53 protein-coding genes and 2 tRNA genes (1 of these 55 only partly in view) are annotated in these 56,724 nt (G+C 63.8%); 27 read left to right on the forward strand and 28 right to left on the reverse strand.

Going from position 1 to position 56,724, the window contains the following annotated elements; genetic code table 11:
• Positions 1-40 precede the first annotated feature (40 nt).
• Positions 41-2,359, reverse strand: a complete 2,319-nt coding sequence (locus QN397_RS16885; RefSeq protein WP_323495184.1) for an arginine/lysine/ornithine decarboxylase — start codon at positions 2,357-2,359, stop codon at positions 41-43.
• 106 nt (positions 2,360-2,465) lie between these two features.
• Between QN397_RS16885 and QN397_RS16890 the strand changes: the two genes are divergently transcribed.
• The 3 genes from QN397_RS16890 to QN397_RS16900 all read left to right on the forward strand — a co-directional run bounded on the left by QN397_RS16890 (position 2,466) and on the right by QN397_RS16900 (position 3,954).
• Complete coding sequence (locus QN397_RS16890; protein WP_187052101.1) at positions 2,466-2,891, forward strand: NfeD family protein; 426 nt, start codon at positions 2,466-2,468, stop codon at positions 2,889-2,891.
• A gap of 26 nt (positions 2,892-2,917) precedes the next feature.
• Complete coding sequence (locus tag QN397_RS16895) at positions 2,918-3,850, forward strand: SPFH domain-containing protein (RefSeq protein WP_187052102.1); 933 nt, start codon at positions 2,918-2,920, stop codon at positions 3,848-3,850.
• 14 nt (positions 3,851-3,864) lie between these two features.
• Positions 3,865-3,954: transfer RNA gene (locus QN397_RS16900), tRNA-Ser, on the forward strand.
• An 89-nt stretch (positions 3,955-4,043) separates the two neighbouring features.
• Here QN397_RS16900 and QN397_RS16905 read toward each other — a convergent pair.
• From QN397_RS16905 to QN397_RS16930, 6 genes are all read right to left on the reverse strand, one after another.
• Entirely contained in the window at positions 4,044-4,649 is a 606-nt protein-coding gene (locus tag QN397_RS16905; RefSeq protein ID WP_323501474.1) for a c-type cytochrome, read from the reverse strand.
• 32 nt (positions 4,650-4,681) lie between these two features.
• A complete protein-coding gene (locus QN397_RS16910; RefSeq protein WP_323501475.1) occupies positions 4,682-5,719 on the reverse strand; it encodes a PQQ-dependent sugar dehydrogenase in 1,038 nt (345 codons plus the stop codon).
• A 408-nt stretch (positions 5,720-6,127) separates the two neighbouring features.
• Positions 6,128-7,342, reverse strand: a complete 1,215-nt coding sequence (locus QN397_RS16915; RefSeq protein WP_323495181.1) for a branched-chain amino acid ABC transporter substrate-binding protein — start codon at positions 7,340-7,342, stop codon at positions 6,128-6,130.
• Positions 7,343-7,480: 138 nt separating this feature from the next.
• Positions 7,481-8,041 (reverse strand): hypothetical protein, encoded by a 561-nt coding sequence (locus QN397_RS16920; RefSeq protein WP_323495180.1) that lies wholly within the window; start codon positions 8,039-8,041, stop codon positions 7,481-7,483.
• Positions 8,041-8,478 (reverse strand): DNA polymerase III subunit chi, encoded by a 438-nt coding sequence (locus QN397_RS16925; protein WP_187052104.1) that lies wholly within the window; start codon positions 8,476-8,478, stop codon positions 8,041-8,043. The genes QN397_RS16920 and QN397_RS16925 overlap by 1 nt, the downstream gene beginning before the upstream one ends.
• Before the next feature lie 28 nt (positions 8,479-8,506).
• Positions 8,507-10,012 (reverse strand): leucyl aminopeptidase, encoded by a 1,506-nt coding sequence (locus QN397_RS16930; protein WP_323495179.1) that lies wholly within the window; start codon positions 10,010-10,012, stop codon positions 8,507-8,509.
• 21 nt (positions 10,013-10,033) lie between these two features.
• Here QN397_RS16930 and lptF point away from each other — a divergent pair, with 21 nt between their 5' ends.
• From lptF to QN397_RS16960, 6 genes are all read left to right on the forward strand, one after another.
• On the forward strand, positions 10,034-11,155 hold the full coding sequence (gene lptF, locus QN397_RS16935; RefSeq protein WP_323495178.1) for an LPS export ABC transporter permease LptF: 1,122 nt from the start codon (positions 10,034-10,036) through the stop codon (positions 11,153-11,155).
• Positions 11,152-12,258: an LPS export ABC transporter permease LptG gene (lptG, locus tag QN397_RS16940; RefSeq protein ID WP_323501476.1), complete on the forward strand. Its 1,107-nt coding sequence runs from the start codon at positions 11,152-11,154 to the stop codon at positions 12,256-12,258. Before lptF ends, lptG begins: the two co-directional genes overlap by 4 nt.
• Before the next feature lie 2 nt (positions 12,259-12,260).
• Positions 12,261-12,635: a CbiX/SirB N-terminal domain-containing protein gene (locus QN397_RS16945; protein WP_323495176.1), complete on the forward strand. Its 375-nt coding sequence runs from the start codon at positions 12,261-12,263 to the stop codon at positions 12,633-12,635.
• Between the two features lie 64 nt (positions 12,636-12,699).
• Positions 12,700-13,641, forward strand: a complete 942-nt coding sequence (locus QN397_RS16950; RefSeq protein WP_323495175.1) for a CysB family HTH-type transcriptional regulator — start codon at positions 12,700-12,702, stop codon at positions 13,639-13,641.
• On the forward strand, positions 13,638-14,801 hold the full coding sequence (locus QN397_RS16955) for a pyridoxal phosphate-dependent aminotransferase (protein WP_323495174.1): 1,164 nt from the start codon (positions 13,638-13,640) through the stop codon (positions 14,799-14,801). Before QN397_RS16950 ends, QN397_RS16955 begins: the two co-directional genes overlap by 4 nt.
• Positions 14,802-14,908: 107 nt before the next feature.
• Positions 14,909-15,067, forward strand: coding sequence for a DUF3309 family protein (locus QN397_RS16960; RefSeq protein WP_187052111.1), 159 nt, complete (start codon positions 14,909-14,911; stop codon positions 15,065-15,067).
• Positions 15,068-15,146: 79 nt separating this feature from the next.
• On the opposite strand, the gene hrpA is transcribed toward QN397_RS16960, so the two are convergent.
• Positions 15,147-19,154, reverse strand: coding sequence for an ATP-dependent RNA helicase HrpA (gene hrpA / locus QN397_RS16965; RefSeq protein WP_323495173.1), 4,008 nt, complete (start codon positions 19,152-19,154; stop codon positions 15,147-15,149).
• A gap of 78 nt (positions 19,155-19,232) precedes the next feature.
• On the opposite strand from hrpA, the gene argA reads away from it, so the two are divergent.
• The 10 genes from argA to QN397_RS17015 all read left to right on the forward strand — a co-directional run bounded on the left by argA (position 19,233) and on the right by QN397_RS17015 (position 30,846).
• Positions 19,233-20,579 (forward strand): amino-acid N-acetyltransferase, encoded by a 1,347-nt coding sequence (argA, locus tag QN397_RS16970; protein ID WP_323495172.1) that lies wholly within the window; start codon positions 19,233-19,235, stop codon positions 20,577-20,579.
• Positions 20,580-20,594: 15 nt separating this feature from the next.
• A complete protein-coding gene (dapC, locus tag QN397_RS16975) occupies positions 20,595-21,812 on the forward strand; it encodes a succinyldiaminopimelate transaminase (RefSeq protein ID WP_323495171.1) in 1,218 nt (405 codons plus the stop codon).
• Between the two features lie 31 nt (positions 21,813-21,843).
• On the forward strand, positions 21,844-22,668 hold the full coding sequence (dapD, locus tag QN397_RS16980) for a 2,3,4,5-tetrahydropyridine-2,6-dicarboxylate N-succinyltransferase (protein ID WP_187052121.1): 825 nt from the start codon (positions 21,844-21,846) through the stop codon (positions 22,666-22,668).
• A gap of 51 nt (positions 22,669-22,719) precedes the next feature.
• Positions 22,720-23,868, forward strand: coding sequence for a PilT/PilU family type 4a pilus ATPase (locus QN397_RS16985; protein WP_187055060.1), 1,149 nt, complete (start codon positions 22,720-22,722; stop codon positions 23,866-23,868).
• 24 nt (positions 23,869-23,892) lie between these two features.
• On the forward strand, positions 23,893-25,074 hold the full coding sequence (dapE, locus tag QN397_RS16990) for a succinyl-diaminopimelate desuccinylase (RefSeq protein WP_323501477.1): 1,182 nt from the start codon (positions 23,893-23,895) through the stop codon (positions 25,072-25,074).
• Positions 25,074-25,967, forward strand: coding sequence for a 50S ribosomal protein L3 N(5)-glutamine methyltransferase (prmB, locus tag QN397_RS16995; RefSeq protein ID WP_323501478.1), 894 nt, complete (start codon positions 25,074-25,076; stop codon positions 25,965-25,967). The genes dapE and prmB overlap by 1 nt, the downstream gene beginning before the upstream one ends.
• A 63-nt stretch (positions 25,968-26,030) precedes the next feature.
• Positions 26,031-27,854, forward strand: coding sequence for a peptidase M14 (locus QN397_RS17000; RefSeq protein WP_323495168.1), 1,824 nt, complete (start codon positions 26,031-26,033; stop codon positions 27,852-27,854).
• On the forward strand, positions 27,851-29,785 hold the full coding sequence (locus QN397_RS17005) for an ABC-F family ATP-binding cassette domain-containing protein (protein ID WP_323495167.1): 1,935 nt from the start codon (positions 27,851-27,853) through the stop codon (positions 29,783-29,785). The genes QN397_RS17000 and QN397_RS17005 overlap by 4 nt, the downstream gene beginning before the upstream one ends.
• 37 nt (positions 29,786-29,822) lie before the next feature.
• Positions 29,823-30,350 carry a hypothetical protein gene (locus QN397_RS17010; RefSeq protein WP_323495166.1) on the forward strand — a complete coding sequence of 176 codons (528 nt, stop codon included), beginning with the start codon at positions 29,823-29,825 and terminating at the stop codon, positions 30,348-30,350.
• Between the two features lie 268 nt (positions 30,351-30,618).
• Complete coding sequence (locus QN397_RS17015) at positions 30,619-30,846, forward strand: hypothetical protein (RefSeq protein ID WP_323495165.1); 228 nt, start codon at positions 30,619-30,621, stop codon at positions 30,844-30,846.
• 117 nt (positions 30,847-30,963) lie between these two features.
• On the opposite strand, the gene QN397_RS17020 is transcribed toward QN397_RS17015, so the two are convergent.
• From QN397_RS17020 to tolB, 5 genes are all read right to left on the reverse strand, one after another.
• A tRNA-Lys gene (locus QN397_RS17020) sits at positions 30,964-31,039 on the reverse strand.
• A 47-nt stretch (positions 31,040-31,086) separates the two neighbouring features.
• Positions 31,087-31,950, reverse strand: a complete 864-nt coding sequence (locus QN397_RS17025; RefSeq protein WP_416352127.1) for a ThiF family adenylyltransferase — start codon at positions 31,948-31,950, stop codon at positions 31,087-31,089.
• A gap of 25 nt (positions 31,951-31,975) precedes the next feature.
• Positions 31,976-32,734, reverse strand: coding sequence for a tol-pal system protein YbgF (gene ybgF, locus QN397_RS17030; RefSeq protein ID WP_323495164.1), 759 nt, complete (start codon positions 32,732-32,734; stop codon positions 31,976-31,978).
• 2 nt (positions 32,735-32,736) lie between these two features.
• The gene (pal, locus tag QN397_RS17035; RefSeq protein ID WP_323495163.1) at positions 32,737-33,249 is read right to left on the reverse strand and encodes a peptidoglycan-associated lipoprotein Pal; all 513 of its coding nucleotides are present in this window, start codon (positions 33,247-33,249) and stop codon (positions 32,737-32,739) included.
• 20 nt (positions 33,250-33,269) lie between these two features.
• A complete protein-coding gene (tolB, locus tag QN397_RS17040) occupies positions 33,270-34,589 on the reverse strand; it encodes a Tol-Pal system beta propeller repeat protein TolB (RefSeq protein WP_416352337.1) in 1,320 nt (439 codons plus the stop codon).
• Positions 34,590-34,796: 207 nt separating this feature from the next.
• On the opposite strand from tolB, the gene msbA reads away from it, so the two are divergent.
• Positions 34,797-36,581 carry a lipid A export permease/ATP-binding protein MsbA gene (gene msbA, locus QN397_RS17045; protein ID WP_323495161.1) on the forward strand — a complete coding sequence of 595 codons (1,785 nt, stop codon included), beginning with the start codon at positions 34,797-34,799 and terminating at the stop codon, positions 36,579-36,581.
• Positions 36,582-36,688: 107 nt separating this feature from the next.
• Here msbA and rng read toward each other — a convergent pair whose 3' ends face one another.
• The 8 genes from rng to QN397_RS17085 are packed head-to-tail and all read right to left on the reverse strand — an operon-like array spanning position 36,689 to position 43,671.
• A complete protein-coding gene (rng, locus tag QN397_RS17050) occupies positions 36,689-38,215 on the reverse strand; it encodes a ribonuclease G (protein ID WP_323501480.1) in 1,527 nt (508 codons plus the stop codon).
• An 8-nt stretch (positions 38,216-38,223) separates the two neighbouring features.
• A complete protein-coding gene (locus QN397_RS17055; RefSeq protein ID WP_323501481.1) occupies positions 38,224-38,823 on the reverse strand; it encodes a Maf family protein in 600 nt (199 codons plus the stop codon).
• Between the two features lie 30 nt (positions 38,824-38,853).
• Positions 38,854-39,321, reverse strand: coding sequence for a 23S rRNA (pseudouridine(1915)-N(3))-methyltransferase RlmH (gene rlmH / locus QN397_RS17060; protein ID WP_187052133.1), 468 nt, complete (start codon positions 39,319-39,321; stop codon positions 38,854-38,856).
• A complete protein-coding gene (gene rsfS, locus QN397_RS17065; protein ID WP_323495159.1) occupies positions 39,318-40,013 on the reverse strand; it encodes a ribosome silencing factor in 696 nt (231 codons plus the stop codon). Before rsfS ends, rlmH begins: the two co-directional genes overlap by 4 nt.
• Positions 40,013-40,654: a nicotinate (nicotinamide) nucleotide adenylyltransferase gene (nadD, locus tag QN397_RS17070; RefSeq protein ID WP_323501482.1), complete on the reverse strand. Its 642-nt coding sequence runs from the start codon at positions 40,652-40,654 to the stop codon at positions 40,013-40,015. The genes rsfS and nadD overlap by 1 nt, the downstream gene beginning before the upstream one ends.
• A complete protein-coding gene (gene hemF / locus QN397_RS17075) occupies positions 40,651-41,586 on the reverse strand; it encodes an oxygen-dependent coproporphyrinogen oxidase (RefSeq protein ID WP_323501483.1) in 936 nt (311 codons plus the stop codon). Before hemF ends, nadD begins: the two co-directional genes overlap by 4 nt.
• Positions 41,586-42,920 (reverse strand): phosphoribosylamine--glycine ligase, encoded by a 1,335-nt coding sequence (gene purD / locus QN397_RS17080; protein ID WP_323495156.1) that lies wholly within the window; start codon positions 42,918-42,920, stop codon positions 41,586-41,588. Before purD ends, hemF begins: the two co-directional genes overlap by 1 nt.
• Before the next feature lie 25 nt (positions 42,921-42,945).
• Positions 42,946-43,671: a YebC/PmpR family DNA-binding transcriptional regulator gene (locus QN397_RS17085; RefSeq protein WP_323495155.1), complete on the reverse strand. Its 726-nt coding sequence runs from the start codon at positions 43,669-43,671 to the stop codon at positions 42,946-42,948.
• Positions 43,672-43,826: 155 nt separating this feature from the next.
• On the opposite strand from QN397_RS17085, the gene QN397_RS17090 reads away from it, so the two are divergent.
• Genes QN397_RS17090 through QN397_RS17120 form a run of 7 tightly spaced genes read left to right on the forward strand, consistent with a single transcriptional unit; the run spans position 43,827 to position 50,140 of the window.
• Entirely contained in the window at positions 43,827-45,194 is a 1,368-nt protein-coding gene (locus QN397_RS17090; RefSeq protein ID WP_323495284.1) for an NAD(P)/FAD-dependent oxidoreductase, read from the forward strand.
• Positions 45,191-46,357 (forward strand): Rid family hydrolase, encoded by a 1,167-nt coding sequence (locus QN397_RS17095; RefSeq protein WP_323495154.1) that lies wholly within the window; start codon positions 45,191-45,193, stop codon positions 46,355-46,357. Before QN397_RS17090 ends, QN397_RS17095 begins: the two co-directional genes overlap by 4 nt.
• Before the next feature lie 15 nt (positions 46,358-46,372).
• Positions 46,373-47,170 (forward strand): lysophospholipid acyltransferase family protein, encoded by a 798-nt coding sequence (locus QN397_RS17100; RefSeq protein ID WP_323501484.1) that lies wholly within the window; start codon positions 46,373-46,375, stop codon positions 47,168-47,170.
• A complete protein-coding gene (locus QN397_RS17105; RefSeq protein WP_323495152.1) occupies positions 47,143-47,919 on the forward strand; it encodes a glycosyltransferase family 2 protein in 777 nt (258 codons plus the stop codon). The genes QN397_RS17100 and QN397_RS17105 overlap by 28 nt, the downstream gene beginning before the upstream one ends.
• Positions 47,916-48,641 carry a phosphatase PAP2 family protein gene (locus QN397_RS17110; protein WP_323495151.1) on the forward strand — a complete coding sequence of 242 codons (726 nt, stop codon included), beginning with the start codon at positions 47,916-47,918 and terminating at the stop codon, positions 48,639-48,641. Before QN397_RS17105 ends, QN397_RS17110 begins: the two co-directional genes overlap by 4 nt.
• Before the next feature lie 21 nt (positions 48,642-48,662).
• Complete coding sequence (locus tag QN397_RS17115; RefSeq protein ID WP_323495150.1) at positions 48,663-48,917, forward strand: acyl carrier protein; 255 nt, start codon at positions 48,663-48,665, stop codon at positions 48,915-48,917.
• The gene (locus QN397_RS17120) at positions 48,914-50,140 is read left to right on the forward strand and encodes a beta-ketoacyl-[acyl-carrier-protein] synthase family protein (RefSeq protein WP_323495149.1); all 1,227 of its coding nucleotides are present in this window, start codon (positions 48,914-48,916) and stop codon (positions 50,138-50,140) included. The genes QN397_RS17115 and QN397_RS17120 overlap by 4 nt, the downstream gene beginning before the upstream one ends.
• 126 nt (positions 50,141-50,266) lie before the next feature.
• On the opposite strand, the gene fabG is transcribed toward QN397_RS17120, so the two are convergent.
• The 7 genes in view from fabG to QN397_RS17155 are tightly spaced (at most 16 nt apart) and all read right to left on the reverse strand, a layout consistent with a single transcriptional unit that may run on beyond the window.
• On the reverse strand, positions 50,267-51,013 hold the full coding sequence (fabG, locus tag QN397_RS17125; protein WP_323501485.1) for a 3-oxoacyl-ACP reductase FabG: 747 nt from the start codon (positions 51,011-51,013) through the stop codon (positions 50,267-50,269).
• The gene (locus QN397_RS17130; RefSeq protein WP_323501486.1) at positions 51,010-51,474 is read right to left on the reverse strand and encodes a hydroxymyristoyl-ACP dehydratase; all 465 of its coding nucleotides are present in this window, start codon (positions 51,472-51,474) and stop codon (positions 51,010-51,012) included. The genes fabG and QN397_RS17130 overlap by 4 nt, the downstream gene beginning before the upstream one ends.
• Complete coding sequence (locus QN397_RS17135) at positions 51,471-52,238, reverse strand: class I SAM-dependent methyltransferase (protein WP_323495146.1); 768 nt, start codon at positions 52,236-52,238, stop codon at positions 51,471-51,473. Before QN397_RS17135 ends, QN397_RS17130 begins: the two co-directional genes overlap by 4 nt.
• On the reverse strand, positions 52,235-53,071 hold the full coding sequence (locus QN397_RS17140) for a polysaccharide deacetylase family protein (RefSeq protein ID WP_323495145.1): 837 nt from the start codon (positions 53,069-53,071) through the stop codon (positions 52,235-52,237). The genes QN397_RS17135 and QN397_RS17140 overlap by 4 nt, the downstream gene beginning before the upstream one ends.
• Positions 53,072-53,087: 16 nt before the next feature.
• Positions 53,088-55,517 (reverse strand): transporter, encoded by a 2,430-nt coding sequence (locus QN397_RS17145; RefSeq protein ID WP_323495144.1) that lies wholly within the window; start codon positions 55,515-55,517, stop codon positions 53,088-53,090.
• Positions 55,514-56,143, reverse strand: coding sequence for a LolA-related protein (locus QN397_RS17150; protein WP_323495143.1), 630 nt, complete (start codon positions 56,141-56,143; stop codon positions 55,514-55,516). Before QN397_RS17150 ends, QN397_RS17145 begins: the two co-directional genes overlap by 4 nt.
• Positions 56,115-56,724, reverse strand: partial view of an acyl-CoA synthetase gene (locus QN397_RS17155; protein WP_323495142.1) — the 3' portion only. The gene runs 386 nt beyond the window's last position; only the last 610 of its 996 coding nucleotides appear in the window; its start codon lies beyond the right edge, outside the window; it ends in the stop codon at positions 56,115-56,117. The genes QN397_RS17150 and QN397_RS17155 overlap by 29 nt, the downstream gene beginning before the upstream one ends.

A 56,724-nucleotide genomic window follows, 5' to 3' on the forward strand; every position in this document is an offset into this window, starting at 1 on the left:
GCGCTTCGGCTGAAGCGCAGCGCGATCGTCGAGCGCCCGGTCAGTCCGACGCCGTGACAGCAGCAACAGGTGCTGCGACGCAATCCGCGTAGTAGCGCTTCTTGCCCGTTTCGTCGACCTTCGCCACCAAGCCGTGGATATCGGTTTCGAAACCCGGGCACTCGGTGTTGAACTCGCGCGCAAAACGCAGGTAGTCGACGATCTTCTTGTTGAAGACCTCACCCGGAATGAGCAACGGGATGCCCGGTGGGTAGGGCGTGATCAGGCTCGTCGTGATGCGCCCCTCGAGGAAGTCGATCTCGACGCGCTCGGTCTTGCGGTGCGCGATGTGCGCGAAGGCATCGCTCGGCTTCATGGCAGGTGTCAAGTCGCTCAGATACATCTCGGTGGTGAGCTTGGCCACGTCGAAGCGCGCATAGAGCTTGTGTATGTGTTGGCACAACTCGCGCAGGCCGAGGCGCTCGTAACCCGGATGACTCTGGCAGAACTCGGGAAGGATGCGCCACATCGGCTGATTGCGTGCGTAGTCGTCCTTGAACTGCTGCAGCGCCGTGAGCAGCGTGTTCCAGCGGCCCTTGGTGATGCCGATGGTGAACATGATGAAGAAGCTGTAGAGCCCGGTCTTCTCGACGATGACGCCGTGCTCGGCCAGAAACTTGGTCACCACGCTGGCGGGGATGCCGGTGTCCGCGAAGTTGCCTTCGAGGTCGAGGCCGGGCGTGACGATGGTCGACTTGATTGGGTCGAGCATATTGAAGCCATCGGCCAAATCGCCGAAGCCGTGCCAGTTGCGCGGTGACTTCTTGGTCTTGCGCTTGGCCTCTTTCTCGCCCTTCATGATCCAGTCTTCCGCGCGACCGATGCCTTCGTCGACGAGCTTCTCCGGTCCCCACACCTTGAACCACCAATCGTCCTTGCCAAACTCCTCTTCGACCTTGCGCATGGCACGGCGGAAATCGAGCGCCTCCAGGATGCTTTCTTCGACCAGCGCGGTGCCGCCGGGCGGCTCCATCATGGCGGCGGCCACGTCGCAGCTGGCGATGATCGCGTACTGCGGGCTGGTCGACGAGTGCATCAGGTAAGCCTCGTTGAAGAGGTCACGATCGAGCGCGCGGTTCTGCGAATCCTGCACCAGCACATGGCTGGCCTGGCTGATCCCGGCCAGCAGCTTGTGGGTTGATTGCGTCGCGAACACCAGCGAATCTTTGGGCCGCACGCGGCGCTTGCCCATCGCGTGGTAGGCGCCATAGAACGGATGGAACGCCGCGTGCGGCAACCATGCCTCGTCGAAATGCAGCGTATCGACATAGCCGTCGAGCATGTTCTTGATGGTCTCGGTGTTGTAGATCACGCCGTCGTAGGTCGACTGCGTGAGCGTCATCACGCGCGGCTTCACGGTCTCGGGGTCGCGGTCTTTCAACAGCGGGTTCGCCTTGATCTTGGCCTTGATCGCGCTCTTCTCGAACTCGCTCTTGGGTATCGGTCCGATGATGCCGAAGTGGTTGCGCGTGGGCTTCATGAAGACGGGGATCGCGCCCGTCATGATGATCGCGTGCAGGATGGATTTATGGCAGTTGCGGTCGACCACCACCACGTCGTCGGGCGCCACCGTGTGGTGCCACACCATCTTGTTGCTGGTGCTGGTTCCGTTGGTCACGAAGAAGCAATGGTCGGCGTTGAAGATGCGCGCCGCATTGCGTTCGCTGGCCGCCACCGGGCCGGTGTGGTCGAGCAACTGCCCCAACTCTTCGACCGCGTTGCACACGTCGGCACGCAACATGTTCTCGCCGAAAAACTGATGGAACATGCGCCCCACCGGGCTCTTCAAGAACGCCACGCCACCCGAATGGCCCGGGCAATGCCAAGAGTACGAGCCGTCTTCGGCGTAGTCGATCAGCGCCTTGAAGAACGGCGGCTGCACGCCCTCCAGATAGCTTTTGGCTTCGCGGATGATGTGGCGCGCCACGAACTCCGGTGTGTCCTCGAACATGTGGATGAAGCCGTGCAACTCGCGCAGGATGTCGTTGGGGATGTGACGCGCCGTCTTGGTTTCGCCGTAGATGTAGATCGGCACGTCGGCGTTCTTGCGCCGCACCTCTCCGATGAAGGTGCGCAGATTGAGCACCGCAGGATCGAGGTCGGGGCCAACGGTGAACTCCTCGTCATCGATCGACAGGATGAACGCGCTGGCGCGGCTTTGCTGCTGCGCGAACTGGCTCAGGTCGCCGTAGCTCGTCACGCCCAGCACCTCGAAGCCCTCGCCGACGATCGCCTCCGCCAATGCGCGAATGCCAAGGCCCGAGGTGTTCTCGGCGCGGTAGTCCTCGTCGATGATGACGATCGGAAAACGAAATTTCATGTGCGGGGTCCGGCAGGCAAAAGAGCCGCGAAGTGTAAGGAATTCGCGTGACGGCTGCCGGACCATCTATCAGACAATGGGGGCCAACAACAACGAAGAGGCTTCAATGGCGAACTCATCGGTCTGGTGGCTCATTGCGGGCGCGGCCATCGTGCTGGAGTTGCTGTCGGGCACCGTCTACCTTTTGCTGCTGAGCGCGGGCTTCGCTTCGGCTGCCATCGCGGCGCATCTGGGCTTCGGTCTGACCACCCAAATCATCGTCGCTGCAATCGTCGGCGTAGGCGCCGTCCTTACCTGGCATCTGATTCGACGTGGTCGCCCTGCCCCGCTCGACAGTGCATCGAACCCCGACGTGAACATGGACATCGGAGAAAAGGTGCAGGTCGATGCGTGGAACTCCGACGGCACGGCGACGGTCCGCTACCGAGGCGCGCAATGGACCGTGGTGCCGCGCCCCGGCCACACGCCAGCGCCAGGAGAGCACCGCGTGACCGAAGTCATCGGCAGCCGGCTGGTCGTCGACAAGATCTAAAGAACATAAACCCAAGGAGATAGCAGATGGATTACGCAGTCCCCCTCGTCATATTGATCATCGCAGTGATCTTCATCAGCCAGTCCGTGAAATTCGTGCCGCAGCAAAACGCCTGGGTGCGCGAGCGCCTCGGCAAGTACCACAGCACGATGACGCCTGGCGCCAACTTCCTTATTCCGTTCATCGACAAGGTCGCCTACAAGCACAGCCTGAAAGAAATCCCGCTCGATGTGCCGAGCCAGATTTGCATCACGCGCGACAACACGCAGTTGCAGGTCGACGGCATCCTGTACTTCCAGGTGACCGACCCGATGCGCGCGAGTTACGGTTCGTCGAACTACATCATGGCCGTCACCCAACTGGCGCAGACCTCTCTGCGTAGCGTGATCGGCAAACTGGAGCTCGACAAGACATTCGAGGAGCGCGACATCATCAACGCGCAAGTGGTGCAAGCCATCGACGAGGCCGCGCTCAACTGGGGCGTGAAGGTGCTGCGCTACGAGATCAAGGACCTGACGCCTCCAAAGGAAATTTTGCTGGCCATGCAGGCGCAGATCACCGCCGAGCGCGGCAAGCGCGCGCTCATCGCTGCCTCAGAAGGTCGTCGACAAGAGCAGATCAACATCGCGACCGGCGAGCGCGAGGCTTTTATCGCGCGCTCCGAAGGCGAGAAGCAGGCGCAGATCAATAACGCCCAGGGCGAGGCGGCTGCCATCACCGCAGTCGCTGATGCAACGGCTTTTGCCATCGAGCGTGTCGCCGCTGCGATCCGCCAGCCGGGCGGTGAACAAGCTGTGCAGCTGAAGGTCGCCGAGCGCGCAATCGATGCCTACAGCAAGGTAGCAGCCGATTCGAAGACCACGCTGATCGTGCCCAGCAACATGACCGAGACCTCGGCGCTCATCGCATCGGCTATGCGAATGGTGCAAGCCGCAAAAACCAGTCCCGGAGCCGGTTAGAATCACTGCCAGCTGGAGCGGTGGATGAGCGGTTTAAGTCGCACGCCTGGAAAGCGTGTGAGGGTTAATACCCTCCGCGGGTTCGAATCCCGCCTGCTCCGCCAGCGATGCGATTCACGTCGCATCAGGTCATTCCAAAAACCTGCTGAAAGCCCCGTTCGCGGGGCTTTTTTGCGTCTGGGCTCGGAGGAGCCTAGTGGTATTGCGCCATGAAATTTGCCAACGCGCGCAGCTGGTCGTCCGCCAGCGGATACACCACATCGGCCATCGCGGCCACGCCGCCGCCGGTTCGCTTGCCGGCCTTGAAGTCGCGCAACGCCTTGAGCAAATAGTCTTCGCGCTGGTTAGCAGTTCGCGGCGTTGCCTGGGTGCCCGAATAGTCGTCCTTGTGGCACGAGGCACAGCGGTTTTGTTGCGCCAGTTTGAGGCCGACCGAGTACATCGACTGATCGCCCGAAGCTGTGGCGCGCGGCGGTGGCGCCATAGCGGCAAAGTGCTTGGACAGCACCCGGATGTCATCGTCGCTCAGACTCGCCGCCAGTGGCTGCATCACCGCGGACTTGCGTGTGCCCGTCCTGAAGTAAACCAGTTGCCACTGCAGAAAACTTTCCGGTTGACCTGCCAGCGACGGCGTCTCCGGCATCTGCGAAATGCCGACGGTGCCATGGCACGCGATGCATGTTTCTGCCTTGGCCGACGCAGCGGGCAAGTCGGCAGCGTGAGCCGCGCCGCTCAACGCAGCTGACGTTGCTAACGCGGCCAACGCGGCCCACAGCCGCACCGGTGCCATCACACCCATCGCTTTACTCCAGCCATTGAGCGCGCCTCTCGTTATTTGCCGTAGCTGATGCGATACACCGCACCCGCCCAGTCGTCAGCGACGAGCAGCGATCCATCGGCCGCCACCAACACGTCCGCCGGCCGACCGCTGTAAGCCTGATCACCCGTGATCCAGCCGGTTGCGAACGTCTGCTGCTTGATCTTCTTCCCCTGCGCATCGGTCGTGACGCGGACGATCTCGCCGCCCCTGTACTTGTGACGGTTCCATGAGCCGTGGTTGGCAATGAAGATGTTGTTGGCGTACTCGGCCGGGAATTGCTTGCCGGTGTAAAACTTCATCCCGAGTGGCGCCACGTGCGCGCCGAGCTTCAAGGCCGGTGGCGTGAATTCGGAGCACTTGTGGCCCATCGCGTATTTGGGGTCGGGCATGTCGCCCTGGTGGCAATACGGATAGCCGTAGTGCGCGCCGATTTTCGCCACATGGTTGAGCTTGTCGCTGGGCATGTCGTCGCTGACCCAGTCACGCGCATTCTCGGTAAACCAGTAGTCGCCGGTGCGCGGATCGATGTCGCCGCCCACGCTGTTGCGCACGCCGATGGCGACCATCTCCGCCTCGCCGGTTGCCGGATTGATGCGCCGCACTTGCGACAGGCTCGTTGGCGGCAAGCACACGTTGCACGGCGGGCCAAAGGGCACGTAGAGCCAGCCCTGTTTGTCGAAGGTCAGGTACTTCCAGCCGTGGGCTGCATAGGCCGGCATGTCGTTGTAGACGACCTTGCCTTCGGGCATCTTGTCCAAGTTGGCTTCGGCGTTCTCGTACTTCAGGATCCTGTCGATATCGACCACGTACAGCGAGCCATCGCGAAACGCGACGCCCGTCGGCATCTTCAGCCCGGTGATGATCGGCTTCACGGTCTTGCCGTTGTCTGTAATCGCATACACGGTGCCTACGCCGAACGAGCCGACAAAGAGCGTGCCCTTGTCGCCCCACGCCATCTGGCGTGCGCTGTTGACGCCGGCCGCATACACACTGATCTTGAAACCCTTGGGAAGCTTGATGGCCTTGAGGTTCTTTTCGAGGTCGGCCATCGATGCCGGCAAGGCTGGACCGGATGGCGGCGCCAGACCTTTCTGGGATTCGGTTTCGTCACCGAGAAACCAGTCCGCGGGCGGATGTTCCCAGAAGTCTTTTTTGGTGGAGTCGTAGCTCTTGACTGCCTGAGCCTAGGCTTGGGTAGCCGGCAGCATGAAGAGCGCGGCGCACACGCTCGCCACACTGGCCATGGCACCCAGACCGAGCGGCCGAGCGATGGCACCTGTCACTGAATTGCGCATTTTTGTCTCCTGTTTGTTGTTTGAATGGCAGGTTGATAAAAACACGCCGCTCCTCCGAGCACATCTGTCGTTTTCCCTTACCGACAATGAGGTCGAAAGACCTCTTTTCTCTGCACAAAGAAAAAGAGGCCCGAAGGCCCCTTTCTCGATTGCCGCGAAGGCTTAGCGAACGACAGCGATCTGTTCGCGCTTGCCGGCCTTGTACGTGTACAGAGTCAGCGCGCCGTTCTTGATGTCGCCCTTTTCGTCGAAGGCGATCGGGCCGGTCACGCCCTTGTAGTTGGTCTTGCCAACTTCAGGCAGGTACTTTTCCGGCTCCGACGAACCGGCGCGGACCATGGCGTCGGCCAGGATCTCGACGGCGTCGTACACGTACGGTGCATAGATCTGCACGTCGACGCCGTTCTTGGCCTTGAAGTCGGCCTTGAACTTTTCCAGAGGCGCCTTGAAGTCGCCGTCGACACCGCCGGCTTCGGCGCAAACCACCATGTCCTCACCAATCGCATCGCCGGCCAGCTTGGCCAGTTCGCCAGTGCACAGGCCGTCGCCGCCCATGAACTTGACGGTCATGCCGAGTTGCTTGACCTGCTTGAGCATCGGGCCGGCGACCGCGTCCATGCCGCCGAAGAACAGCACGTCGGGCTTGGTGCCCTTGAGCTTGGTCAGGATGGCATTGAAGTCGGTCGACTTGTCCGTCGTGAACTCATGGCCGACGATGGTGCCGCCCGCCGCCTTGACCGACTTTTCGAACTCTTCAGCCACACCCTGGCCATAAGCGGTGCGGTCGTCGATCACGGCAATATTCTTGCCCTTGAGCGTTTCGACTGCGTACTTGCCCAGCGTGCCGCCGAGTTGCGTGTCGTCAGCCACCACGCGGAACGTGGTCTTGAAGCCTTGACGCGTGTACTTGGGGTTGGTTGCCGATGGCGAGATCTGCGGAATGCCAGCGTCGCTGTACAACTTGGAAGCCGGGATGGTGGTGCCCGAGTTCAAGTGACCGACCACGCCGTTGACCTTGGCATCGACCAGCTTTTGTGCCACTGCCGTGCCCTGCTTCGGATCGCCAGCGTCATCTTCTGCGAGCAATTCGAAGTGGGCAACCTTGTCGCCGATCTTCAGATTGCGCGAGTTCAAATCTTCGATGGCCATCTTGGCGCCGAACTCGTTGTCCTTGCCGAGGTGAGCGATCGGACCGCTGGTCGGGCCGACGTGACCGATCTTGACGATCAGTGTGTCGGCAGGAGGGGCTGCTGCCGGTGCGGCTGCAGTGGTGGTTGCAGGCGCAGCAGCAGGAGCGGCAGCTTCTTCTTTTTTGCCGCAAGCCGCTAGCGTCAGTGCAGCCATAGCGACCGCAGTCACAGTCCATTTCAATTGCATGGGAAACCTCCAGAACATTGATGAAGAATTAAGTAAAAACCGGTCTTTCGATCCGGGCGGGAAATCCGACAAATTTATTCAGCAAGTTTCGCGCCGCGGACCGGGGACGCCCCTGCGCCAGCCGACCCGGCGCGCAGTTTAGCCGACGGATTGTGGGCCGAAGGCTGGCACAGACCCTGTGTTGTCGGAAAGCTCTTTCGACAGCGCCTCGACCACCAGCGAACGCAAGACGCCTTCAATTTCGCTTCGCAAGCGCGGCACCATCGCATCGAGCTGTTGCTGAACTGCAGCTGACACCGCGTCGCTCAAACGCTCCTCCAATGACAGGTCGATACGCTGCAGCACGCGGTGCATCAATTGCTCTTCGAGGCCGAACGCATCGGCGTCCGACAAGGCATGGACATCGATGGCGATTCGGTTTTCCGGCGGCGGGCTGGAGGCTGCGTCCAAAGCGATGGGCGCAGGCGGCTCGGCTACGTACGCCTCATCCGCTGTCTGCGCCACGTCCGCGGCGATACCGACCATCGCCGTTGCAATCGCGGCCTGGCGTGCCTCCGCCGACGGCGTGTGCTGTGCCTCTTCTTCGGACATCAGGGGCAGCGGAAGCGGCGATGGCAGCGCGCGCGGCTCATCAGGCATGTCGAGCACCGTGGTCAGCGTCGGCACGAAGCGCGGCGGCGTGCGCTGGTTGCTGGCCATCAGGCAGTTGCCTCCCCGAAGTCGTGCCGCTTGATTGAATAACCGCGGTCGGCATAGTGCCGCCAGCGCGCACGTGCCAGTTGCCGGTCTTGTGCATCGCTGCTAACGATGTCGATCAGTCGATCGAAACGCTCGAATCCAATCGGCAACGCGTTGCCCAGATTGACCAGCACCTGTCGATGGGGCGGCGTCCCCATGTCGGCGCCCATGAGCACCACGGGCGAGCGCGCCACCACGTGCGGTGCACTGTCTGCCCGGCAATGCGGCACGAAGTCGACTGCCGAAAAGTCCCACAGCGCAGCATCGATCGCATCGAGCGTTGCGGCATCCGCCACCACCACAAGCCTCGCATCGTGCTTGCCGACGGCCTTGCGCAACAGCCGGCAGGCGTGGTGCACCTTGTTCGGCGCGTTGAAATGAAAGTCGATTTCGGTCACGCGGCGATCGTTTGACAGATCGGAAGAATCAAGCGCCAGGACGCGCTTTGCGGCCGGCCTTGCGCGGCGCCACAGCCGGCGTGGCTGCGATCGACATGCCGACGCGACTGACCAGATAAGACACCAGCAAGCCGACCGGCCGACCGGTCGATCCTTTGGCGGCGCCGCTCTTCCACGCACTGCCGGCAATGTCCAGATGGGCCCATGGAAACCCGTCGACGAAGCGCTGCAAAAACTTGGCCGCCGTCACCGCACCGCCGGCGCGGCCCGCGATATTGGCGACGTCTGCAAAGTGGGTCTTCAGGCCCTCGGCGTATTCGTCATCGAGCGGCATGCGCCAGCAGCGGTCGAGCGATTGCTCGCCGGCGGTTTCAAGCGCCTTCGCCAACACGTCGTCCGGTGAAAACAAGCCGCTGCGCACGCCACCCAATGCGACAACGCAAGCGCCCGTGAGCGTCGCGATGTCGATGACCGCCGCCGGCTTGAAGCGCTTCGCATAGGTCAGCGCGTCGCACAGGATGAGGCGCCCTTCTGCATCGGTGTTCAGCACTTCGATGGTCTGACCGCTCATGCTCGTGACGACATCGCCCGGCTTCAGCGCCTTGCCGTCGTTCATGTTTTCGCACGAAGGAATCAGCCCGACCACGTTGATGGCCGGCTTGAGTTCGCCCAGTGTGCGGAACACGCCGAGCACGCTCGCCGCGCCGCACATGTCGAACTTCATCTCGTCCATTTCGGCAGCCGGCTTGAGCGAGACGCCGCCGGTGTCAAAGGTGATGCCCTTGCCGACGAGCACGACGGGCGCTTCGTCTTTGGCGCCGCCGCTGTACTGCAGCACGATGAAGCGCAGCGGCTCCGACGAGCCTTGCGCCACCGCTGCAAAAGAGCCCATGCCGAGTTTGGCGACCTCTTTCGGGCCGAGCACCTCGCACTTGATGCGCGGCAGATCGGCCAGCTCTTTGGCGGCGTCTGCCAGCATCGTCGGGGTGCAATAGTTGGCCGGGCGGTTGCCCCACTCCTTGGCCAGTTCGATGCCCGAGATTGTCGCGTTCGCTTCGGCAAATGCGCCGGCCAGCGACGCGGCGTCCGGCACGCCGAGCGTCACATGCCGCAGCGTGCGCGGCTCGGGCTTCGACTTGGTGGTCGTGTAGACGTAGCTGGCATCGGCGGCGGCGAGCATCGCGCTGTGCAGCGCGCCGGCCTCAGGCGCTTTCGCGAAGACCATGACCAGGCGTTTGGTGCCGACGCCTTTCGCAGCGTTGATTGCGGCGATCACCGCGCTGCGAACCTGCGCCGGCTGACCGTTGCCAATCGACGCAAGGACGACGCGCGGCGCGGCAATGCCGACCGGGTGATACAGGCTCAGCAGCTTGCCGGCCTTGTCGGGGAAGTCGCCGGCGAGTCGCGCGGCGGCAGCGATGACCGACAAAGCATCGTTGTCCGCGACGGCACCCTCGGGCACGAGGAAGACAAGCGCGTCGGCTTTTTCGGATGCAGCCAGGCTGCTGGTGAGGGTCTTGAGTTGGAAGTCCATAATCCTTTTTTTCCCTCGACGATGTTATTCCATTCCTCCCTACGTAGAGAGTTGTCTCGCAGCTTCGGCGCGACACTCGTCGTGCTGGTCACCATCGTGATGACCATGATGCTGATCCGTACGCTCGGGTTGGCCGCCAAAGGCAGTGTCAACCCATCCGAGGTGTTCCTCGTGATGAGTTACACGGTGCTCGGGTACCTGCCGACCATCCTTAGCCTGAGCCTTTTCGTCTCGATCGTCGGCACCTTGTCGCGCATGTACCGTGACAGCGAAATGGTGATCTGGTTTTCCAGCGGCCGGGGTCTGGCGGACTTCGTGAAGCCGATCTTCAGCTTCGCCTGGCCGGTGCTGTTGCTCATCCTGGCGCTTGCGCTCGTCGGCTGGCCCTGGGCCAATTCGCAGACACAGGGGATGCGCGCCCAGTACGAGCGCCGCAGCGACATAGAGCGGGTATCGCCCGGCGAGTTCGTCGAATCGGCGGGCCGCATGCGGGTCTTCTTCATCGACAAGGACACACCCAATGCCGACACCGCATCCAACGTGTTCATTTCATCGATCGAGCGCAGCCGGCAGATCGTCACGTCGGCGCGAAGCGGCCATATGGAAGACATCGACAAGGCGCGCTATCTGATGCTGGAAAATGGCCAGCGCGTCGAACGCCCGCTCGACAATTCGGGCCTCAAGATCAGCGAGTTCAAGACCTATGGCGCCCGAACCGGAGTCAACACCTCCGACTCGGCCGATGACGCTCCCGCGCGTTCGCGTCCCACCCTCATGTTGTTGGCGCGACCCACGCCGGAAAACATGGGTGAACTCGGCTGGCGCATCGGCATGCTGCTGGCTGGCATCAACTTTGTGCTGCTGGCTTTGACGCTTTCGAGCGTGAATCCGCGAGTCGGCCGCAGCGGCAACCTGCTCTTCGCGCTGTTCGCATTCGTCGTCTATTACAACCTCATCAATCTTGGCCAGGGCTGGGTGATGTCGGGGCGTTACAGCTTCGTCGGCTTCATGGTGGCGCTGCACGGCGGCGTGCTGGCTATCAGCCTGACTTGGCTGTCAGCGCGCCATCAAAGCTGGAGCCTGCGACGGCTGTTCCAACCTGCACCTGCGCGCTCGCATTCGTCTGCGTCATCGTCCACGTGAAAACAATTCGTCGCCTGATCTACGCCGAAGTGCTGAAGGCGGTTGCTTTCGTCACCCTCGGCTTCTTGAGCCTGTTCTTTTTCTTCGACTTCGTCGACGAGCTTTCCGGAATCGGTAAAACGGGCCTGGGATACGGCCTGCCGCAGGCGCTTCTTTTCGTGACTTTGCAAATCCCGGGACATCTGTACGAGCTGCTGCCCATCGCGGTATTGATCGGCACGATTTTCGTCATGGCGCGGCTCGCGCAAAGCTCCGAATACACGATCCTCCGCACCAGCGGACTGGGCCCCTGGCGCGCCTTGCGCACGTTGCTTGTGCTGGGCCTTGGATTCGTCGTGCTTACCTTTGCCATCGGCGATTACGTGGCACCTTTCACGGGCAGCACGGCACAACTTCTGAAGGCACGCTATCAGGGTTACATAGCGACCGCCGGCATCACCGGTGCATGGCTGAAAGAACGGCGCGACGACAAGTCGTACGCCGTCAATGTCGCGTCGATTCGGCGCGATGGCACCTTGACCAACCCGCGCATTTTCGAATTCGATGCCGATGGCTTCATTGCCAAACAAATATCTGCAGCCTCTGCGCGCGTCGTGGGCAAAGAGTGGGTTCTCACCAACGTCGAGCAGCAAGACTACAACACGCGAAACACCGTCGACAAGGGCCGCATCGGCATGGTGCACATGCCTGAAATGCACTGGCCGACGACTCTCACCAACGAGATGGTGTCGGTCGCATTGCTCAAGCCAGAGCGCATGGCGACCATCGACCTCTTCGAGTACATCAGGCATCTCGATGCCAACGGACAGACCGCGCAACGCTACGAAATCGAGTTCTGGCGCAAAGTGTTCTATCCACTCTCGTGTCTGGTGATGGTGGTGCTGGCGCTGCCCTTCGCATATCTGCACTTTCGGCAAGCCGGCATCACGAGCTACGTGTTCGGCGGCGTGATGATCGGGATCAGTTTCTTCATGTTGAACAACGTTTTCGGCTATCTGGGGAACCTGAGCAACTGGTGGCCGTGGATGACGGCAGCAGCGCCGGGATTTATCTATTCCGTGATGTCGCTGGCAGCGTTCACATGGCTGGTATTGAGGCGTTAAGAATGAACGATGTGGTTATAGCTGGCATTGTTTTGTTCGCGCACGGCTCGAGAGACGCGCGGTGGCGCGCACCGGTCGAGGCCGTCGCGCGGCGCATGACCGAACTCTCGCCGGGTGCGCCGGTGGTTTGCGCCTACCTTGAGCTGATGGCGCCCGACTTGCCGACAGCTGCCGCAGGGCTGCTCGCACAAGGCGCACAGGCCGTGCGCATCGTTCCGCTCTTCTTGGGCATCGGCAAGCACGTTCGCGAGGACTTGCCGGGACTGATCGATGGACTGCGCGCCGCGCATCCCGGCGTCACGTTTTCGTTGCAAACGGCGGTCGGCGAAGACATTCGAGTCGTCGAACTGCTGGCGCAAATCGCCCTGCACGGCTGACCCTGCGCAACGCTCCATAGATTGCAGAAGGCATAATAAATCCGACAATAAGACGGAATTTGTTATGAATCTCCACCAGTTCAAGTTCGTGCAGGAAGCCGTGCGGCGTAACCTGAACCTGACCGAGGCCGCGAAGGCGCTTCACACCTCGCAACCCGGCGTCTCCAAAGCCATCATCGAGCTCGAAGAGGAGCTCGGGGTCGAGATCTTTGCGCGACACGGCAAGCGGCTCAAGCGTGTGACCGAGCCGGGCCAGCATGTGCTGGCCAGCATCGAGCTGATCATGCGCGAGGTCGGCAACCTGAAGCGCATCGGCGAGCAGTTCAGCGCCGAAGACAGCGGCACGCTGTCGATCGCCACCACCCACACCCAGGCGCGTTACGTGCTGCCGGTGCCGGTCGCCAAGCTGCGCGAGGCCTATCCGAAGGTGAACATGAGCCTGCACCAGGGTTCGCCCGATCAGGTGGCGCGCATGGTCATCGACGAGATCGCCGAGATCGGCATCGCCACCGAATCGCTGTCTGACTACAGCGAACTCGTCACCCTGCCCTGCTACGAGTGGCAGCACGTGCTGGTGCTGCCAAAGGACCATCCGCTGGCAGCCAAGGAGCGCGTGTCGCTCGAAGATTTGGCGACCGAGCCGCTTATCACATACCACCCGTCGTTCACCGGCCGCACGCGCATCGACGCGGCCTTCGCGCAGAAGAAGCTGACCCCGCGCATCGCGCTCGAAGCCATCGACTCCGACGTCATCAAGACCTATGTGCGCCTGGGCCTGGGCGTCGGCATCGTCGCGGAGATGGCGGTGCGCGACGACACCAATGCCGATTTGGTGGTCAAGCCGATGGGCCACATCTTCGGCACCAACATCGCTCGGGTCGCATTCAAGCGCAGCGCCTACATGCGCAATTTCGTCTTCAAATTTGCCGAGTTGCTGAGCGACCGGCTCGACCGCAACCTCATCGCCAAGGCCCTGTCGGGCCATCATCAAGACTACGAACTATGAGCGCTGTTCTTCGCACACCTGAAGTCGGTACCAAGCTACCTCAGGTCGGCACAACGATCTTCACCGTGATGTCGGCATTGGCCGCTGAAAAGGGTGCGGTCAATCTGGGTCAGGGCTTTCCGGATTTCAATTGCGACCCAAAGCTGATCGCAGACGTGACGGCAGCCATGGCGGCCGGCCACAATCAGTACCCGCCCATGCCGGGCATCGCCACACTGCGCGAGGCGATCGCTGCCAAGGTCACGGCGCTTTACGGCCACAGCTACAACGCGGCGAGCGAGATCACCGTCACTGCCGGTGCTACGCAGGCCATCATCACCGCCGTGCTGGCCGTCGTACGACCGGGCGATGAGGTCATCGTGCTGGAGCCTTGCTACGACAGCTACGTGCCCAACATCGAGCTGTCCGGCGGTACGGTGGTGCGTGTGCCCCTCACGCCAGGCACCTTCCGGCCCGACTTCGAAAAGATTTCCGCCGCGATGACACCGCGTACACGCGCCATCATTGTCAACTCGCCGCACAACCCGAGCGCGACCGTCTGGACCGAATACGAAATGCGCCAGCTCGAAGCGTTGCTGGCGCCGACCGAGGTGCTGCTCATCAGCGACGAGGTCTACGAGCACATGGTCTACGACGGTGCGCTGCATCAGAGTGCTGCCCGCTTTCCAGGCCTCGCGGCGCGCGCCTTCATCGTGAGCAGCTTTGGCAAGACCTATCACGTGACCGGCTGGAAGGTCGGCTACGTCGCGGCACCGGCCGTGCTCACGACCGAGTTCCGCAAGGTGCATCAGTTCAACGTGTTCACGGTCAACACGCCGATGCAGCACGCGCTGGCCAATTTCATGGGTGACGCGGCGCCCTACCTCGAACTGCCGGCGTTCTATCAGCACAAACGCGACCTGTTTGCCGCGGGCCTGGCAAAGACCCGCTTCAAGTTGCTGCCGAGCGCGGGCACGTACTTTCAGTGCGTCGACATCAGCGAAGTCAGCGACCTCGGCGAAGCCGACTTTTGCCAATGGCTGACCAGCGAGATCGGCGTGGCAGCCATTCCGCTGTCGGCCTTCTATGGCGACGGATTCGACCAGCGCGTGGTGCGCTTTTGCTTTGCCAAGAAAGACGAAACGCTCCAAACCGCGCTCGATCGGCTCGCCAGGCTCTGACACGTTTCGTAGGCGTCCCCTGACTGCCAAAGGCGATGCATTCCCTAGGCCGAAGGGGATAGCAGACAGAACATTGGAGCTCTTTTTAATGCCCTTCGGAGAACCCCATGTCTGTCTCGCTCATCGTGCTCGTCCTCGTCATCCTGCTGCTGGTTGGCGCCCTTCCTACTTGGGGCCACAGCCGCAATTGGGGCTACGGCCCGAGCGGCGGCCTGGGCTTGGTGCTGATCGTGGTCATCGTGCTGCTGCTGATGGGCCGCATATGAAGGCGGCTCGCTAAGACACTGAAGCCCGCTCCGGCGGGCTTTTTTGTGCGCGCTCGATGCTGCATTGCACGACTTGGCGTCACGTATGCAGTTGCGTCCAGGCCTTGTCGAGTCTCTTGATGCTCACCGGCTGCGGTGTGCGGAGTTCCTGCGCGAAGAAGCTGACGCGCAACTCCTCGAGCAGCCATCGAAATTCGCTCATACGCTCGTCCGTGACCCCCTTGCGCTCGGCGAAAAGGCGCCAGTAGCGCTGCTCCTGCGGCCTTAACTCAGCCAACTTGGCGGCGTCGCGGGCCGGGTCGGCACGCAGCTTGTCGAGCCGCAAGGTGATGGCCTTCAGGTAGCGCGCGAAGTGCTGTAATTGCGGCCAGGGCGTGTCGGCAAGAAAGCGCTTGCCCATCAGCCGTTGCAATTGCTGCGCGGAGTCCGTCGTGGCGTCGGGCTGCACCTTGGTGTCCTTGATCTTGCGCACCGCCACCGCATAGTCGACGAGGACGATGCCCGTCAGTCGTGCCACTTCGTTGGCTATCAAGGTAAGGCGGCCGCGGCCCTCTTCGATGCGCCGCTTGAAGGCGAACTCGTCGGTCGGCAGCGGCTCCTGCAGGAACGCCCGATCGAGCGCGACTTCGATGATTTGCAACCGCAATTCGTCGGCAGTGCCAAGCGACATGTACGCGACCGCCATCTTCGGCAAATCCGGGATGTTCTTTTCGAGGTACTTGAGCGCGTCTTTCAGCTGCAGCGCCACAAGCCGACGCAAGCCAGCACGGTGCTTCGCCGCTGCCACTGCTGGTTCGTCGAAGACCTCGATGGTGACTGCGTCGCCGGCATCCAGCAACGCCGGAAAACCGATCAGCGATTGCGAGCCGCGCCGGACTTCCATCAACTCCGGCAGCTCGCCGAAAGTCCATGCCGTGTAGCGCTGTCCTGCAGGCAGCGATGGTGTGGGCGTCGCACTGCTTCGAGCGCCCGGCTCGGCCTTTCCCGTCGGCGTCTTGCCGGCACCGGCGCGCGCATCTGAAGCATCCGGCGCCGTCGTGACCTTCACATTAAGCCCGGCCAACGCCTGGAACGCACCACGCGCCTGAGCGCCCAACTCGGCCTTCAGTGCGCCGAGGTTGCGCCCCATGCCGAGTTGACGTCCATGCTCATCGACCACCCGCAGGTTCATGAACAGATGCGGCGGAAGCATGTCGAGCTTGAAGTCGGCGCGCATCACATCGATGCTGGTCATGTCGCGCACGCGCTTCAGCAGCACATCCGTCAGCGCGCCGGCACCGAACACCTCGGGCACCGACAACGCTTCGAGCAGCTTTTCCGCCGTCGCGGGCAGCGGCACCAGCCGCGAGCGCGGACGCTGCGGCAGGCTCTTCAGCAGCGCCTGTATCTTGTCCTTCAGCATGCCGGTGACCAGCCACTCGCAGCGCTCTTCGCTCACCTGGTTGAGCACGAAGAGCGGCACGCTGACGGTGAGTCCGTCTTTCGCATCGCCCGGCTCGTGAAGATACGTCGCAGCGCAGTCGACACCACCCAGCCGCACCGTCGGCGGGAACGACTGCGTCGTGATGCCGGCTGCGGTGTGCCGCATCAGCTCGTCGCGCGTCAGATACAAGAGGCGCGGCTGATCGTGCGAAGCGTGCCGGTACCAGTTTTCGAAAGTGATGCCGCTCGCCACGTCAGCCGGCAACTGCGCGTCGTAGTACGCGTAGATGAGTTCGTCGTCGACCAGCACGTCCTGCCGGCGCGCCTTGTGTTCCAGTCCTTCGACCTCGCGCACCAGCTTGCGGTTGGCGACCAGAAACGGAAACCGGCTCTCCCACTGCCCGCCGACCAGCGCTTCGCGAATGAAGATTTCGCGGGCCGCCACCGGGTCGACTTTAGTGAAGTCGACGCGCCGACCGCTGTACACCACCAGGCCGTACAACGTCGCGCGTTCCAACGCGGACACCTGCGCGCCTTTCTTCTCCCAATGCGGATCGAGCAGCTGCTTTTTCAGCAGATGACCACCGACTTCTTCCAGCCATTGCGGCTCGATGTTGGCGATGCCTCGACCGAAAAGTCGCGTGGTTTCGACCAGCTCCGCCGCAACGATCCAGCGGCCCGGCTTCTTGCGCAAGTGCGCGCCCGGATGCGGATAGAACTTGATGCCCCGCGCGCCCAGGTAGTCACCGGACTGTCCTGAACCCGCTGACGGATCTTCCATTTTCCAGCCGACATTGCCGAGCAGTCCGGCCAGCATCGACAGGTGCAATGCGTCGTAGCTGGCCGGCTGCGGGTTGAGCGGCCATTTGTGCTCGGTAACGACCGTCAGCAGTTGCGAATGTGTGTCGCGCCATTCGCGAACGCGCCGTATGTTGACGAAGTTCTGCCGCAGCAACTGCTCGTATTGGCGGTTGCTGAGCTTGTGGGTCGGAGCGACCTCCGCGGCACTCACCGCTGCCGGCGCGGCCATGCGCTGGGCGATCGACAGCACGGCGACGCTGGGCCGCTTCGTCTCACTGCCGTGCATCTGCCGGCGCGTCATCGGTGCATTGCCGCCGCGCGCATCGCCGAGCCACTTCCACAGCGTCAGGTAGCCGCTGAACTCGCTCTTCTCGTCGTCGAACTTGGCGTGTGCCTGGTCGGCCTGCTGCTGCGCCTCCATCGGCCGGTCGCGCACGTCCTGCACGCTGAGGGCCGACGCGATCACCAGCACCTCTTCAAGCGCGCCACGTGACCGCGCTTCAAGAATCATTCGGCCGACGCGCGGGTCGAGCGGCAGGCGCGCCAACTCAGCACCGGTCGCGGTCAATTCGTTGTTGTCGTCGACCGCGCCCAGCTCGTTGAGCAGCTGATAGCCGTCGGAAATCGCGCGCGGCGATGGCGCTTCGAGAAACGGAAACTCCGACACGTCGCGCAGCCGAAGCGACTTCATCCGCAAGATGACGCCCGCCAGCGATGAGCGCAGGATTTCCGGGTCGGTGAAACGCGGCCGACCTTCGAAGTCTTTTTCGTCGTAGAGCCGGATGCAGATGCCGTCGGCGACACGGCCACAACGGCCGGCACGTTGGTTGGCCGCCGCCTGGCTGATCGGCTCGACCAGCAGCTGCTCGACCTTGCTGCGAAAGCTGTAGCGCTTGACGCGCGCCGTGCCGGTATCGATGACATAGCGCGTGCCTGGCACGGTGAGCGAGGTTTCGGCCACGTTGGTGGCCAGTACGATGCGCCGCCCGGTGTGGCCGTCGAAGATGCGGTCCTGCTCGGCCGGCGAGAGGCGCGCAAAGAGCGGTAGCACCTCGGCATTGCGCATCAGCGGGCTGTGGCTCAGATGCCCGCGCAGATAGTCCGCCGCCTCTCGGATCTCGCGTTCACCCGGCAAGAAGACCAGGATGTCGCCGACGTGGTGCGGATCGCGCCAGAGCTCGTCGACCCCATCGGCGATCGCGTTGTTGAGGTCGTACTCGCGCGACTCTTCGTACGGCCGGTAGCGCTGTTCGACCGGGAAGGTGCGACCCGAGACATAGATGATCGGCGCCGGCCCGTTGCGCGACGCAAAGTGCGTGGCAAAGCGGTCCGCGTCGATGGTGGCCGACGTCACGATGATCTTCAGGTCGGGCCGCCGCGGCAGGATCTCGCGCAAGTAGCCGAGCAAAAAGTCGATGTTCAACGACCGCTCGTGCGCCTCGTCGATGATGATCGTGTCGTAGGCCTTCAGTAACGGATCGGTCTGCGTCTCGGCCAGCAGGATGCCGTCGGTCATCAACTTGACCGAGGCGTCGCGGCTCAACCGGTCCTGAAACCGCACCTTGAAGCCGACCACGTCGCCGAGCGGTGTCTTAAGCTCTTCGGCGATGCGTTTGGCCACCGAGCTGGCTGCAATCCGTCGTGGCTGCGTGTGGCCGATGAGCTTGCCCTGCCCCGGCGGCTTGTTCAGCTTGCCGCGGCCGAGCAGCAAGGCGATCTTGGGCAGCTGCGTGGTCTTGCCCGAGCCGGTCTCTCCGCACACGATCACGACCTGGTTCGCCTCGATGGCAGCGGCAATTTCGTCGCGCCGGGCAGACACCGGCAGCGATTCGGGGAACTCGATCTTCAGTAGAGGCAACGACAAGGCGGGCAGTTCGGGGAAAATCGCCGATTATCTTGCGCCCGGCCAAATCGGCTTCTGCTTCGCACCGCCTACCCTTCAATGTCCACTGTCTTCAATTTCACCTTCGTGCCCTGGTTCCGTTCGGTGGCGCCCTACATCCATACGCATCGGGGCAAGACCTTCGTGGTGGCGCTGGCAGGCGAGGCGATCGCTGCGGGCAAGCTGCAGAACATCGCGCAGGACCTGGCGCTGATCCAGTCGATGGGCGTCAAGGTCGTGCTAGTGCACGGCTTTCGGCCGCAGGTCAACGAGCAGCTCCGCGCCAAGGGGCACGAAGCCAGGTATTCGCACGGCATGCGCATCACCGATGAGGTTGCGCTCGATTCGGCGCAGGAGGCTGCCGGCCAGCTGCGCTACGAGATCGAAGCCGCCTTCAGCCAGGGCCTGCCCAACACGCCGATGGCCGGGTCCACGGTGCGTGTGATCTCCGGCAACTTCATCACGGCCCGCCCCGTGGGCGTGGTCGACGGCGTTGACTTCAAGCATTCGGGGCTGGTGCGCAAGGTCGATGCGGTCGGTATCCGCCGCACGCTGGATTTCGGCGCGATGGTGCTGATGTCGCCCTTCGGTTTTTCGCCGACAGGTGAAGCTTTCAACCTGACGATGGAAGAGGTCGCGACCAGCGTGGCGATCTCGATCCAGGCCGACAAGCTCATCTTCTTGACCGAGGTTCCGGGCATTCGCATGGACAGCGAACTGCCGGAGAGCGAAGACAACCCGATCGACACCGAACTGCCGCTCGCCGCCGCTGAAAAGCTGCTGGCCTCGCTGCCGCCAGCACAGCGGCCAACCGACACGGCCTTCTATCTTCAGCATTGCGTGAAGGCATGCAAGGCAGGCGTCGAGCGAAACCACATCCTGCCCTTCGCGCTCGACGGCGCGCTACTGCTCGAGGTGTATGTGCACGACGGCGTCGGCACGATGGTGATCGACGAAAAGCTGGAGTCGCTGCGCGAAGCCACAGCAGACGACATCGGCGGCATCCTGCAACTGATCGAGCCCTTCGAGCGCGACGGCACGCTGGTCAAGCGCGACCGCACGGAGATCGAGCGCGACGTCGGCCAGTACACCGTCATCGAGCACGACGGCGTGATCTTCGGCTGCGCGGCGCTGTATCCGTACCCGGAGGCACGCACTGCCGAGATGGCTGCGCTGACGGTGTCACCCAGCGTTCAATCGCAAGGCGACGGCGAGCGCATCCTGAAGCGTGTCGAACAACGCGCCAAGGCGATGGGGCTCGAAAGCATCTTCGTGCTGACGACGCGCACCATGCACTGGTTCATCAAGCGCGGCTTCGAGCAGGTCAATCCGGAGTGGCTGCCTGATGCGCGCAAGCGCAAGTACAACTGGGATCGCAAGAGCCTTGTGTTGGTAAAGAAGCTGTGATGTAAGGATCGACCCATGAATCCCCTGCTCGCCAAACTGCAGCCCTACCCGTTCGAGCGCCTGCGAAAGCTGTTCGAAGGCGTCACTCCCAATCCGGCATTCAAGCCCATCAGCCTCGGCATCGGCGAGCCGAAACATCGCACGCCGCAGTTCATCAAGGACGCGCTGACTCAGGGTCTCGGCGCACTGTCTGCCTACCCAGCGACTGCGGGCGACCTGAAGCTGCGGACCGCCTTCACCGACTGGCTGCAGCGCCGTTACGGCGTGACGCTCGATCCGGCGACGCAGGCTCTGCCCGTCAATGGCACGCGCGAGGCGCTGTTCTCGCTCACGCAAACAGTGGTCGACGGCACACGCTCCCCCGCGCCCATCGTCATTTCGCCCAATCCGTTCTATCAAATCTACGAAGGCTCGGCCTTGCTGGCGGGCGCCGAAACCTGGTATGCGCCGAGCGATCCGACACGCAACTTCGCGGTCGACTGGGACAGCGTTCCGGCCGACATCTGGGCGCGCACGCAACTCGTTTTCGCGTGTTCGCCTGGCAACCCGACTGGTGCCGTCATGCCGCTCGACGAATGGAAGAAACTCTTCGCCTTGTCTGATCGCTACGGCTTCGTGATCGCGTCAGACGAGTGCTACAGCGAGATCTATTTCCGGGACGAGCCGCCGCTCGGCGGACTCGAGGCGGCTGCCAAGTTGGGTCGTGCCGACTTCAAGAATTTGATCGCCATGACATCTTTGTCAAAGCGCAGCAATGTACCGGGCATGCGCAGTGGTTTTGTTGCCGGCGATGTCGACGTCATCAAGAGCTTTCTCCTGTACCGGACGTACCACGGCAGCGCCATGAGCGGTGCCGTGGGCGCGGCCAGCATCGCGGCCTGGGGCGACGAGACGCATGTGATCGACAACCGCGCTCTGTACCGCAGCAAGTTCGCCACGGTGACGCCGCTGCTCGAAGCCGTGCTCGACGTGCGCTTGCCCGACGCGGCCTTTTACCTGTGGGCCGGCCTGCCCGACGCCTGGAACGGCGACCAGACCGGCGACGATGAAGGCTTCGCGCGGGCGCTGTACGCTCAATACAATGTGACGGTTTTGCCAGGGAGCTACCTGGCACGCGATTCGCAGGGCAGCAACCCGGGCCGGGGTCGCATCCGCATGGCGCTGGTCGCAGACACCGCCGAGTGCGTCGAAGCCGCCGGCCGCATCGTTCAGTTCGTTCAAAAAGGCCGCTGAGGCCACCGTTTTTCTTTCGAGGCTCCTTTCAATGACCCAACAACTCCAGCAGACCATCGACGCCGCGTGGGACAACCGCGCCAACCTGTCCCCTTCCGACGCGCCCGCCGAAGTGCGCGACGCCGTCGAGCACGTCATAAGCGAACTCAACAACGGCACGCTGCGCGTTGCCACGCGCGAGAGTGTCGGCCAGTGGACGGTGCACCAATGGATCAAAAAGGCGGTGCTGCTGTCGTTTCGGCTCAAGGACAACGAGCAGATTCAGGCGGGCTCGCTCGGCTTCTACGACAAGGTGCAGACCAAGTTCTCGCACCTGTCGGCCGCTGAACTGAAAGAAGCGGGCGTGCGCATCGTGCCGCCGGCCGTGGCCCGTCGCGGCAGCTTCATCGCCAAGGGCGCGATCCTGATGCCGAGCTACGTGAACATCGGCGCCTATGTGGGTGAAGGCACCATGGTCGACACCTGGGCCACCGTCGGCTCCTGCGCGCAGATCGGCGCCAACTGTCATTTGTCGGGCGGCGTCGGCATCGGCGGCGTGTTGGAACCCTTGCAGGCCGGTCCGACCATCATCGAAGACAACTGCTTCATCGGCGCCCGCTCCGAAGTGGTCGAAGGCGTGATCGTCGAAGAAAACTCGGTGCTGTCGATGGGCGTCTTCATCGGCCAGAGCACGCCGATTTATGACCGCGCGACCGACACCGTCAGCTATGGCCGCGTTCCCGCAGGCTCGGTCGTCGTGGCCGGCAACCTGCCCAAGCCGGGCGGCAAGTACAGCACTTACGCGGCCATCATCATGAAGAAGGTCGACGCCAAGACGCGCTCGACCACCAGCCTCAACGACCTGCTGCGCGACTAGCCCTTTTTTCAACGACAACCGCCACGACAACTGCCGGAGGAGATTTCGATGATCGGAACGATGGAGCGCATTCTTCGCCTGATGGCCGAGCGCAAGGCTTCGGACATCTACCTCTCGGCGCACTCGCCGGCGCTCATCCGGATCAACGGGAGTTGCCTGCCGATCAACGCGCAGATCTTGCCAGCCGATGCGCCTCTCAATCTGCTGGCCGAAGTCGTGCACGAAAGCCGCATCGCCGAGCTCGAACGCATGGGCGAGCTCAACATGGCGATCGCGCTCGAAGGCGCCGGCAACTACCGCATCAGCGCCATGCGTCAGCGCGGCACCTATGCGGTGGTGGTGCGGCACATCGCCTCGACGATTCCGAGCTTTGCCGACCTCAATCTGCCGGACATCCTGAAGACGCTCATCATGGAAAAGCGTGGGCTGATCCTGATGGTCGGCGCGACCGGCGCCGGCAAGACGACCACGCTGGCGTCGATGCTCGACTACCGCAACGAGAACGCCACCGGCCATATCCTGACGGTCGAAGAGCCGATCGAGTTCACCTACACCAACAAGAAGTCGATGGTGAACCAGCGCGACGTCGGTAGCGACACGCAGTCGCTCAACATCGCATTGAAGAACGCGTTGCGGCAGGCGCCGGACGTGATCCAGATCGGCGAGATCCGCGACCGCGAGACGATGACCGCGGCCATCGCTTATGCGCAGTCGGGCCATCTGTGCGTCGCAACGCTCCATGCCAACAACAGCTACCGCGCGCTGAATCGCATCCTGAGTTTCTACCCGGTCGAAGTGCGAGCCACGTTGCTGGGCGACCTGGGCGGTGCCCTGCGCGCCATCGTGGCGCAACGCCTGTTGCGCCAGCCGAGCGGTTCTCGCGTGCCGGCACTCGAAGTCATGCTGAACACCGCACTGGTGGCCGAGCTGATCGAAAAAGGCGACTTCTCGGCCGTCAAGGAAGCGATGGAGCAGTCGATGGCCGAGGGCTCGCAGACCTTCGAAGAAGACATCGCCCGCCTCATCAACGAAGGCCGCGTGTCGCGGGAAGAAGGCCTGTCGCAAGCCGATTCGCCGACCAACCTGATGTGGCGTCTGCAAAACGCCGACGCGCCCAAGGCGCCCGCCGCCGAACGCGCATTGCTCGACCAGGTCGATGAACCGACGTTCACCGACATCACGCTCGACGTCCGCTTCTAAGCTTTCAACCCCACTCCGATTTCGATGTCCCGAACCCTCCAGCTTGCCGAACACCTGATCTCACGCCCCTCGGTCACGCCTGAAGACGGCGGTTGCCAGCAAATCCTCGGCGAGCGTTTGGCGCCCCTCGGCTTCACGCTCGAAACGATTGAAAGCGGGCCGACGAATTTTCGAGTCACCAATCTGTGGGCGAAGCGGATTGCCGCTACAAAGTCTTCGGGAGAGCAAGCCAAAACGCTGGTCTTCGCTGGCCACACCGACGTGGTGCCGACCGGCCCGATCGACCAGTGGACCAGCCACCCCTTCACGCCAGCCCATCGCGACGGCAAGCTGTACGGCCGCGGTGCCTGCGACATGAAGACATCCATCGCCGCCTTCGTGGTGGCGATCGAAGAGTTTCTGAAAGCAGTGCCCGAACCGGGAGTCTCTCTGGCGTTACTCATCACCAGCGACGAGGAAGGTCCGGGTGTCGATGGCACCGTGGCCGTGTGCAACGCGCTGGCTGCGCGCGGTGAAGTCATCGACTACTGCATCGTCGGCGAGCCGACGGCCGTCGAGCGCTGCGGCGACATGATCAAGAACGGCCGTCGCGGCACGATGAGCGGCAAGCTGACGATCCAGGGCGTGCAGGGCCACATCGCCTACCCGCATCTTGCAAAGAATCCGGTGCATGCGTTCGCGCCAGCGCTCGCCGAGCTGGTCGCCATCAACACCGCAGGTGGCTGGGACGCCGGCAACGCATCGTTCCAGCCGACGAGTTGGCAGGTCAGTAATTTTCACTCGGGCACCGGTGCCGGGAACGTGATCCCGGGCGCTGCCGTCATCGACTTCAACTTCCGCTTTTCGACCGAGTCCACAGTCGAATCGCTGCAGCAGCGGGTGCATGCGGTGCTCGATTCACATGCGCTCGACTACACGCTGGCGTGGACGATCGGTGGCCTGCCCTTCTTGACGCAACCGGGTGATTTGGTCGAAGCGGTTCGCGCCGCCATCGCCGACGAGACAGGCATCGCCACCGAGCTGTCGACCAGCGGCGGCACCAGTGACGCACGCTTCATTGCCAAGATCTGCAAGCAGGTGATCGAGGTGGGGCCGGTCAACGCCAGCATCCACAAGATCGACGAGCACATCGACGTCGCATCGATCGAGACGCTGAAAAACATCTACCGGCGCACGCTCGAACGGCTCGAAAAGTCGCTCTCTTGATGCAGCCGATGCAGTCCGTACGCAGCGTGATCGAGCTGGTGGAAGCCGGCGCAACGCAGCTGGCCGACGCCGGCGTCGCCTTCGGACATGGCACCGTCAACGCTTTCGACGAAGCGGCATGGCTGGTGCTGTGGCAGCTGCAGCTGCCGATCGACGACCTCGACGCCGTGGCCGATAGCGCTGTGTCGCCAGCCGATCAAGCCAAGGTCGCGGCGCTGCTTCAGCGGCGCATCGACACGCGCCAGCCCGCGGCCTATCTCACCAAGGAGGCGTGGCTGCAAGGCGTGCCGTTCTACGTGGACGAGCGTGCCATCGTGCCGCGCAGCTTCATCGCTGAGCTGATCGTCGATGGCAGCATCGATTACTTGCTCGGCGAGCACACGCAGCGGTTGCTCGACTTGTGCACCGGCAACGGCAGCCTGGCCGTGTTGGCGGCAATGACGTACCCGGACGTCTCCGTTACCGCCGCGGACATTTCCACCGAAGCGCTCGAAGTCGCCGCCATCAACGTGACGCGGCACGCGCTGGACGAACGCATCACGCTGGTCGCCTCCGATGGACTGACCGGCGTGACCGGGCCGTTCGACCTGATCCTCTGCAACCCGCCCTACGTCAACACCTCCAGCATGGAAGCGCTGCCGGCGGAATACCGTGCCGAGCCAGAACTCGCACTGGCCGGAGGCGCCGACGGCATGGATTTCATTCGCACGCTGTTCGAGACCGCGCCCGCAAAGATGAGCGAGAGCGCTGTGTTGGTGCTTGAAATCGGCAACGAGCGCACGCATTTCGAAGCAGCGTTCCCGAGGCTGCAGGCCGTGTGGCTGGAAACCTCGGCCGGTGAAGACCAGGTATTGCTGCTGACGCGCGAGACGCTGGTCCGCGACTTGCACTGATCTTTTGTCCGGCGCCCCGCTCTGCGGCGCCGGCTTGGATTTGCGAACGAGGCGACTCTGAACATGACCGTACTTCTGGAAATCGAACTGCCTCGCACACTCGACGTGTGGGTGGGCGAGTTGCTTGCCGGAACGAAAGGCGCCAAGCCGGCCTCGTCCGTTGAGCCGGCAGAGTCCGTAGAGGGCTGGCTCTTTGAAGGCACTGCCGCCCGGCGCGCGGCCGAGCAGCAGCTCGCGGCGGGTGGCATCTGCGCACGCTTTATGAGCGCCTACAAGCCGCTGGTCCATCACTTTCTGGAACACGTCGATTGCAACGACCTGGCGCAGGTGGTGGTTCACTACCCGGTGCATCCAAACGCGCCGCCGCGCCGCTTCGCGCTGGAGGCTTACCCACTGGTCGACATGGTTGCCGGCGCTCAACTTCACATGGAGCCGCAGGCGGTTGTCGCCGGCACGCCGCAATACCGGGTCGAGCTGCGCTGGCACAACGGCGTCCGCCGCAGTGACACCGTGTTCGCGCCGAATCGGGTGCATGTCGACGCGCTAGGCGAAACGCTGCTCTCGCCGACCGCGTGGCTGAGCGTGAAACATCGCGACGGCAGCATCACAGAAGGCCGCCGCGAATCCGACTACGAAGCGCTTTTTCGGCGCGCCATCGAGTGCGTTCAGGGCCACGCGTGGCCCGGCACCGAGCCGTACTTCGAACGGCTCGACGTCCGCGTCGACCTGCGCGGCATCCACTACGCGCCGCCGCAGGAAACTGGCTTCCTCGACACGCAAGAGGCGCTGCACGAAGACCTGTACTTTTCATTGATGGAAATCTTTCAGCATCGCAGCGGGCGGCCGGAGGGCGACCGCCGCATGCAGCCCGGACAGATCGTGCCGGACGTGCGTTCGAGCAGCGACGCGATTCGACTTCGTGTGGCGGTCGAAAGCTATCCAAAAATCGCCGCGGTTACCGAGACAGCCGCAGATGTCGCCACCTCGGCGATCGGCTCCAGAACCGGCTGTGGCGATGTGCCGCTTGCTGAATCGGTTGCGCCGCTGGCGCCCGCCCGCATCGCGGCAGAGCTGAGCCGCATCGCCGGTCAACGCTTCGAAGCCACGACGCGGCAAGGCCGCACGGTTGCTGGCGTCTATCGCGCGGGCACCGGGCCCGCGGTCATCATCAGCGGCGCGCAGCACGCCAACGAGACCTCAGGTGTGGTCGGCGCACTGCGCGCAGCCAAGGTACTCGCGCAGCAACCCGATGCGCACTTCGCGCTCATTCCGCTGGAAAACCCCGACGGTTACGCGCTCCACCGCGAGCTGTGCGCCCACGCGCCGCGCCACATGCACCATGCCGCGCGCTATACCGCGCTGGGCGACGACCTCGAATATCGCGACGCGGCGCCCTGGTACGAGCGCGCGGCGAGGCACCAGGCGCTCACGCTGTCGGGTGCCGATCTGCACATCAACCTGCACGGCTATCCGGCGCACGAATGGACTCGGCCCCTGAGCGGCTACATCCCGCGCAGCTTCGGGGCGTGGACAATTCCAAAGGGCTTCTTCCTGATCGTGCGCCACCACGCCGGCTGGGCCGAGCGCGCACGGCAGCTGGCGACGCACGTCTGCAAGCAACTGGCTACACGGCCAGCGTTGGTCGCATTCAACGAAAAACAGCTCGCCAGTTACAATGCCCACGCCGGCGATCTTCCTTTCGAAGTCATCCATGGCACGGCCTGCACGATCAGCGAGGTCAACCGTCCGGGCCCCGCCCTGACGTTGATCACCGAGTTTCCTGACGAAACGATCTACGGCGATCCTTTCATTCTTGCCCACGACACCCAGACCGCCACGGTGCTGGCCGCGGTCGAAGCCCTGGGCCTAATTTCGCCGAGTCAATGATTACTCTTAAAAACGTCGTTTTACGTCGCAGCGCCAAGAAGCTGCTCGACGGCGCCACCGTCAACCTCAACCCGGGCGAAAAAGTCGGGCTGGTCGGCCGCAACGGCGCCGGCAAGTCGACCTTGTTCGCGCTCTTCAACGGCACGCTGCACGAAGACGGCGGCGACTTCTATGTGCCCAAGCAATGGCGCATGGCGCAGGTCGCGCAGGACATGCCCGAGACCGATGAGTCCGCCACCAATTTCGTGGTCGGCGGCGATACGCGGCTGGTCGAAGTGCGCAACACCCTGGCCGCCATCGAGGCCGCCTACGAAGCCAATCCGGACGATGCCGACATCGGCATGGAACTGGCGCACGCGTACACCGACCTGGCCGATGCGGGCGAGCACGACGCCGTGCCGCGCGCGCAGGCGCTCATTCAGGGCCTGGGCTTCAAGACCCATGAGCTCGACGGGCCGGTCAACAGCTTTTCGGGCGGCTGGCGCATGCGCCTGCAACTCGCGCGGGCCCTCATGTGCCCGAGCGATTTGCTGCTGCTCGACGAACCGACCAATCACCTGGACCTCGACGCCTTGGTCTGGCTCGAAGCCTGGCTGCAGCGCTACCAGGGCACGATGATCGTCATCAGCCACGACCGCGAATTCCTCGATGCGGTGACCGACGTGACGCTGCACATCGCCAACGCACAGCTCACACGTTACGGCGGCAACTACAGCGCCTTCGAGACGCTGCGCGCCGAGCAAATGGCACTTCAGCAAACGGCATTCGGCAAGCAGCAGGACAAGATCGCGCACTTGCAGAAGTTCATCGACCGCTTCAAGGCGAAAGCCAGCAAGGCCAAGCAGGCGCAAAGCCGTGTGAAAGCCCTGGAGCGGATGGAAAAGATCGCACCACTGCTGGCTGAAGCTGACTTCACGTTCGAATTCAAGGAGCCGGGCAACATCCCGAATCCGATGCTGTCGATCAGCAAGGCGAGCTTCGGCTATGTGGTGGACGACGTTCCCAAGACCATCCTGACGGATGTGAGCCGTTCGGTGCAGGCTGGCCAGCGCATCGGCATCCTGGGCGCCAACGGCCAGGGCAAGTCGACGCTGGTCAAGACCATCGCGCGCGAAATGGGCGCGCTGGCCGGCGAAGTGACCGAAGGAAAGGGCCTCAACATCGGCTACTTCGCGCAGCAAGAACTCGATGTGCTGCGCCCGCAAGACAATCCGCTCGAACACATGATGCGCATGGCGCGCGAGCTCGGCAGCGCGGTCAAGGAGCGCACCGGCGAACAAGACCTGCGCAGCTTTTTGGGCAGCTTCAACTTCAGCGGCGACATGGTCAAGCAGGCGGTCGGCACCATGAGCGGCGGCGAAAAAGCACGTCTGGTGCTGGCGATGATGGTGTGGCAGCGCCCCAACCTGCTGCTGCTCGATGAGCCTACCAATCACCTGGACCTTGCCACGCGCGAAGCATTGGCCGTCGCCCTCAACGAATTCGAAGGCACGCTGATGCTGGTGAGCCACGACCGCGCACTGCTGCGTTCGGTCTGCGACGAGTTCTGGCTGGTCGGCCGTGGCGCCGTTGCCGACTTCGACGGAGACCTGGACGACTATCAGCGTTACCTCTTCGAAGAAGCCAAGCGGCAGCGCGAAGAAGCCAAGGTCGCCACGCGCGAAGCGGCGGTTGCCGTCAAGCCGATCGTTGCAGCGCCGGCGCGTGTCGACCAGACCAAGCCGATCCGCAAGGAGCTGGCCCAAGTCGACGAGAAGCTGGCGACAGCCGGCGCCGAGAAGACTTCGCTCGAAGCAAAAATGGCGAAGCAAGGCAAAGCCGCGGACATGGCGGACGCCGGCAAGCGCCTGAAAGCGGTGAACGAAGAGATCACCAAGCTCGAAGAGCGTTGGCTGTCGCTGTCGGATCAACTCGAGGGGCTGGTGGCCTGAGCGGCATCACGACGGTCACGACGAAGGAACAGCATCCATGCCCTCCGCCCTCGAACTCGCCAAAGGCAACGCCGACCTGATCGCGGCGGTACAGCGCAGCCGCCGCCTGCTGGCACGCAAGGCGCTGCTCGCCGCAGCGGCGAGCGCCGTGCCGCTGCCGGGCGTCGATTGGGCCGCCGACGCCGCGCTGCTGTCACGACTGGTGCCCCAGATCAGCGCTGAGTTCGGCCTGTCGGTCACGCAGATCGAAAACCTGGCGCCGCACAAGCGCGAGCGCATTCAAAAGGCGGCCGCCGCCGTCGGCGCGTTGTTGATAGGACGACTCGTCACGCGCGATCTGCTGCTCTTGCTGGCGCGCCATGCCGGGATGCGGCTGACGATCAAACAGGCGACCAAATACGTGCCGCTGGCCGGCCAGATCGTGTCGGCTGCGCTGGGCTACGCAGCCTTGCGCGCGCTCGGCGAGCAGCACATCAAGGATTGCGTGAAGGTAGCGTTGTCGGTGCAGCACCTGTTGCCGCCGTCGTCTCGCGGCACGCTTGGGTCGACGATCAACCTGCACTGAACTCGCGTGGGCGGATGCGCGTGCAAGCGAGTACGCCTGCAGAACTTTCGTACTCAAATCCTTGCGTGGCTTATCCTGCAAGCGTAGCGGTCGCCAACGTGCGGGCCTGACAACGGGAACTGGTGTGAAATACACCCTTGTGTATGCGGTATATCCGCGACAGACTCACTTGCGTCAGTCAGGTACTGGTCAACTCGATAAGTAGAAAAGTAACCAGAGACAAAATTGTTCCTTCTGCGCAGCTCAATCGGAGGAACGGGAAAAGCCAATGAATGAATCGGACCTTGCAGCATCGGTCGAGCGTCTCATGGAGCGGGTGGACTACTACCTGCACTGCGAGCTCGACGACGAATACGACCATGAACAGCCAGAGACGGCTCGCAGCGTGCTCGAAGCGGCACTCAAGTCAGAGTTGCTGCGTGCCAGTGCCATAGGCATCATTTCGGCCATTGCTTCTCCGACGCATTCTTCGAAGGATGACGACCAGGTTGCTTGACCCTTGACCATCAGGCGCGCAAACGGACTCGTTGGAGTTTCTTTGTGCTCTTCGAACCCAAAGAAAAAGCCTGCTATCGATTAAATAGCAGGCTTTGACGCCCCTGTACGGGGAAATTGGTGGGACGTGCGGGGGTCGAACCCACGACAAACGGATTAAAAGTCCGCTGCTCTACCAACTGAGCTAACGTCCCGGACTGAGCTTTTCTGTTTTGCCGGCGGGGTCCAGCAAAGCCCTTGATTATAGCTTGCCGCCGCGGGCAATTTCGTCGAGAACCCACCCAGCCGCGCATTGACCGAAAGTCGCAGTGACGGTCACGACGGAACCGTATCCATGACAGTTGAGAGTGCCGTCGCTGTCGGCACCTTGGTCTATCGCGCATGAGGCGTCGGGCGGCGCCACGCTCTCGCGGCTGAACACGCAGTTCACGCCCATCTTCTTACCTTCGCGAGGCGCGCCATGCTCTTTGCGAAGTCGCTGGCGCAACTGGGCCAGCAAGGGGTCGTGCGTGACGAGTGCCAAATCTTCGATGTCGACCCGGTGCGCCATGCGCTTGCCGCCTGCAGCGCCGACCGTGACGAAGCGTGCGCCGGCCTCGTTGAAGTCTCTGCTGTCATGACGCCGTGCCCACGCCGCCATCGCCACCTTGGCGCGGACCTGATCGCAAGCATCGATCAGTGCCGTCACCGGTCCCTGTGCCGTCTGTGCTGCATCGAAAAGAGCAAGCCAGTTGTCGGGCTCGACGAAGTCATCGACCGTGTACACCTTGCATTCGGGATTGATGCTGGCAATGCGGTCCCGCATCGCTTCGACCTTGGCCTGTCCCAGCGTGCCGGTCAGCGCATGAATCTGACGATTGATGTTCGACTCGGAGATGTGATCGAGATCGATGAGCGTCAGCCGCCCGACGCCGCTGCGCGCCAGCGCCTCGACAGCCCAAGAACCGACGCCACCGATGCCGGTGACGACGACATGCGCATTGCGAATTCGCGCGGCGCCAGTGACGCCATAAAGTCGGTCGAGCCCGCCGAATCGACGTACCAGATCAGGCTTGTCCTCAACCAAGGCCTTGGGCACGATCTGAACTACAACGTCGAGTGGAATCGAAGCGCCCAACGGCAAGTCCCGCCTATTTCAAGCGCGCCAGGCGCTCGCGTCCAGCCTGAGCGGCTTCGGACTGCGGATAGGCTTTGGTCAAGTCTTCCAGCGTGCGGCGAGCCGCGCGGGTGTCTTTGAGCTCGATCTGGCAATTGGCGATCGACAGCACGGCTTCCGGCGCCTTCGCATGATCGGGCGCCAGAGACAGCATCGACCGGAAATTGGCAATCGCTTCGTTGTAGTTGCGCGTCGCATATTGCGCATTGCCCAACCAGAACAAGGCCGACGGGTTGTAGCCGCTTTGCGGATGGGCCTTCACGAAGCCGGCGAAAGCCGTTTGAGCCTGCGCGAACTGACCACCGCGAAAGACGCCGAGTGCCGCGTCGAACTCCGCTTTTTCTTTAGGGTCAGCGGTGAACTCGCGTCCGTCGACTGCAACGGTCGAGGGTTCACTCTTCTTCAAACGATCGTCGACGTCCGTCTGCTTTTGCTGCATGTCGGACAGGGTGCGGGTGAGCTGTTCATTCTGGCCGGTCATGCGAGCGAGGTCGCCGCGCATGGCCTCGATCTGACTCTGCAGATCGAGCAGACTGCGCCGCAATTGACCGTTTTCGTCAGTGAGCCGTTGGTTGGTGGCCTCGCGCATCGCTTCGACGCGCTGCCGCAAGTCCAAGATGGCGCGGCGCGCCTCGTCATCCTCGAACAGCGCAGCATGCGCGCCGACCGATGCAAGCGACGCGCATGCCAACGCCGCAGCGGCGAGCGCGTGCCGCATGACAACACTGCGCATGATCACTTGTAGAAGATTTCAGCGCGGCGGTTTTGCGCGTACACCGCTTCGCCGGTGCCAGTTGCAGCCGGCTTTTCTTTGCCGAAGCTCACCGCTTCGATTTGGGCATCATTCACTCCCAGAAGCACCAGCGAGCGACGCACGGCTTCTGAGCGCTTTTGACCCAGCGCCAAGTTGTACTCGCGACCACCGCGCTCGTCTGTGTGGCCTTCAATGGAAACGCGACGCTGTGCGTTCGCTTTCAGGAAGCGTGCGTGACCATCGATGAGCGCCTGGTACTCGGGCTTAACCGTGTAGCTGTCGTAGTCGAAATAGATGATCCGTGCGACTCCGACCGGACCTTGCGCGTTCTGCGCGTTCGGATCGATCGTGACAGGTGCCACGCCGCTCGCCGAGCCCTGTCCCATGCCGCCACCAGTGCGGTCGACAACGGGTGCGTCGTTCAGCTTGGTGCCAGACGAGCAGCCTGCGATCAAAGCCACGATGGCCAGCGAATAAATCGTACGTTTCAACATTTTCGAACTCCTCAAGTTAATCATTGCTTTTGAAACGGACCCCAGTCCGGTTCTCTGATGTCGCCCGCTTGCCCCGCAAGGCGTGCCTTAATTTTTCCATCCAGCGTGGTGGTCATCAGCGCCTCGCGGCCCTGAAGCTGCGTTGCATAGACGATCAGCTTACTGTTGGGAGCAAAACTCGGGCTCTCGTCGGCTGCGGTGTCGGTAATCGCGTTCACCGTGCTGGTCGACAACTCCATCACGTGGAGTTTGAACGCACCACCCACCCTGGAGATGTAGGCCAACCACCGGCCATCGGCGCTGATGGACGGAGAAATGTTGTAGGTGCCGCTGAACGTGACCCGTGTCGGGCTTCCGCCGCTGGCACCCATCTTGTAGATCTGCGGTGCGCCGCCACGGTCGCTGACGAAGTAAATGGTACTGCCGTCGGCCGAATACACGGGCTCGGTATCGATGCTGTTGCTCTGCGTCAGCCGGCGCGGCTCGCCACCGCTCGCAGCAATTGTGTAGAGCTGCGAGCCGCCGTCACGGCTCAGCGTCACCGCCAGCGAATTGCCATCGGGCGCCCATGCCGGGGCGCTGTTTGAGCCGCGGAAGTTGGCCAGCAGCCGCCGCTGCCCGCTCGCCACGTTGTGCACGTAGACCACCGGCTTGCGCGACTCGAACGAAACGTAGGCGAGCTGTTGTCCATTGGACGACCAACACGGCGAAATGATGGGCTCGGGGCTCGCGAGCGCTGCCTGGGCGTTCTCGCCGTCGGCATCTGCCACCCACAAGGTGTAGCGGCTGCCGCCCTTGGTCACGTAGGCGATGCGCGTCGAGAAGATGCCTTTTTCGCCGGTCAGCTTTTCGTAGACATAGTCGGCGATACGGTGCGATGCAAGGCGCAAGTCGCCTTGTGGCACGGTATAGCTCTGGCCACCGAGGTCCGCACCCCGCACCACGTCCCAAAGGCGGAACTTGATGTCGTAGCGGCCATCGGCGAGTTTGGTCACGCCACCGGCCACGAGCGAGTCGGCCGTACGTTGACGCCACAAAGTAAGGTCAGGCCGCGATGTTTCGTCGAGCGCCTGGCCCGACGCATCGACACCGCGGAACTGGCCGCTGCGCTCGAGATCCGCCTGAACGATGGTGGAGATTTTTTGCGGGGAGGCGTCTTGTCCTTTGAAAGGGACGAGCGCAATGGGCAGCTGCGTCAGGCCGACGCCCGACACTTCGACCCGGAACTGCGCAAGAGCGGAGAGCGCGGGAGAGGCAGCGAGAGCCGCAATCAAGGTGCGACGTGCGGTGAACGAGGATGAAGAAGAAGTCGAAATAAGAGCTGGCAACGGCTTGTTCATGCAGTTCGGAGAAGTTTCCGGGGCAAAAGTTTCCCCGATCTGAAGCGAGGCTCAATGGTACACATAGCTCCGAAGGGGTCGTCACAAAACGTGAGCGCCCCTTGTGGACATTGGCAAAAGGGTGGATGTCAACGGGAGTAACGTCAATGAGGACCCATGGAGGAACTCATAAAGAGTCAACAGTTCACGCCCGTAGAATCCGCCGCCATGTCTTCCGCCCCCTTGGACGCCACCGTGCGTGCCCCCTTGATGCGCCGTCTTTCGCGGCTCATGACCTGGTTCGGAGAGTCTCGTCGCTGGTGGACCATCGGGGTCGTCGCCGCCTTGATCGCGGCACTCACCGAGCCGTTGATGCCGGCGCTTTTGAAGCCGCTGCTGGACCGCGGTTTTTCGCGCGGGCAGCTCGCGTTGTGGACCGTTCCGGTCGTGCTCATTTCGCTGTTTGCGGTGCGCGGACTGGCGCAGTTCGTCTCGCAGTACGCCCTGGCACGTATCGCCAACGAGGGAATGCAGCGGTTGCGCCGCGTGCTGTTCGACCGGGTGCTGGCGGCAGAGCTGGCATTGTTCTCCCGACAGTCGGCCAGCGCACTGTCGAACACGGTCGTGTACGAGGTGCAGACTGGCGCCATGCTGCTGGTGCAGGCGCTGCTGGGGCTGTCGCGCGACGGCTTCACGCTGGTCGCCCTGCTCTTTTACCTTGTCTATCTGAACTGGAAACTGACGCTCATCGTCGGTGTGCTGGTACCCGGCGTCGCATGGATCATGAAGGTGTTTTCCAAGCGCCTCTACCACCTGACGCGCCTTGGTCAGCAAGCTACAGACGACTTGGCCTACGTAGTCGAAGAAAACGTGCTCGCCCACCGCATGGTGCGTCTGCACGGCGCGGAAGCCGGCCAGGCGCAGCGCTTCGAGGCCCTGAGCCAGAAGCTGAACCGCCTTGCCGTGAAGTCCACCATCGCATCGGCCGCGATGACGCCTTTGACCCAGTTGCTCGCGTCCGTCGCGCTGTCCGTGGTGCTGATGATCGCGCTGTGGCAAAGCGGCGAGCAAGGTTTGACTGTCGGCGGCTTCGTCGCCTACATCACGGCCATGCTGATGTTGATCGCGCCGATCCGCCGGCTTGCCGACATGGCCAACCCGATCACGCGCGGCCTCGCCGCACTGGAGCGCGGGCTGGCGCTGATCGACGACATCGCCTCGGAGACGCAAGGCAGCTACACCGCCGATCGCGCGCGCGGCCGCATCGAGCTGAAAGACGTGCGAGTGAGCTACCGCGGCGACGACGAAGCCTCTGCCATCGACCGGCTCAGCCTGACGATCGAGCCAGGCGAGGTCGTGGCCTTTGTCGGGCCCTCAGGGTCGGGCAAGACCACGCTCGTCAATTTGTTGCCCCGCTTCGTGCTGCCCAGTGCGGGCAAGGTGCTGCTGGACGACCACGACATCGGCGAATGGCAGCTGTCGAGCCTGCGCGCGCAATTCGCGATGGTGAGCCAGGACGTCGTCATGCTGAACGACACGCTGGCCGCGAACGTCGCGCTCGGCGGCGACATCGACCGTGACAAGGTTCAGCGCTGCATCGTCGCGGCGAACCTGCAGTCGCACATCGACAGCCTCAGCCAGGGCATCGATACCGTGCTCGGCCACAACGCGGCGCAACTGTCGGGCGGTCAACGCCAGCGACTGGCCATTGCGCGCGCACTCTACAAAGATGCACCGATTCTGCTTCTCGACGAGGCCACCTCGGCCCTCGACACCGAGTCGGAGCGCCTGGTGCAAGACGCCCTTCAGCGCTTGATGCAAGGCCGCACCACGCTCATCGTGGCGCACCGCCTCTCCACGATCCAGCACGCCGATCGCATCGTCGTCATGGAGCGCGGCCGCGTGTCGGAGCAAGGCAGCCACGCGCAACTGATGGCGCTCGATGGCCTGTACGCCCGCCTGCAAAACAACGCCATTCGCACAGCCCCTTCAGAAAAAGAACCCACGATCTGACCCTCGATTCCAGAAACATCGCGGAACCGGCTTTGTCGGGCCGCTGATGTTGCCCCCGGTCAGGGAGTGGGAGTCGCGACACGAAGTGCGCAGCGACCTGGGGCGAGCTAGAGCAACACGATGTCGTACTGTCCCTGGCCGATCGCAGCTTCGGCCTGCAGGGAAATCGGCTTTCCGATGAAGTCGCTGAGGCCGGCGAGATGCTGGCTCTCTTCGTCCAGAAACAGCTCGATGACCTGCGGCGATGAAACGATCCGGAACTCGCGCGGCGTGAACTGCCGCGCCTCACGCAGGATCTCTCGCATGACGTCGTAGGCCACGCTGCGGGCCGTCTTGACGATGCCCTGACCTTTGCAAGCCACGCAAGGCTCGCACAGCATGTGGGCCAGCGATTCGCGGGTGCGCTTGCGCGTCATCTCGACCAGACCCAACTGCGAGAAACCGCCCGCTGTCGTCTTGACGCGATCCCGGGCGAGTTGCTTCCTGAACTCCGCCAGCACCTGCTCGCGATGGTCGTCGCGCACCATGTCGATGAAGTCCACGATGATGATGCCGCCCAGATTGCGCAGCCTGAGTTGTCGCGCGATGGCCTGCGCGGCTTCGAGGTTGGTCTTGAAGATCGTATCGTCGAAATTGCGCGCGCCGACGAAACCACCGGTGTTGACGTCGACCGTGGTCAACGCCTCGGTCTGATCGACCACCAGATAACCACCTGACTTGAGTTCGACGCGTCGACCTAGCGCCTTGGCGATCTCTTCATCGACCGCATACAGGTCGAAAATCGGACGCTCGCCCTTGTAGTGCTGCAGCTTGCCGGCCGCCTGTGGCATGAACTCGGCACCGAACTTGTGCAGCACATCGAACTGCTCCCGCGAATCGATGCGAATGGTCTGCGTGTCTTCACTGGTCATGTCGCGCAACACGCGTTGCAGCAGGCTCAGGTCCTGATGCAGCAACGACATCGCCGGCATGCGAGAAGACGATTCGCGAATGCGCGACCAAGTCTTGCGCAGATACGCGATGTCTTCGGCGAGTTCGGCGTCGGACGAGTCTTCGCCGTTGGTACGCAGGATGAAGCCACCGGTGGCGGCCGGCACCACACCGCCGCTGTCGGCTGCTGCTGCGGCCTCGATCAGCACCTGCATGCGGGCGCGCAAGGCATCCCGCTGATCCGACGGAATCTTCTGCGACACGCCGATATGGTTGTCTTGCGGCAAAAACACCAGCAGCCGCCCTGCGATGCTGATCTGAGTCGACAGGCGCGCGCCCTTGGTGCCGATCGGGTCCTTGATCACCTGAACCAGCAACGACTGTCCTTCGAACACCTGCTTTTCGATCGGCACGATCGGCCCGCTGCCGCGATGGTCGCGCTCGGGCACCTGCGTACTGGCACGTGAGCCCGGCGTGAAGGGAGAAACGATGTCGGCGACGTGAAGGAACGCTGTGCGCTCGAGACCGATGTCGATAAAAGCCGACTGCATGCCGGGCAGCACGCGAGACACTTTGCCGAGGTAGACGTTGCCGACCAACCCGCGCTCCAGCGTGCGTTCGACATGCAGCTCTTGCACTGCGCCGTGCTCCACCAGCGCGACGCGGGTCTCTTGCGGGGACCAGTTGATCAGGATGTCTTGCATGGGTTCTTCTAGATCTTGAGACCGGCGCGCCGCAGCAGCTGCGCGGTCTCGAACATCGGAAGACCCATGATGCCCGAATAGGACCCGCCGATGTATTCGACGAAGGCTGCCGCAGCACCCTGCACTGCGTAGGCGCCGGCTTTGCCGAGCGGCTCGCCGCCCTCTACATAGCGCGCGATCTGCGGCCGAGTCAGGGCCGCGAAGCGCACACGCGAGACGCTGAGCGCGGCATCGCGGCGGCGCCCGTGATGTACAGCCACGGCCGTCAGCACGCGATGCGTCGTACCCGACAGGAGACCCAGCATGCGACGCGCGTCGGCAGCATCATCGGGCTTTCCGAAGATGGTGCGGCCGAGCGCCACGGTGGTGTCGGCACACAGCACCGGCGCGTCGGGCAGACCACGGCGCTTGCGGCGCTCGACCGCGGCGTCGAGTTTGAGCCCCGTCACTCGCTGTACGTAGGCAGCCGGACTCTCGGCACCATGGACGGCCTCGAGCGCTTCGGCGTCCTCGTCGTCATCGGCCAACAGCAGCTCATGGCGCACGCCGAGTTGTCCCAACAACTGGGCACGGCGCGGACTCTGCGAGGCAAGGTAGATGAAGCGCATCGGCGCAGGCAAAAGCACGTGCTCCAGGCGCTATTCGCGGTGGTACGGATGGCCGGCGTTGACCGACCAGGCGCGGTACAGCTGTTCGACCAGCAGCACGCGCGCCATGGCATGAGGCAATGTCAGATCGGACAAACGAATGCGCTCGTGCGCAGCGGCCTTGAAGGCAGGGTCGAGCCCGTCGGGGCCGCCGATGACCAGTGCCACGTCGTCGCCCTCGCCCTGCCAGGCCTGCAGTCGCGCCGCCAGGGCCTTTGTCGTGAGCGAGGTGCCACGTTCGTCCAGCGCGACGATGTGCATGCCGCGGGCAATCGCTGCCTCGATGCGTTCGCGCTCCGCGGCATAGATCGTGTCGAGTGATTTCGAACTGCGTGGCTCTGTCTTGACGGCCCGCAATTCGAGCTTGAGCTCCGGCGGGAAGCGCTTGGCGTAGTCGTCCCAGGCGGTCTGTGCCCAGTCGGGCATGCGTTGCCCGACCGCGACCACCAGCAGCTTCATACGTTCTTCGGAGCAGCCTTGCGCGCGGGCTTCTTGACCGCGGCGGCGGTCTTGGAGGCAGGTCGGGCTGCAGGCTTCGCGGCCGACCTCGGCGCCGATTTGGCAGCGGCCTTCTTGGCGGCCGGCTTGCCGAACACTTTGACAGGCGTGTTGGCAGAAGCCTTGCGGGCCGGCGCCCTGCGCGATGGGCCCTTGGCTGCTTTGGCCTCGAGTTCAGCGGCGCGAATGGCGGTCTTGGCAGCGCTGGAACGGCGCAACGTCGTCGGCTGCTTGGCGGCTGGCTTCTTCTCTTCGACGACCTTGGCCGGCGACGCCGGCTTGCTCGACCCGAGCTTGGTACGAACCGGCTTGTCGCCCCAGATCTCTTCGAGGTGGTAATACTGGCGGATGGCCGGCTGCATGATGTGCGCGACCGCTGCGCCGCAGTCCACGATGATCCATTCGCCGTTTTCTTCGCCTTCGATGCGCGGCTTGCCAAAGCCGGCTTCGCGCACGGCATCGCGCACGCTCGAAGCCAGCGCCTTGGTCTGTCGATTCGATGTGCCCGAGGCGATGATCACGCGCTCGAAAAGCGGTGAAAGATGCTCAGTGTCGAATACCGCAATGTCCTGCGCCTTGACGTCTTCAAGCCCATCGATGATGGCTCGTTGAAGTTTCTGGGTGTCTTTCTTGGCGGCGGCTTCAGTTGTCATCAGGCAGGGCGGTAGAGGAGATGTTGATCAATATAGCGTGCAACGGCGGGCGGAACCAGTGCGGAAAGGTCTCTGCCACGGGCAGCGAGCTCGCGAATGTCGGTGGCGCTGATGTCCATGGCCGGCAGTTCGAGTGTCTCGAACCGGGCGCCAGCCGGTAGGCCGGGCAAGGCAGATGGATCGAACCGGGCTGCATCGCCCGTCTGTATTGCTCGATGCGCTACAGAAACGATAGCAAGCTCGAGTATACCCTGCCAGCCGTTCCAGGTCGGCAAGGCGCGGGCCTGGTCTTCGCCCATGACCAGCACCCATTGCACGTCGGGCAATTCGTCGTGCAGCTCTTGCAACGTATCGAGCGTGTAAGTGGGGCCGGGCCGCAACACTTCGCGCGTGTCGACGATTGCGCCGGGCAAGTCCTGAAACGCAAGACGCGTCATGGCGAGCCGGTCTTCGGCACTGGTTAACGCCCTCGCCTTGTGCCAGGCCTGTCCGGTCGGAAAGATGCGTAGCTCCTGCAAATCGAGCTGCGCCAGTGCCGCCGCAGCAAGCGCGACGTGTGCGTTGTGCGGCGGATCGAACGCGCCGCCGAACACGCCGATGCGGGTCGATGGCCGACTACTGCCGTGGCCGTCCGCGCTCAAAGCCACTCGCGCCGCACGATGAAGTCGCTGTACAGACTCGCCTCGGGCGTACCGACGTCAGGCATGCGCTGATAAGCCCAACTCGCAAGCGGCGGCATCGACAACAAGATCGATTCGGTGCGACCGCCGGACTGCAGACCGAAGTGCGTTCCGCGATCCCACACAAGATTGAACTCGACGTACCGGCCGCGGCGGTACAACTGGAATTCGCGCTCGCGCTCACCATACGGTGTTTCGCGGCGGCGCTCGACGATCGGCATGTAAGCAGGCAAGAACGCATCGCCGACGGAACGCAACATCGCGAAGCTCTGTTCGAAACCGAGCTCCGAGAAATCGTCGAAAAAGATGCCGCCGATGCCGCGCTGCTCGTTGCGGTGCTTCAAGAAAAAGTACTCGTCGCACCACTGCTTGAAGCGCTGATATTTGTCGTCGCCGAAGGGCGCTAGCGCATCGCGGCAAGTCGCATGAAAGTGCACCGCGTCCTCGACAAAACCGTAGTACGGCGTCAAGTCCATGCCGCCGCCAAACCAGCAGACCGGCTCGCCACCTTCGGGCAGCGCAGCCAGCATGCGGATGTTCATGTGCACTGTCGGCACATACGGATTGCGGGGATGAAAAACCAGCGACACGCCCATCGCCTCGAAGGGCGCGCCCGATAGTTCGGGCCGATGCTGTGTGGCCGACGGCGGCAGCCTGGGGCCACGAACCTGAGAGAAGCCGCAGCCGGCGCGTTCGAACAGTTCGCCGCCTTCGAGGATGCAGGTGAGCCCGCTGCCTTGAAGCAATTCTTCTGGCGCTTTCTGCCAGGCATCGCTGGTGCACGCACCGCCATCGGCCGCCTCGATCGACGAGACGATGCGTTGCTGCAATCCGCGCAGGTAGGCGGCGACTTCTGCCGGTGTCGTCGTGGCCGTTGCAGACGCAACCGCCATCAGCCGCCCTGCCCCCGGCCTTGCGTATTCCCCTGCGTGTGCGCATGCAAGGCGCGATACCCGATGTCGCGCCGGTATTGCGCCCCGTCGAATTGAATGCGCGAAGCCACTTCGTAAGAGCGCTGCTGCGCCAGCTTGACGCTGTCCGCCAGCACGGTGACGCACAACACCCGGCCGCCACTGGTCTGCAATTCCTTGCCCTTGAGCGCGGTACCAGCATGGAACACGACAGCATCGGCCGTCTCCGCCGGCACCCCGGCGATACGGTCGCCTTTTCGCGGATCGAGCGGATAACCGTGCGCCGCCATCACGACGCCCAAGGCGACACGCCGGTCCCATTGCAGTTCGACTTGGTCGAGCGTCCCATCAGTGGCGTGCAAGAACACTTCGAACAGATCCGACTTGAGCCGCATCATGATCGGCTGCGTTTCCGGGTCGCCCATGCGGCAGTTGAATTCCAGTGTTTTCGGGTGACCGGTGCCGTCGATCATCAGACCCGCATACAAGAAACCGGTGAATGGAATGCCGTCTTTTTCCATGCCTCGGATGGTCGGCAGGATGATCTCTCGCATAGCCCGCGCATGCACTTCGGCGGTGACGATCGGGGCCGGCGAATAGGCACCCATGCCCCCGGTGTTGGGGCCTTCATCGCCGTCGAGCAGGCGCTTGTGATCCTGGCTCGTGGCGAGCGCCAGCACGTTCTTGCCGTCGCACATAACGATGAAACTTGCCTCCTCGCCCTGCAAAAACTCTTCGATCACGACGCGCGGGACCGCCTTGCCGCCGCCGATGTCGTTGTGGGCGACGCCGAACTTGTTGTCGACCAGCATAAAGTCGATCGCCTCGTGCGCCTCGGCCGCCGTCATCGCAACCACGACGCCCTTGCCTGCCGCCAGCCCGTCGGCCTTGACGACGATCGGTGCGCCCTTGGCTTCGATGTACGCATGCGCGGCGACAGGGTCGGTGAAGGCCTCGTACTCCGCCGTCGGAATCTTGTGGCGCTTCATGAAGGCCTTCGAAAAGGCTTTGGAACTCTCGAGCTGCGCGGCCGCTTTCGTCGGACCGAAGATGCGCAAGCCGTGTGCGCGAAATTCGTCGACCACACCGGCAGCGAGCGGACCTTCAGGGCCGACCACGGTCAGCGCGATCTTTTCCTTGGCCGCCCATTCGCGCAGCGCGACCGGGTCGGTGATGTCGAGTCCGATAAATCGCGAATCGGTCGCCGTACCGCCGTTGCCCGGCGCCACATAAATCTTGCTGACACGCGTCGCCTGTGCAAGGCGCCAGGCCAACGCGTGCTCGCGACCACCGCCGCCAATGACCAGAACCTTCATTCGCCAGCTTTCATTCGAGGATTTTTCATTCCGACAGTGCAGCGTTGTGATAGACCTCCTGGACGTCGTCCAGGTCTTCAAGAATGTCGAGCAGCCGCTGCATCTTTGCAGCGTCGTCGCCAGTGACATCGACCGTGTTTTCGGCCCGCATCGTGACCTCGGCCACTTCCGGCATGAGGCCGGCGGCGTCGAGCGCGTTCTTGACCGCTTCAAAGTCGCCGACCGCCGACAGCACCTCGATGGCGCCGTCTTCGTCCGTTACCACGTCTTCGGCGCCGGCCTCCAGGGCGACTTCCATCACCTTGTCTTCGTCGGTGCCGGGCGCAAAGACGAACTGGCCGCAATGCTTGAACTGGAAGGAGACCGAATTCTCGGTGCCCATATTGCCGCCGTATTTAGAGAAAGCGTGCCGCACTTCGGCCACCGTGCGCACCCGGTTGTCGGTCATGGTGTCGACGATGATCGCCGCGCCGCCGATGCCATAGCCCTCGTAACGGATTTCTTCGTAGTTGACGCCTTCGAGGTTGCCGGTGGCCTTGTCGATGTTGCGTTTGACCGTGTCGATCGGCAGGTTGACGGCTTTGGCCTTTTCAACTGCCAGCCGCAGCCGCGGGTTGGTGCCCAAGTCACCGCCGCCGAGGCGCGCAGCGACCATGATTTCGCGGATCACGCGGGTCCATGCCTTGCCGCGCTTCTCGTCCTGCCGGCCCTTCCGGTGCTGAATGTTTGCCCATTTGCTGTGTCCGGCCATGGCTTCGCTCTCGCTGTCTAGTGGGTGTCGAGTTTACTGTCCGTCGCACGCAACGGCCTGCGCCGCACGGCGGGACCGGCAGTGCTTTTCTGGATAATCCAATGCTCAAACGTCGCTTTCCAGCTGCGGCGCCTGAATTCAACCTGACACTGCGCATGAACATTGTTGACCCGACACCTGTCCGAAGTCATGTCGTCACGACAGACGTCGAGGCTTGCGACGTACTCGTCATCGGCGGCGGCCCCGCGGGCTCCACTGCGGCCGCACTGCTCGCGCAGCAGGGCCGCAAGGTCGTGCTGCTCGAGAAAGCGCACCACCCGCGCTTTCACATCGGCGAATCTCTGTTGCCCGCCAACGTCGCTCTGTTCGACCGGATGGGCCTGCGCGAGCAGATCGAGGCGATCGGCATGCCCAAGTACGGCGTCGAATTCGTCTCGCCCGACCACGATCACACGGTGGCACTCGAATTTGCCGAGGCTTGGGACAAGTCGATGCCATACGCCTGGCAGGTGCGCCGCTCCGAAATGGACGAGATGCTGTTTCGCAATGCAACCGCGCACGGCGCCGACACGCGCGAAGGCTGGCGCGTGCGGAATGTCGATTTCGACGCCGACGGCGCCACCGTGCAGGCCACGCACGACGATGGCGATAAGCGTACATGGCGCGCCCGCTTCGTCATCGATGCATCGGGCCGCGACACCTTCCTGTCGAACAAGTTCAAGGCCAAGCAGAAAAACCCGAAGCACAACAGCTCGGCTTTGTTCGGCCACTTCGCCAACGCCTTGCGCGGTGAAGGCAAGCTCGAAGGCAACATCACCATCTTCTGGTTCGCGCACGGCTGGTTCTGGTACATCCCGCTGGCCGACGGCACCACCAGCATTGGAGCAGTTTGCTGGCCGCACTACCTGAAGTCGCGCACCAAGCCGGTCAAGGACTTCTTTGCCGACACCATCGCGCTCTGCCCGCAACTGGTCGAGCGGCTGAAAGACGCCACGCTGGTAGACGACGCGGTGTACGCCACCGGCAACTACTCGTACACCAGCACGCATTGCAGCGGCGAGCGATATCTGATGCTCGGCGACGCGTTCACCTTCGTCGACCCGGTGTTTTCGTCGGGCGTCTATCTGGCGATGCACAGCGCCTTCGAAAGCGTCGATGTCGTGACCGCAGCGCTCGAGCGTCCTGCGCAGGCGGCTGCGCTGATGCAGCGCTTCGAGCGCTACATGCGCAAGGGGCCACGCGAGTTTTCGTGGTTCATCTTTCGGGTCACCAATCCGACCATGCGCGAATTTTTCATGTATCCACAGAACCCGATGCGGGTGAAGGAAGCGCTCATGTCCTTGCTGGCAGGCGACATCTACGGCAAGACGCCGATCTGGCGCTCGCTGCGCATCATCAAGACGATGTACTGGTTGGTTTCGGCCGGCCATCCCAGGCGGACCTGGCTGGCGTGGACGCGGCGGCGGCGCAACATTCGCGACCTCGGTCCGCTGGTCGGCGAGAACGTGGTGGAGGCCAAGTGAGCGCGCCACTTACCGACAATTCGGGCTCCTCGGGCTCCTCGGGCTTTCCGTCCCGTCTGCGGGTCGAACGGATGTCGCTGGCCGACAGCCTCGACCTCAGCGCCACCGGCGATGCACCCTTTGGCGCCTTGGGCTACGGCACGCCTGCGCATCTGCATTGGATGCCGACGGTGGACGCGCAGGTGCTGTCGCTGCGCGGTGCCATGGCCGACGTGTGGCATGCGGGCGAGAGCATCGATTCGGGCGCGACCGGCTCGGCACGCTGGCGCAGCGATGGCGAGTGGCTGCTCGGCGCCATCGATCTTTCCGAAGCAACCGACAAGGCCGATGACGAGGGTTTGTCCGACATGTCGCGCCGCGCTTACAGCGACCTCTTCAAGGCGCTCGACGAAGCAGGTACGCCCCACCTGCTGCGCATCTGGAACTATCTGCCGCGCATCAACGGCTTCAACGATTCCGACAACAGCGCCGCAGGGCAAGCCACCGGAGGCACCGGCCTGGAGCGCTACCGCCAATTCAACTTCGGCCGCCAGCAGGCCTTTATCGATGCCGCTCGCCCTGCCTTCGACGGCGCCCCGGCAGCTTGCGCACTGGGCATCCGGCAAGGCGCATTGAGCATCCGCTTCCTGGCAGGCCGCAAGGCGCCGGTGCCGGTCGAAAATCCGCGCCAGGTGTCAGCCTACCGCTACCCGCCGACGTACGGGCCGCGCGCGCCGACCTTTTCGCGCGCGGCACTCGCCGAAATGGGCGGCGGCGATGTCGCACTTTTCATCTCCGGCACCGCCAGCATCATCGGCCACGAGACCGTTCACCCCGGTGACGTGTGCGAGCAAACACGCGAGACGCTGCGCAACCTCGCTGCGGTGGTCGCCGCCGCGAACGACGCAGCAGGAAAGCTCGAAGCACCGTGCGACGCCGCACGCTTCACGGTGCCGGCGCTCGACTGCGTGATCTACGTACGGCATGTCGACGATGTCGTCGCCATCCGCCAAGTGATCGACGAGGTACTGGGCGGGGGCTCGCACTTCGCTGCGCACGCGGTGGTGCTCGAAGCCGATATCTGCCGCAGCGACTTGCTGGTCGAGATCGAGGCACATGCGGTTGCGTCCGGTGTGCAAGGCGCTCGGCACGATGCCTTGCCGGTCGGCTCACTCGATGCGTGAACCGGCGCCCACGCCATGATTCGCGCCCTGCGCTTACTCGCAACGATTCCGCTGGCGCTGCTGCTCTACACGCTGCTGCTGTTCCTCGGCGCCATGTCGCTCGGCTGGAACCTCATTGCCATGGTGCTGCATCCGGTGTTGCCGGCGCGGCAAGGCCTGCGCATCGGACGTGCGGGCATCTCGTGGGGCTATCGGCTGTTCTGGAACGTAGCGTCGGCCTGCAGGATGATGCGCATCGACGCGAGCTGCCTCGACGCGCTGCGCGACGAGCCGGGCGTGATCTTCGTGGCCAATCATCCGACCATGCTGGACGCCTTGTTGCTGGTGGCGCATTTGCCCAGGAGCGCGTGCATCATGAAAGCGTCGCTCATGAAGAACGTCTTTCTGGGTGCCGGCGCGCGGCTCGCACAGTACATCCGCAACGACTCGGCGCGCACGATGGTCCGGCTCGCCGTCAACGATCTGCGCGATGGCGGCCAGCTGGTCATCTTTCCGGAGGGCACGCGCACCGTCTCGCCGCCGCTTAACGCGTTTCGCCCCGGCGTGACGCTGATCGCAAAGCTCGCGCAGGCGCCGATTCAAACGGTCTTTATCGACACCGACTCGCCCTACCTCGGCAAGGGCTGGCCGCTGTGGCGGGTGCCGCCGCTACCGGTCGTTTTCAAGCTGCGCCTGGGTCACCGCTTTTTGCCGCGACAAGACAGTGCCGCGTTGCTGACGCAGCTCGATCAGTATTTTCGACACCACGTAGAACAACAACAGCGCGACGACACCGCGCCTGCCGAATGCCAGACGTCTCCCCTACACACCTAGTTCTGATCCCGAGCTACAACACGGGCGAGCGCCTTTTCTCGACGGTGAGTGCAGCGCGAGCGCAATGGAGTCCCGTATGGGTCGTGGTCGATGGCAGCACCGACGGCACCGGCGAGCGGCTGCAGCAGATGGCCGCGTCCGATCCGGGCCTGCGGGTCTGGTTGCTTCCGGCCAACCAGGGCAAGGGGGCCGCCGTGCTGCACGGCTTGCGTGCGGCGCAAGAAGCGGGCTACACACACGCATTGACCATGGACTCCGACGGCCAACATCCGGCGGACCTCATCCCCGCCTTCATGCAGGCATCGCTCGCACGCCCTGAGACGATGGTGCTGGGACGCCCGGTGTTCGATGCGAGCGCTCCGTTGCTGCGCGTGCGCGGCCGCAAGGTGTCGAACGGCTGGACGCAGCTCGAAACGTTGTTCGCCGGCATCGGCGATTCGCTCTACGGATTTCGGGTGTACCCCATCGGCGGGCTGATCGCGGTCATGAAGAGCCAGCCCTGGATGCGCCGCTTCGACTTCGATACGGAGGCGGTCGTGCGGCTCGCCTGGCGTGGCGTCAAACCAGTCAATATCGATGCACCGGTGAAGTACCTCACAGCTGAAGAAGGTGGCGTCTCGCACTTCCGGTATGGGCGCGACAACGTGCTCTTGTCGTGGATGCACACTCGGCTCATGTTCGAGTTCGTTCTTCGCTTGCCGGCCCTCCTGTGGCGGCGTTTTCGAGGTCTGCCACCGTTCCAGCCATGACCGCCACCGCGTCGAATCAGGCCCGTCCCTGGACCGCCGAGATCGCGCTGCGCATGCGCCGTCTTTTCTTGTTGAAGCTGGTCGGCACCATCGCTTTCACCTGGATCTTTTTCATTGGCTACTTCCATTTGCTGCGTCATCCGACGCAGCAGCCGATGACCATGCCGCTGACCGCCCTCGACCTACTGATCCCGTTTCAGCCCTATACGCTGATGGCCTACCTGTCGCTCTGGTTCTACATCGGCGTGGCGCCGGGTTTGCAGCGCAATTTTGCCGAACTCGTAGTCTTCGGCCTGTGGGAGGCTGCGCTTTGCCTTTCGGGACTGGCTGTGTTCTATGTCTTGCCGACGGCGGTACCGGCACTGACATTCGACGTGTCGGGCTTTCCCGGCTTCGCGATGCTGCAAGGCGTCGACGCCACGGGCAACGCCTTTCCGTCGATGCATGTGGCGGTCGCCCTCTTCACTGCCGTGCACGTGGAAGACGTGTTGCGCCGTGCACACGTGCCCTGGACGCTCCGCCTGCTCAACGTGCTCTGGTTTCTCGCCATTGCCTGGTCGACCCTGGCCGTTCGGCAACACGTGGTGCTGGACGTGATCGGTGGCGCTATGCTGGGAATGGCTTTTGCAGTGCCGTCGCTGCGCTGGCGACCGCGATCCGATGTGCCGATGGCCCGCGCCGACCCCTTGCCTGCCGCATTTGCCAACCGCACCAACCTCTAACAACACCAAGTTCACCTCACCATGAGTTCGCTGAAAGAGTTGCAGGACCTGATCCAGGAAAAGTACGACATCCCGCCTGAAAAGCTCGCGCCCGATGCGTCGATGCGAGAGTCCGGGCTCGATTCGCTCTCGATCGCCGAATTCGTGTTCGCAATCGAAGATCACTTTCACATCGAACTGCCGGACGACGATCCGAACATCGACACCCTTGGTGAATTGGCCGCGCTGGTCGACCGTGTTCGCGCTGCAAAAGACGAAGTGAAAAAAGCAGCGTGAATTCCTACGCCGTCGTCGTCACCGGCATGGGCGTCGTGGCACCGCACGGCGACAGCCCGACCACGTTGTTCGAAGCGCTGATGCTCGGCCATTCGGCCATCCATCCCGTATTTCCGGAGCTGCCCAAGCCGGCGGCCGCAGCGACCGTCGCCTTCGACGCTTCGCGTTGGTTCACCAAGCTGCAGCTGGCCGGGGTCGACCGCGTGAGCCAGTTGGCCGTCGCTGCGGCAGAGCTCGCCATGAAGGACGCTGGCGCCGCGGGAACGGTCGAGGCCGAGCGCATCGGCGTCTTCGTGGGCTGCGGCATGGGCGGTGCGGCGGCTCTCGAGGCCGCGTACCGAAGCGGCAACACGCAGAGCGGCGGCTCCGGCCGCGTGCCGCCGTTGACCATCCCCGCTTTCATGCCCAACGCACCGGCAGCGCATGTCGCCATGCGTCAGGGCGTTCATGGCCCGGTGCTCACCTATTCGGTCGCGTGCGCATCGTCGTCACTGGCCATCGCCGAAGCCGCCAAGGCGGTGCAGCGCGGCGATGTCGACCTGGCCATCGCCGGCGGCAGCGAAGCGCTGATCGTCCCCGGCGTGGTCATGGCGTGGCAGGCGATGCAGACGCTCGCCTCGTTCGCGCCCGGCGAGGCCGCCGACGCGGTGCGCCCCTTCGCCGCCGATCGCAGCGGCTTCGCGCTGGGCGAAGGTGCGGCTTTCATCGTGCTCGAATCGGCAGAGCGTGCAAAGGCGCGTGGTGCCAAACACTACGCGACGCTCGCAGGCTGGGGCAGCAGCTGCGACGCCACGCACCTCACCAAGCCCGACGCGCCTGGCCAGGCGCGTGCGCTGCGCCAGGCCCTGAAGATGGCCGACCTGGAGCCTCGCGACATCGGCTACTGCAACGCACACGGCACCGCGACACGCATCGGCGACGAAGTCGAAGCCAAGGCATTGGCCGAGGTATGGGGCACCGATATCGACGCACTGAAAGTGAGCTCGACCAAGGCGCTGCACGGCCACTTGCTGGGCGCAGCCGGTGCGATCGAAGCCGTGATTACCGTGATGGCGCTCTACGAGCAACGGCTGCCGCCCAATGCGCACTGCGTCACGCCCGACCCGGCTTGCGCGCTGAATCTGGTGCTCGAACCCGGCTACAGCGCTGCCAATGCGCAGGCCGCCATCAGCAACTCCTTCGCTTTCGGCGGGACCAATTCGGTCTTGCTTTTCAAGCGCTGAAGCAAGCGCGCCCGGCTGGCCGCACTGCGACCCACCGGCCATCGCGACGCTGCCCCCTTCCAGAAACACCGCGGACACCGGCTTCGCCGGGCTGCTGGTGTTGCCCCCGGTCAGGGGTGGGGCGAGCTAAATCATCCCGCCGTTGATCGAGATGACCTGCCCCGTGATGTAGGCGGCTTCGGCGCTTGCCAGAAAACCGGCCAGCGCCGCCACCTCGTCCGGCGTCCCGGCCCGCTTGGCCGGCACCATCTGCGCGATCATCGCCGGGTCGAACACTGCATCGGCCATTGGCGATGCGATGATCCCCGGCGCGATGGCATTGACGGTGACGCCGCGCGCTGCCACTTCGAGCGACAGCGCCTTGGTCGCGCTGTTGAGCGCGCCCTTGGCGGCCGCGTAGTTAACCTGCCCGCGATTGCCGGTGAGCGACGCGACCGACGAGATGTTCAGGATGCGGCCCCAGCGCGTGCGCAGCATCGGCAGCAACAGCGGCTGCGTCACCCGAAAGAAGCCGTTGAGCGACACGTCGATGACCTTGTGCCACTGCTCGGGCCGCATGCCAGGCATGACCGCGTCGTCGTGCACGCCGGCGTTGTTCACGACGATCTGCACCGGGCCGGCTTCAAGCATGCGCTCGCAGGCCAGGCGCGCGGCCTCATCGCTGCGCAGATCGAACACCACGCTCTCGGCTTTGCCGCCGGCGGCGATGATCGTCGCGGCCAGTTGCTCCACGGCCTCGGGCCTTGAATTGGCATGCAGCAACACAGTGGCGCCGTCGCGCGCCAGCCGCGTCGCGATGGCCGCACCGAGCGAGCCGCTCGCGCCGGTGATGAGGGCGCGTTTTCCTGCGAGAGTGTTGCCTTCGAGAGTCATTGGGGAGCTTCCATCGCCAGTGGCGTGTTGAGGACGACCAGGGCGCGGCCTTCGGCGACCGCCCGGCCCTCGCTGTCGGTCAAGTCGAATTCATAGAATACCTGCCGCGCATCGCCCGACAGCCGACGGGCGCGCACATGCAGCAAACCGGCGATGTCGTCGAGCCGCTCGACAGCCATCTTCACGTTACGTGCGCTCGCCAGAAACCCAGCCGACGGCACGCTGCCCTCGACCGCCAGCACGCCGCCATGCAAGGCCATGGCCTGCGCCGCATATTCGATGGCGTTGGGCACGAGCAACCCGCTCGCGGTGCGCAACGGGTTGTCGGGCGCCGTGTGGGTGGCGGTAGTGCAGTGGATGGCCTCGGCCGACCAGCTTTCGAGGCGGTCCAACAGACACATGGTGCCGCTGTGCGGAATGCGTCGGGCGATGGCGGCGCGGTCGAGTGTTTGGGGCGTCATTCTTTGCTTTCAGACAGACAGAGATCGGCGACCAGCAGTACGTTCGCGAACGGCGTGCCCTGGCTCATCGGCACGCTCTGCACTTTGAAGCCGAAGCCTTCGAGCGTGGCGCTCCATGCGGCCAGCGGCCGGCCCCAGGTCGGCGAAACCTTGTGGCCGCGAATGCGGGTGACCATCCGGTCGACCCACTGGCTCACTGCAAAGCCGCGTCGGTCAGACGCATCGCCGACACGCAGCAACAGGCGCCCTTCCGGCTGCAGCGCATCGCGCACGCGCCGCAGCACATCGTCCTGCGCGGCGATGCCGACGTAGTGCAGCACGTCGAGGATCACGACCAGATCGCACGCCGGCAAATTTGCGTTGCACATGTCTGCACAGAGCAGTCGAGGCGCCGGCCGCAGATGGCCGATCGACGCTTGGGCACGTGCGATGTCCTTGGGCATCAGCTCGATGCCGGTGTACTGCGCAGCTGCAGTGGTGGCGGGCCACGACGCTGGCCAACGGCCCTTGGCCTGCATCGCGCTCATCGATGCAAGCAGGCTCGCGAACAGGCCCTGGCCGCAACCGATGTCGACCACGCGCGCATGCCGGGCGTCGATCAACCGGCGTTCGATCAAAGCGCGAAAGACCGGGTCGCGCCCCAGCTTGCCGCGCGCGAAATGCCAGGCGAAGTTACCGGCCGTTTTGTAGGGCAACGTGGCTGCCTCGTGCAGCTCGCGCCATGCGGCGTCGGGCTGCGGAAGCGGCGAGGTGTCGGCATTCATGTGCGGTGCCCTTGAAGTCCTTGCGGCAACGTAACGGACTTCAGCCCGTCGGCACGCAGGCGGTCGAGCAACGCGGGCAACACGTCGAGCAGCACCGGGCGGCCCGCTGCCGTGCGTGCGGCATTACCGTCGTGCAGCAAGAGGATGTCACGCGCCTGCAGGCCACGCGTCAACCGCGCCAGCACCTTGGCCGCATCGCCTTCGCGGGTGTCGAAGCCGCGGCGAGTCCAGCTCACGAGCCGCAGCCCGAGCCGATGCAGCACCGGCTCCAGAAACGGATTGCGCAACCCGGCGGGCGCACGAAAACAGGTCGGTTTATGCCCGGTCACATCGGCGAGCATGTCTTGCGCCTGAGCGATCTCGCTGGCAAAACCGCGCGGACCCAGGAAGGAAAAGTTATGCCGATGCTGCGTCGTGTGGTTCTGGATACTGTGACCACGCGCCACGATCTCGCGCGCCAAAGCGGGCTGCGCCCGTACCCTCTCGGCGATGCAGAAAAAAGTGGCGCGCTGGCCGTGCGCATCGAGCAGGTCTAGCACCTGCGGCGTGACGTCAGGCTCGGGCCCGTCGTCGATGGTGATGGCGACCTCGCGCCGCGCGGCCGCTGCTTCGGGCAAACGCGTGACGTTAGGGCCGAGCAAACTGCTGCGTGGCGTCAGGCCGGCGCCGGTGATCAGCGCATGGTTCAGCACGATGGCGCCGACCGCCCAGGGCAGTGCGCCCGGGACCAGCACACCAGCGCCGATCGCGGCCACATGCCAGCCGACACTGGCCCGCAGAATGGGCGGCCAGGGCCATGCAGTCCCACGCGTCGAGTTGATAAGTGGTGTCACTTTTAATATTTTCCCATCAGCGGCGACCGCTCGACACCGGCGGCGCTGGCGGCGCGCCCCGCACGAAGGCAGCCGACAACAGCAATGCCAGCATCGCCCCCGGTGCCACCACGCGGCCGATGGCCGACAGCGACGGAATGTTCGAGATCGCGATCAAGCCGAACGACACCACCGTCGTGAGATTGGCCAGCATCAGCGACGCCAGCGTGTCTTCGTCGGCACGACCTGTCTCGCGCAACTGATCGAAGAACAGCGCGTAATTGGACCCCACTGCCACCACGAGCAGCATGCCCACGAGATGCAGGATGCCGAGCTGCACCTGCAGCACCGCGAGGCCGCCCAGCGTGAGCACGACAGCAAACACCAACGGCTGGCACACCGCGAGCAGCCGGCGCGGCGATCGCAGATACAGGCCGAGCAGCACCACGACCGCGAGCGCGCCGAGCAGCACCTGAACGAAGGCTTCATGCAAATAGCGATCGTAGAGCGCACCGAGTTCGCGGCCGACGTCGACCACCTGCACATCCGGCACGCCGGCGAGCGCCGATTCGAGCCGAGCCTGATCGAACTTCGTACCCGGGTGCAGCGCGATCAACGCACCCCATCCGCCGCCCGGCCGCTGGTACATCAACGAGCTGACGATCGGCCCGAGCGGCCCACTCGCGAGGTCTTCGCGCTGCACCATGGGCTGGTTGCGCGCGGTCTCGACATCGGTAAGAAACGGTTCGAGCCGCGCGACCGGCAACGGCAGATCCTTCATCGCTTCGTTCAGCCGGCTTCGCAGCGTGGCGCCGTCGGGCAGGCTCGCGACGCGTGCCTGTTGAGCGGCTTCGCTCGGCAAAAAACGCGTGACCGTTTCAAAGCCGGTGAGCTCGCCGCTGTCGACCATCTTTTCGAGGCGGAGGCTGGCGGCCTCGGCGTTGCGCAATACGCTCTGCACATCCGCACCTTGCGCCACGACCAGCAGACCGCCGTCGCTGGCACCGATGTCGGCACGCAGCGATTCGTCGAGCGCCTGCGCTTCCTTGGGCAGCGGGCTCATCGCACTCAGGTTGGCGCGCCACAGGTCGGCACCGCGCCAGGCCAGCAAAGCCAGCGCGGCAAGGCCGAGCGCGAACAGGCCCAGACGCAGCCGCGGCAGTCCGCGCACGATGGCACCGGCGACCTTGGCCATGGTGCGGCGCATGCCCATGCCGGTGGCGCCGTCGGGCGCCAGCACCGGAAGCACGTAGCGCGTGGCGAGGGCCGCGGCGACCAGGCCGGCAATCGAGAAAACACCGAGCTGCGCGAGCCCCGGAAAGCCGGAGAAAAGCAGGGCTGCAAAGCCGCACACCGACGTCAACAGACCGAGTCGCACGGTCGGCCAGTTGAGGTCGCGCCAGCGTTGCCAGCCGGTACCCGGCACCGCAGCGCCGCGCGCCTGGATCAGGTAATAGATGGCGTAGTCGATGGTCTCGCCGATGAGCGTGCTGCCGAATCCCATCGTCAGTCCATGCACGTTGCCGAACACCAGGCTGACGGTGGCGGTGCCCGCGACCACGCCGGTCGCGACCGGCAGGAACGCGATGAGCAAGGCCTTGGGCGATGCGAAGGCCAGCAGCAGCAAACAGCCCATCACGATGCCGCCAACGATGGACAGATGGATCGCCTCGCCCTTGATCTGATCGCGGCTCTGCACGGAGAACACCGGCGCGCCGCTCAGCCGCAGCCGTGGCTTGGCGCCAGTCATGTCACGCGTGGCCGCATCGAAAGCCGACTGCACTTTGGCGATGGCGATGGTCAGCGCGTCGAGGTCGCTGCCGGAAGCGTGGGTGGTCGCGAGCAACACCGCGCGCGGTGCCGAGCGCGAGGCCCACACGCCGGCTTCGGTGCGCGGCGCATTGGCGGGGATGAGGCTTTCGGCCACGCCTTGCGTCTCGCCGGTCGGATCGCGGTCGAGCAGCGGCTTGACCAGGTTGCCAGCCGGCGTGCCGAGCAACGACAGCGTGTCGGCAATGGCATCGTGCAGACCAGCAGCGGTGAAACGCTCGGGCGTGACGGATGTCGACAGTCGATAGCGGTGATCGAACAGCCAGGTGCCGGCCGCCTTCCAGTCAGAGGCGTCACCGTTCTGCACCTGGTCGAACAAGCCGCTTTCGCGCATGGCGCCAGCGACCGAACGCGAGACGACCGCGCGCTGCGTTGCATCGGTGCCGTCCTCGATGCCGATCAGCAAGGTGCGCGACGCCACACCGGTTTGCAGTTGCTCGATGAGCACGCGCTGGCGCGCATCGGGGCTCTGGGGCAGGAAGGCCGACAGGTCGGCGCTGAAATGCGTGCGTGTGATCAAGACCACGCCGGCCGCGACGATGGCAAGCCAGACCAGCAGCACCACGATGCGACGCTGGCGGCTGAGCCCGGGCGCACCCGTGGCCCCAGCGGTCGCAACCGGCTGGCGCGATGTCACGGCGCAGGCCGGGTCGGAACGATCGTCATGACAGAGCGGTCGCCACCGACGAACTCCATTTCGAGGCCGAGCACTTCGCTGCCACGGCCGCTCATTCGCACGCTGCGGACTTGCGCGGCGAGGCGGTTGTCGAGCGGTTGCAGATCGAGCGTCCAGCCGTCCACCGAGCCACCGACGGCGCTCTTGAAATAGCGCGTGAGCGCGGCCGTGTCGCCGCTCAAGGTGCCACGCATGGCCTCGACCAGGCCTTGCAGTTCGGGCACGCTGTCGAGCGTCATGGTGCGTGTGCGCTCGCCGCGCGACAGCACCATGTTGTTGCCGTCGACGACCATGCTTTCAGGCCGCGGCGTGAGCGTGCGACGCGACAGTTTGTCGGGCGCAGTGAAGCTCAGCGTGCCGCTGGCGTTGAGCGGGCCTTCGAGACCGCGCACGAAGCGCTGTTCGGTGAAACGTGCCTCGCCGCTCTTCTGTTTGGCCAGCAGGCCCATCAGGTCTGGCAGTTCGAATGCCCAGGCCGACGACGCGCTGAAAGCCAGCACAAGCAGCAGCGCGCGGCATACGTCACGCCATTGCACTGCGCCTGCGCATCCGCCCAACTCACCGCGAATCTTCGAGCCAGAAATCATGAAAATTGAACCAGTTGTAGGGGTACTTGCGGCACAGCGCTTCGAGCCGTGCCACATAGGCTTCGACTGCCTCGCGGATCGCGCGTTCCCGCTCGGCCGGGTCGCGAATGCGTTCGCTGAAATCGGCCAGCGGTTCGAACAGCACATCGTAGCGGGCGCCGCCCACATACAAACCCGCCATGAAGAAGACGCGGCGGCGCAGCAGCGCAGCCAGACGAAACGGCCCGTCGTTGAACAGCGCCGGCTGCCCCAGAAACGGAAGCTCGATGCTGTTGCCGCGCTGACCGGCCTGCTCGACTTGGCCCGGCAGCGTGCGGTCGGCCAGCAGCCCCGCCATGCCGCCAGTGTCGAGCCAGTCACGCAGCTCGAGCATCGAATGTGGTCGGCCCAGCGCGATCACGTGCGGCCGCAGTTCCGGCAGGCTGATCGCATCCAGCATGGCGTTTATCTGCCGCGCGTTGTCCGGGAACATGAGCATCGCCGGACGCAGTTTTGGCGAGTCGGGGCTGAGCCCCTTGCAGGCACCGAGCGCCTCGAAGCTGCCGACATGCGCACCCAGCAAAAAGGCGCCGCGGCCCGCC

Source organism: Variovorax sp. RTB1 (assembly GCF_035018765.1).
In the GTDB taxonomy this organism is placed as follows: Bacteria; Pseudomonadota; Gammaproteobacteria; order Burkholderiales; family Burkholderiaceae_C; genus Variovorax.

What these genes read in the sequence shown, in the direction of transcription:
- rlmH (WP_187052133.1), bottom strand. Translation starts at nt 39,321, where the DNA reads ATGAAGCTGCTGGTGGTCGCGGTCGGGCAACGCATGCCCGACTGGGCA.
- QN397_RS17100 (WP_323501484.1), top strand. Translation starts at nt 46,373, where the DNA reads ATGATTCGCGCCCTGCGCTTACTCGCAACGATTCCGCTGGCGCTGCTG.
- QN397_RS16955 (WP_323495174.1), top strand. Translation starts at nt 13,638, where the DNA reads ATGAGCGCTGTTCTTCGCACACCTGAAGTCGGTACCAAGCTACCTCAG.
- QN397_RS17130 (WP_323501486.1), bottom strand. Translation starts at nt 51,474, where the DNA reads ATGACGCCCCAAACACTCGACCGCGCCGCCATCGCCCGACGCATTCCG.
- QN397_RS16890 (WP_187052101.1), top strand. Translation starts at nt 2,466, where the DNA reads ATGGCGAACTCATCGGTCTGGTGGCTCATTGCGGGCGCGGCCATCGTG.
- QN397_RS16895 (WP_187052102.1), top strand. Translation starts at nt 2,918, where the DNA reads ATGGATTACGCAGTCCCCCTCGTCATATTGATCATCGCAGTGATCTTC.
- QN397_RS17150 (WP_323495143.1), bottom strand. Translation starts at nt 56,143, where the DNA reads ATGATTTCTGGCTCGAAGATTCGCGGTGAGTTGGGCGGATGCGCAGGC.
- QN397_RS16885 (WP_323495184.1), bottom strand. Translation starts at nt 2,359, where the DNA reads ATGAAATTTCGTTTTCCGATCGTCATCATCGACGAGGACTACCGCGCC.
- QN397_RS17010 (WP_323495166.1), top strand. Translation starts at nt 29,823, where the DNA reads ATGCCCTCCGCCCTCGAACTCGCCAAAGGCAACGCCGACCTGATCGCG.
- QN397_RS16945 (WP_323495176.1), top strand. Translation starts at nt 12,261, where the DNA reads ATGAACGATGTGGTTATAGCTGGCATTGTTTTGTTCGCGCACGGCTCG.
- QN397_RS16950 (WP_323495175.1), top strand. Translation starts at nt 12,700, where the DNA reads ATGAATCTCCACCAGTTCAAGTTCGTGCAGGAAGCCGTGCGGCGTAAC.
- dapE (WP_323501477.1), top strand. Translation starts at nt 23,893, where the DNA reads ATGTCCCGAACCCTCCAGCTTGCCGAACACCTGATCTCACGCCCCTCG.
- hemF (WP_323501483.1), bottom strand. Translation starts at nt 41,586, where the DNA reads ATGGCGGTTGCGTCTGCAACGGCCACGACGACACCGGCAGAAGTCGCC.
- msbA (WP_323495161.1), top strand. Translation starts at nt 34,797, where the DNA reads ATGTCTTCCGCCCCCTTGGACGCCACCGTGCGTGCCCCCTTGATGCGC.
- QN397_RS17055 (WP_323501481.1), bottom strand. Translation starts at nt 38,823, where the DNA reads ATGCGCTTCATCTACCTTGCCTCGCAGAGTCCGCGCCGTGCCCAGTTG.
- QN397_RS16920 (WP_323495180.1), bottom strand. Translation starts at nt 8,041, where the DNA reads ATGGCCAGCAACCAGCGCACGCCGCCGCGCTTCGTGCCGACGCTGACC.
- QN397_RS16910 (WP_323501475.1), bottom strand. Translation starts at nt 5,719, where the DNA reads ATGGCCGACCTCGAAAAGAACCTCAAGGCCATCAAGCTTCCCAAGGGT.
- purD (WP_323495156.1), bottom strand. Translation starts at nt 42,920, where the DNA reads ATGAAGGTTCTGGTCATTGGCGGCGGTGGTCGCGAGCACGCGTTGGCC.
- QN397_RS17105 (WP_323495152.1), top strand. Translation starts at nt 47,143, where the DNA reads ATGCCAGACGTCTCCCCTACACACCTAGTTCTGATCCCGAGCTACAAC.
- dapC (WP_323495171.1), top strand. Translation starts at nt 20,595, where the DNA reads ATGAATCCCCTGCTCGCCAAACTGCAGCCCTACCCGTTCGAGCGCCTG.
- lptF (WP_323495178.1), top strand. Translation starts at nt 10,034, where the DNA reads ATGTTATTCCATTCCTCCCTACGTAGAGAGTTGTCTCGCAGCTTCGGC.
- QN397_RS16915 (WP_323495181.1), bottom strand. Translation starts at nt 7,342, where the DNA reads ATGCAATTGAAATGGACTGTGACTGCGGTCGCTATGGCTGCACTGACG.
- prmB (WP_323501478.1), top strand. Translation starts at nt 25,074, where the DNA reads ATGCAGCCGATGCAGTCCGTACGCAGCGTGATCGAGCTGGTGGAAGCC.
- QN397_RS17115 (WP_323495150.1), top strand. Translation starts at nt 48,663, where the DNA reads ATGAGTTCGCTGAAAGAGTTGCAGGACCTGATCCAGGAAAAGTACGAC.
- QN397_RS16960 (WP_187052111.1), top strand. Translation starts at nt 14,909, where the DNA reads ATGTCTGTCTCGCTCATCGTGCTCGTCCTCGTCATCCTGCTGCTGGTT.
- QN397_RS17085 (WP_323495155.1), bottom strand. Translation starts at nt 43,671, where the DNA reads ATGGCCGGACACAGCAAATGGGCAAACATTCAGCACCGGAAGGGCCGG.
- QN397_RS16905 (WP_323501474.1), bottom strand. Translation starts at nt 4,649, where the DNA reads ATGGGTGTGATGGCACCGGTGCGGCTGTGGGCCGCGTTGGCCGCGTTA.
- QN397_RS17000 (WP_323495168.1), top strand. Translation starts at nt 26,031, where the DNA reads ATGACCGTACTTCTGGAAATCGAACTGCCTCGCACACTCGACGTGTGG.
- QN397_RS17110 (WP_323495151.1), top strand. Translation starts at nt 47,916, where the DNA reads ATGACCGCCACCGCGTCGAATCAGGCCCGTCCCTGGACCGCCGAGATC.
- pal (WP_323495163.1), bottom strand. Translation starts at nt 33,249, where the DNA reads ATGTTGAAACGTACGATTTATTCGCTGGCCATCGTGGCTTTGATCGCA.
- QN397_RS17135 (WP_323495146.1), bottom strand. Translation starts at nt 52,238, where the DNA reads ATGAATGCCGACACCTCGCCGCTTCCGCAGCCCGACGCCGCATGGCGC.
- tolB (WP_416352337.1), bottom strand. Translation starts at nt 34,589, where the DNA reads ATGAACAAGCCGTTGCCAGCTCTTATTTCGACTTCTTCTTCATCCTCG.
- rng (WP_323501480.1), bottom strand. Translation starts at nt 38,215, where the DNA reads ATGCAAGACATCCTGATCAACTGGTCCCCGCAAGAGACCCGCGTCGCG.
- rsfS (WP_323495159.1), bottom strand. Translation starts at nt 40,013, where the DNA reads ATGACAACTGAAGCCGCCGCCAAGAAAGACACCCAGAAACTTCAACGA.
- dapD (WP_187052121.1), top strand. Translation starts at nt 21,844, where the DNA reads ATGACCCAACAACTCCAGCAGACCATCGACGCCGCGTGGGACAACCGC.
- QN397_RS16930 (WP_323495179.1), bottom strand. Translation starts at nt 10,012, where the DNA reads ATGGACTTCCAACTCAAGACCCTCACCAGCAGCCTGGCTGCATCCGAA.
- QN397_RS17090 (WP_323495284.1), top strand. Translation starts at nt 43,827, where the DNA reads ATGAACATTGTTGACCCGACACCTGTCCGAAGTCATGTCGTCACGACA.
- QN397_RS17005 (WP_323495167.1), top strand. Translation starts at nt 27,851, where the DNA reads ATGATTACTCTTAAAAACGTCGTTTTACGTCGCAGCGCCAAGAAGCTG.
- ybgF (WP_323495164.1), bottom strand. Translation starts at nt 32,734, where the DNA reads ATGCGCAGTGTTGTCATGCGGCACGCGCTCGCCGCTGCGGCGTTGGCA.
- fabG (WP_323501485.1), bottom strand. Translation starts at nt 51,013, where the DNA reads ATGACTCTCGAAGGCAACACTCTCGCAGGAAAACGCGCCCTCATCACC.
- argA (WP_323495172.1), top strand. Translation starts at nt 19,233, where the DNA reads ATGTCCACTGTCTTCAATTTCACCTTCGTGCCCTGGTTCCGTTCGGTG.
- QN397_RS17015 (WP_323495165.1), top strand. Translation starts at nt 30,619, where the DNA reads ATGAATGAATCGGACCTTGCAGCATCGGTCGAGCGTCTCATGGAGCGG.